This window comes from Streptomyces sp. NPDC023723 (assembly GCF_040639815.1).
Classification (GTDB): domain Bacteria; phylum Actinomycetota; class Actinomycetes; order Streptomycetales; family Streptomycetaceae; genus Streptomyces.
Map to the genome: position 1 here is coordinate 1 of NZ_JBFAAP010000051.1, position 51,985 is coordinate 51,985.

At 73.1% G+C, this 51,985-nt stretch carries 46 protein-coding genes and 3 pseudogenes; 35 read left to right on the forward strand and 14 right to left on the reverse strand.

Translation table 11 applies throughout. The annotated features are described in order from the left end of the window. The 4 genes and pseudogenes from AB0G32_RS32895 to AB0G32_RS32910 form a co-directional block, all read left to right on the forward strand. On the forward strand, nucleotides 1-1,302 hold a 1,302-nt coding region (locus AB0G32_RS32895; RefSeq protein WP_361171804.1), incomplete at its 5' end, for an aldehyde dehydrogenase family protein. A gap of 44 nt (nucleotides 1,303-1,346) precedes the next feature. Continuing rightward, entirely contained in the window at nucleotides 1,347-2,213 is an 867-nt protein-coding gene (locus tag AB0G32_RS32900) for a DMT family transporter (protein WP_361171807.1), read from the forward strand. 77 nt (nucleotides 2,214-2,290) lie between these two features. Then, nucleotides 2,291-3,704: pseudogene (locus tag AB0G32_RS32905) on the forward strand (basic amino acid/polyamine antiporter). A gap of 22 nt (nucleotides 3,705-3,726) precedes the next feature. Next, nucleotides 3,727-4,989, forward strand: a complete 1,263-nt coding sequence (locus AB0G32_RS32910; protein ID WP_361171810.1) for an arginine deiminase — start codon at nucleotides 3,727-3,729, stop codon at nucleotides 4,987-4,989. 6 nt (nucleotides 4,990-4,995) lie between these two features. Here the strand turns inward: AB0G32_RS32910 and AB0G32_RS32915 are convergent, their stop codons facing one another. Further along, on the reverse strand, nucleotides 4,996-5,964 hold the full coding sequence (locus AB0G32_RS32915; RefSeq protein ID WP_361171813.1) for an SDR family NAD(P)-dependent oxidoreductase: 969 nt from the start codon (nucleotides 5,962-5,964) through the stop codon (nucleotides 4,996-4,998). A 224-nt stretch (nucleotides 5,965-6,188) separates the two neighbouring features. Between AB0G32_RS32915 and AB0G32_RS32920 the strand changes: the two genes are divergently transcribed. After that, nucleotides 6,189-6,647, forward strand: coding sequence for a hypothetical protein (locus AB0G32_RS32920; protein ID WP_361171816.1), 459 nt, complete (start codon nucleotides 6,189-6,191; stop codon nucleotides 6,645-6,647). Here the strand turns inward: AB0G32_RS32920 and AB0G32_RS32925 are convergent. After that, nucleotides 6,625-9,039: a glycosyl hydrolase family 65 protein gene (locus tag AB0G32_RS32925; RefSeq protein ID WP_361171819.1), complete on the reverse strand. Its 2,415-nt coding sequence runs from the start codon at nucleotides 9,037-9,039 to the stop codon at nucleotides 6,625-6,627. The two genes, AB0G32_RS32920 and AB0G32_RS32925, sit on opposite strands and share 23 nt — an antisense overlap. 34 nt (nucleotides 9,040-9,073) lie before the next feature. Beyond that, complete coding sequence (locus tag AB0G32_RS32930; RefSeq protein WP_361171822.1) at nucleotides 9,074-11,458, reverse strand: phosphoketolase family protein; 2,385 nt, start codon at nucleotides 11,456-11,458, stop codon at nucleotides 9,074-9,076. 235 nt (nucleotides 11,459-11,693) lie between these two features. On the opposite strand from AB0G32_RS32930, the gene AB0G32_RS32935 reads away from it, so the two are divergent. The 6 genes and pseudogenes from AB0G32_RS32935 to AB0G32_RS32960 all read left to right on the forward strand — a co-directional run bounded on the left by AB0G32_RS32935 (nucleotide 11,694) and on the right by AB0G32_RS32960 (nucleotide 17,755). Further along, nucleotides 11,694-12,362 (forward strand): helix-turn-helix domain-containing protein, encoded by a 669-nt coding sequence (locus AB0G32_RS32935; RefSeq protein ID WP_361171825.1) that lies wholly within the window; start codon nucleotides 11,694-11,696, stop codon nucleotides 12,360-12,362. A gap of 231 nt (nucleotides 12,363-12,593) precedes the next feature. Continuing rightward, nucleotides 12,594-14,207 (forward strand): MDR family MFS transporter, encoded by a 1,614-nt coding sequence (locus AB0G32_RS32940; protein WP_361171828.1) that lies wholly within the window; start codon nucleotides 12,594-12,596, stop codon nucleotides 14,205-14,207. 111 nt (nucleotides 14,208-14,318) lie between these two features. Continuing rightward, complete coding sequence (locus tag AB0G32_RS32945) at nucleotides 14,319-14,771, forward strand: NAD(P)H-dependent oxidoreductase (protein WP_361171831.1); 453 nt, start codon at nucleotides 14,319-14,321, stop codon at nucleotides 14,769-14,771. A 95-nt stretch (nucleotides 14,772-14,866) separates the two neighbouring features. Beyond that, nucleotides 14,867-15,451 (forward strand): annotated as a pseudogene (locus AB0G32_RS32950) (PP2C family protein-serine/threonine phosphatase); the annotation flags it as partial. A gap of 197 nt (nucleotides 15,452-15,648) precedes the next feature. Beyond that, entirely contained in the window at nucleotides 15,649-16,812 is a 1,164-nt protein-coding gene (locus AB0G32_RS32955) for a Cmx/CmrA family chloramphenicol efflux MFS transporter (RefSeq protein WP_361171834.1), read from the forward strand. A 457-nt stretch (nucleotides 16,813-17,269) separates the two neighbouring features. Further along, nucleotides 17,270-17,755, forward strand: a complete 486-nt coding sequence (locus AB0G32_RS32960) for a GNAT family protein (protein WP_361171837.1) — start codon at nucleotides 17,270-17,272, stop codon at nucleotides 17,753-17,755. Between the two features lie 25 nt (nucleotides 17,756-17,780). Here AB0G32_RS32960 and AB0G32_RS32965 read toward each other — a convergent pair whose 3' ends face one another. Continuing rightward, nucleotides 17,781-18,707, reverse strand: a complete 927-nt coding sequence (locus AB0G32_RS32965; protein WP_361171841.1) for a M56 family metallopeptidase — start codon at nucleotides 18,705-18,707, stop codon at nucleotides 17,781-17,783. Nucleotides 18,708-18,713: 6 nt separating this feature from the next. Continuing rightward, nucleotides 18,714-19,103 carry a BlaI/MecI/CopY family transcriptional regulator gene (locus AB0G32_RS32970; RefSeq protein WP_361171844.1) on the reverse strand — a complete coding sequence of 130 codons (390 nt, stop codon included), beginning with the start codon at nucleotides 19,101-19,103 and terminating at the stop codon, nucleotides 18,714-18,716. 221 nt (nucleotides 19,104-19,324) lie between these two features. On the opposite strand from AB0G32_RS32970, the gene AB0G32_RS32975 reads away from it, so the two are divergent. Next, nucleotides 19,325-20,590 (forward strand): phytase, encoded by a 1,266-nt coding sequence (locus AB0G32_RS32975; protein WP_361171933.1) that lies wholly within the window; start codon nucleotides 19,325-19,327, stop codon nucleotides 20,588-20,590. Nucleotides 20,591-20,601: 11 nt separating this feature from the next. On the opposite strand, the gene AB0G32_RS32980 is transcribed toward AB0G32_RS32975, so the two are convergent. The 3 genes from AB0G32_RS32980 to AB0G32_RS32990 all read right to left on the reverse strand — a co-directional run bounded on the left by AB0G32_RS32980 (nucleotide 20,602) and on the right by AB0G32_RS32990 (nucleotide 24,269). Then, nucleotides 20,602-22,278: a hypothetical protein gene (locus tag AB0G32_RS32980; RefSeq protein ID WP_361171846.1), complete on the reverse strand. Its 1,677-nt coding sequence runs from the start codon at nucleotides 22,276-22,278 to the stop codon at nucleotides 20,602-20,604. Nucleotides 22,279-22,371: 93 nt separating this feature from the next. Beyond that, complete coding sequence (locus AB0G32_RS32985) at nucleotides 22,372-23,067, reverse strand: lytic polysaccharide monooxygenase auxiliary activity family 9 protein (protein WP_361171849.1); 696 nt, start codon at nucleotides 23,065-23,067, stop codon at nucleotides 22,372-22,374. Nucleotides 23,068-23,255: 188 nt separating this feature from the next. Beyond that, on the reverse strand, nucleotides 23,256-24,269 hold the full coding sequence (locus tag AB0G32_RS32990) for a zinc-binding dehydrogenase (RefSeq protein WP_361171852.1): 1,014 nt from the start codon (nucleotides 24,267-24,269) through the stop codon (nucleotides 23,256-23,258). Nucleotides 24,270-24,369: 100 nt separating this feature from the next. Between AB0G32_RS32990 and AB0G32_RS32995 the strand changes: the two genes are divergently transcribed. The 16 genes and pseudogenes from AB0G32_RS32995 to AB0G32_RS33070 form a co-directional block, all read left to right on the forward strand. Further along, nucleotides 24,370-24,963 carry a TetR-like C-terminal domain-containing protein gene (locus AB0G32_RS32995; RefSeq protein WP_361171855.1) on the forward strand — a complete coding sequence of 198 codons (594 nt, stop codon included), beginning with the start codon at nucleotides 24,370-24,372 and terminating at the stop codon, nucleotides 24,961-24,963. A 143-nt stretch (nucleotides 24,964-25,106) separates the two neighbouring features. Continuing rightward, nucleotides 25,107-25,745, forward strand: a complete 639-nt coding sequence (locus tag AB0G32_RS33000) for a class I SAM-dependent methyltransferase (RefSeq protein WP_361171858.1) — start codon at nucleotides 25,107-25,109, stop codon at nucleotides 25,743-25,745. Between the two features lie 421 nt (nucleotides 25,746-26,166). Next, nucleotides 26,167-26,484 (forward strand): gas vesicle protein, encoded by a 318-nt coding sequence (locus AB0G32_RS33005; RefSeq protein WP_361171861.1) that lies wholly within the window; start codon nucleotides 26,167-26,169, stop codon nucleotides 26,482-26,484. Nucleotides 26,485-26,524: 40 nt separating this feature from the next. Further along, nucleotides 26,525-27,055: a gas vesicle structural protein GvpA gene (locus AB0G32_RS33010; protein ID WP_361171863.1), complete on the forward strand. Its 531-nt coding sequence runs from the start codon at nucleotides 26,525-26,527 to the stop codon at nucleotides 27,053-27,055. Further along, a complete protein-coding gene (locus AB0G32_RS33015; protein ID WP_361171866.1) occupies nucleotides 27,052-27,810 on the forward strand; it encodes a GvpL/GvpF family gas vesicle protein in 759 nt (252 codons plus the stop codon). The genes AB0G32_RS33010 and AB0G32_RS33015 overlap by 4 nt, the downstream gene beginning before the upstream one ends. 4 nt (nucleotides 27,811-27,814) lie before the next feature. Further along, entirely contained in the window at nucleotides 27,815-28,093 is a 279-nt protein-coding gene (locus AB0G32_RS33020; RefSeq protein WP_361171869.1) for a gas vesicle protein GvpG, read from the forward strand. After that, the gene (locus tag AB0G32_RS33025; RefSeq protein ID WP_361171872.1) at nucleotides 28,090-28,581 is read left to right on the forward strand and encodes a hypothetical protein; all 492 of its coding nucleotides are present in this window, start codon (nucleotides 28,090-28,092) and stop codon (nucleotides 28,579-28,581) included. The genes AB0G32_RS33020 and AB0G32_RS33025 overlap by 4 nt, the downstream gene beginning before the upstream one ends. After that, nucleotides 28,578-29,453 carry an SRPBCC family protein gene (locus AB0G32_RS33030; protein WP_361171875.1) on the forward strand — a complete coding sequence of 292 codons (876 nt, stop codon included), beginning with the start codon at nucleotides 28,578-28,580 and terminating at the stop codon, nucleotides 29,451-29,453. Before AB0G32_RS33025 ends, AB0G32_RS33030 begins: the two co-directional genes overlap by 4 nt. Continuing rightward, nucleotides 29,450-29,800 carry a gas vesicle protein gene (locus AB0G32_RS33035; RefSeq protein WP_361171878.1) on the forward strand — a complete coding sequence of 117 codons (351 nt, stop codon included), beginning with the start codon at nucleotides 29,450-29,452 and terminating at the stop codon, nucleotides 29,798-29,800. The genes AB0G32_RS33030 and AB0G32_RS33035 overlap by 4 nt, the downstream gene beginning before the upstream one ends. Next, nucleotides 29,797-30,630: a GvpL/GvpF family gas vesicle protein gene (locus AB0G32_RS33040; protein ID WP_361171881.1), complete on the forward strand. Its 834-nt coding sequence runs from the start codon at nucleotides 29,797-29,799 to the stop codon at nucleotides 30,628-30,630. Before AB0G32_RS33035 ends, AB0G32_RS33040 begins: the two co-directional genes overlap by 4 nt. Nucleotides 30,631-30,665: 35 nt before the next feature. Beyond that, nucleotides 30,666-30,875: a gas vesicle protein gene (locus tag AB0G32_RS33045; RefSeq protein WP_361171936.1), complete on the forward strand. Its 210-nt coding sequence runs from the start codon at nucleotides 30,666-30,668 to the stop codon at nucleotides 30,873-30,875. After that, nucleotides 30,872-31,165 carry a gas vesicle protein K gene (locus AB0G32_RS33050; protein ID WP_361171884.1) on the forward strand — a complete coding sequence of 98 codons (294 nt, stop codon included), beginning with the start codon at nucleotides 30,872-30,874 and terminating at the stop codon, nucleotides 31,163-31,165. Before AB0G32_RS33045 ends, AB0G32_RS33050 begins: the two co-directional genes overlap by 4 nt. 141 nt (nucleotides 31,166-31,306) lie before the next feature. After that, a complete protein-coding gene (locus AB0G32_RS33055; RefSeq protein WP_361171887.1) occupies nucleotides 31,307-32,395 on the forward strand; it encodes a substrate-binding domain-containing protein in 1,089 nt (362 codons plus the stop codon). A 123-nt stretch (nucleotides 32,396-32,518) separates the two neighbouring features. Beyond that, nucleotides 32,519-33,850, forward strand: a complete 1,332-nt coding sequence (locus AB0G32_RS33060; RefSeq protein ID WP_361171890.1) for an extracellular solute-binding protein — start codon at nucleotides 32,519-32,521, stop codon at nucleotides 33,848-33,850. 25 nt (nucleotides 33,851-33,875) lie between these two features. Next, entirely contained in the window at nucleotides 33,876-34,862 is a 987-nt protein-coding gene (locus tag AB0G32_RS33065) for a sugar ABC transporter permease (RefSeq protein ID WP_361171893.1), read from the forward strand. Next, a pseudogene (locus AB0G32_RS33070) lies at nucleotides 34,859-35,566 on the forward strand (carbohydrate ABC transporter permease); the annotation flags it as partial. The gene AB0G32_RS33065 and the pseudogene AB0G32_RS33070, both read left to right, overlap by 4 nt. Before the next feature lie 73 nt (nucleotides 35,567-35,639). Here AB0G32_RS33070 and AB0G32_RS33075 read toward each other — a convergent pair. Next, a complete protein-coding gene (locus AB0G32_RS33075) occupies nucleotides 35,640-36,902 on the reverse strand; it encodes a site-specific integrase (RefSeq protein WP_361171896.1) in 1,263 nt (420 codons plus the stop codon). Between the two features lie 128 nt (nucleotides 36,903-37,030). After that, the gene (locus tag AB0G32_RS33080) at nucleotides 37,031-37,270 is read right to left on the reverse strand and encodes a helix-turn-helix domain-containing protein (RefSeq protein ID WP_361171899.1); all 240 of its coding nucleotides are present in this window, start codon (nucleotides 37,268-37,270) and stop codon (nucleotides 37,031-37,033) included. An 870-nt stretch (nucleotides 37,271-38,140) separates the two neighbouring features. Here AB0G32_RS33080 and AB0G32_RS33085 point away from each other — a divergent pair. Continuing rightward, nucleotides 38,141-39,333, forward strand: a protein-coding gene (locus AB0G32_RS33085; RefSeq protein WP_361171902.1) for an IS3 family transposase whose coding sequence is annotated in 2 segments (ribosomal slippage) — nucleotides 38,141-38,401 and nucleotides 38,404-39,333 — 1,191 coding nt in all. Because the reading frame shifts where the segments join, the coding sequence is not laid out codon by codon here. A gap of 136 nt (nucleotides 39,334-39,469) precedes the next feature. On the opposite strand, the gene AB0G32_RS33090 is transcribed toward AB0G32_RS33085, so the two are convergent. Together AB0G32_RS33090 and AB0G32_RS33095 are read right to left on the reverse strand one after the other, a co-directional pair. Further along, on the reverse strand, nucleotides 39,470-40,105 hold the full coding sequence (locus AB0G32_RS33090; RefSeq protein WP_361171939.1) for a transposase: 636 nt from the start codon (nucleotides 40,103-40,105) through the stop codon (nucleotides 39,470-39,472). Between the two features lie 246 nt (nucleotides 40,106-40,351). Further along, nucleotides 40,352-41,407: a LacI family DNA-binding transcriptional regulator gene (locus AB0G32_RS33095; protein WP_361171905.1), complete on the reverse strand. Its 1,056-nt coding sequence runs from the start codon at nucleotides 41,405-41,407 to the stop codon at nucleotides 40,352-40,354. A gap of 135 nt (nucleotides 41,408-41,542) precedes the next feature. On the opposite strand from AB0G32_RS33095, the gene uidA reads away from it, so the two are divergent. The 4 genes from uidA to larB all read left to right on the forward strand — a co-directional run bounded on the left by uidA (nucleotide 41,543) and on the right by larB (nucleotide 46,414). Next, nucleotides 41,543-43,333, forward strand: coding sequence for a beta-glucuronidase (gene uidA, locus AB0G32_RS33100; RefSeq protein ID WP_361171908.1), 1,791 nt, complete (start codon nucleotides 41,543-41,545; stop codon nucleotides 43,331-43,333). Then, nucleotides 43,326-44,753: a glycoside-pentoside-hexuronide (GPH):cation symporter gene (locus AB0G32_RS33105; protein WP_361171911.1), complete on the forward strand. Its 1,428-nt coding sequence runs from the start codon at nucleotides 43,326-43,328 to the stop codon at nucleotides 44,751-44,753. Before uidA ends, AB0G32_RS33105 begins: the two co-directional genes overlap by 8 nt. A gap of 124 nt (nucleotides 44,754-44,877) precedes the next feature. Continuing rightward, nucleotides 44,878-45,735 carry an ATP-dependent sacrificial sulfur transferase LarE gene (larE, locus tag AB0G32_RS33110; protein ID WP_361171914.1) on the forward strand — a complete coding sequence of 286 codons (858 nt, stop codon included), beginning with the start codon at nucleotides 44,878-44,880 and terminating at the stop codon, nucleotides 45,733-45,735. Continuing rightward, entirely contained in the window at nucleotides 45,728-46,414 is a 687-nt protein-coding gene (gene larB / locus AB0G32_RS33115) for a nickel pincer cofactor biosynthesis protein LarB (RefSeq protein ID WP_361171917.1), read from the forward strand. Before larE ends, larB begins: the two co-directional genes overlap by 8 nt. Nucleotides 46,415-46,567: 153 nt before the next feature. Here the strand turns inward: larB and larC are convergent, their stop codons facing one another. Both larC and AB0G32_RS33125 read right to left on the reverse strand, forming a co-directional pair. Beyond that, nucleotides 46,568-47,815, reverse strand: a complete 1,248-nt coding sequence (gene larC / locus AB0G32_RS33120; RefSeq protein ID WP_361171921.1) for a nickel pincer cofactor biosynthesis protein LarC — start codon at nucleotides 47,813-47,815, stop codon at nucleotides 46,568-46,570. Nucleotide 47,816: 1 nt separating this feature from the next. Then, nucleotides 47,817-49,175 (reverse strand): lactate racemase domain-containing protein, encoded by a 1,359-nt coding sequence (locus AB0G32_RS33125; RefSeq protein WP_361171924.1) that lies wholly within the window; start codon nucleotides 49,173-49,175, stop codon nucleotides 47,817-47,819. Between the two features lie 100 nt (nucleotides 49,176-49,275). Between AB0G32_RS33125 and uxaC the strand changes: the two genes are divergently transcribed. Both uxaC and AB0G32_RS33135 read left to right on the forward strand, forming a co-directional pair. Then, nucleotides 49,276-50,697 (forward strand): glucuronate isomerase, encoded by a 1,422-nt coding sequence (gene uxaC / locus AB0G32_RS33130; RefSeq protein WP_361171927.1) that lies wholly within the window; start codon nucleotides 49,276-49,278, stop codon nucleotides 50,695-50,697. Beyond that, the coding region (locus tag AB0G32_RS33135) for a mannitol dehydrogenase family protein (protein WP_361171930.1) at nucleotides 50,694-51,985 on the forward strand (1,292 nt) is incomplete at its 3' end. The genes uxaC and AB0G32_RS33135, both read left to right, overlap by 4 nt.

Below are 51,985 nucleotides of genomic sequence, written 5' to 3' on the forward strand. Positions count from 1 at the left end.
ACCCGGGCCGCCGAGGCGCAGCGGGCGTGGGCGGCCGCGCCGCCGCGGCGGCGGGCCGCGGTGCTGCGCCGCGCGGGCGAGCTGCTGACCGAGCACGCCGCCGAGATCGAGGACTGGCTGATCCGGGAGGCCGGTTCGGTACGGGCCAAGGCGGCCTTCGAGGTGGGGCTCGCCATCGGCGAGAGCTTCGAGTGCGCCGGGCTGCCCAGCCATCCGCAGGGCGAGGTGCTCACCTCCCAGACGCCGCGCTGGTCGTTCGCGCGGCGCCGCCCCGCCGGCGTGGTCAGCGTCATCGCCCCCTTCAACTTCCCGCTCATCCTCGGCCTGCGCTCGGTGGCGCCCGCGCTCGCCCTGGGCAACGCGGTGCTGCTGAAGCCGGACCCGCGCACGGCGGTGAGCGGCGGGGTCGTCATCGCGCGCGTCTTCCAGGAGGCGGGCCTGCCTCCCGGTCTGCTGCACCTGCTGCCGGGCGACGGCGCGGTGGGGCAGGCGGTGGTCGAGGCACCCGAGGTGCGGGTCGTCTCCTTCACCGGGTCCACGCCGGTCGGCCGGGCGATCGGGGAACGGGCCGGCCGGCTGCTCAAGCGGGCCCACCTCGAACTCGGCGGCAACAACGCCCTGGTCGTGCTGCCCGGCGCGGACGTCGCGAAGGCGGCCGCCGCCGGCGCGTTCGGCTCCTACCTGCACCAGGGCCAGATCTGCATGACGACCGGCCGGCACATCGTGCACGAGTCGCTGATCGAGGAGTACACCGCCGCGCTCGCCGCCAAGGCCGAGGCGCTGCCGGTCGGCGACCCGGCCCGCGAGGACGTGGCCCTCGGCCCGCTCATCGACCGGCGGCAACTGGAACGGGTGCACGCCATCGTCACCGACAGCGTCGCGGCGGGCGCGACACTGGCCACCGGCGGCGAGATCACCGGCGCCTGCTACCGGGCCACCGTGCTGACCCGCCTCACCACCGACATGCCGGCCTGGCGCGAGGAGATCTTCGGCCCGGTCGCGCCGGTCATCGGCTTCACCACCCTCGACGAAGCCGCGCGGATCGTCGACGACTGCGAGTACGGGCTGTCCGTCGGCATCCTCGGCGACGTCGGCACCGCCATGGAACTGGCCGACCGGATCGACTCCGGCAAGGTCCACATCAACGAGCAGACCGTCGACGACGAACCCAACGCCCCGTTCGGCGGGGTCAAGGCGTCCGGCACCGGCTCCCGGTTCGGCGGCGCCGCCGCCAACGTCGAGGCGTTCACCGAGACCCAGTGGGTCACCGTCCGCCCGGACCTCGCCGACTACCCCTTCTGAAGTCCCGGCGCGCGCCCGGCGCGGTGCGCGGTGAGGATCGGTGGATGGGTGTCCTCCTCCTGTCGGTCCTCTTCGCGCTCCTGGCCGCACTCAGCAACGCCACGGCCACCGTGCTCCAGCGGCGGGCCGCGCTGACCGTGCCGCAGTCCCAGGGGTTCCGCCCCTCGCTCGTCCTGGACCTGCTGCGGCGGCCGGTCTGGCTCGCCGGGATGCTCGCCGTGATCCTCGCCGGGGTGGGCCAGGCGGCGGCGCTGGCGACCGGCCCGCTCTCCCTGGTCCAGCCGCTGTTCGTGCTGGAACTCCCGCTGGCGCTGCTGCTGGCCTCGCTGTCCACCGGGCGCCGGCTGCCGCCCGCGATGTGGGGCGCGGTGGCCGCCGTGGTGGCCGGGCTCGGCATCGCCCTGGGGGCGGCGGCGCCGTACGGCGGGCAGGGCGAGGTGTCCGGCGCGCGCTGGGCGGTCGGGCTGGCGTCCTGTGCGGTGGCGGCCGTGCTGCTGGCCGGGGCCGGGCTGCGGCGCCCGGTCGGCAAGGCCCGGGCCGGCTGCCTGGGCGCGGCCACCGCGGTGTGCTACGCGCTGACGGCGGCGCTGATGAAGGACTCCATGCGGGTGCTGGGCACGGACGGGGTGTCCGGGTTCCTGACCGCGTGGCAGACGTACGCGTTCGCCGCGGCCGGGGTGGGCGCCGTCCTCCTGCTGGAGCACTCCATGCAGGGCGGTCCGCTGGTCGCCTCGCAGCCCGCCCTCACCCTCGGGGACGCGACGGTCAGCCTGCTGCTCGGGGTGTTCCTCTACCTCGAACAGCTGCGGACCGGCTGGTGGCTGCTGCCGATGGCGCTCGGCGTCGCCCTGGTCGTCCTCGGTGTGCTGTCCCTGGCCCGGCACGGCGTCGACCTGCGCACCGGGCGCTGACCGTCCCGCCGCCGACGTGCCCGCGCCGATCACCTGGGACACAGTGGTCGCAATGCCCAGCGATCCCGAGGGACGACATGCCGCAGGCCGCCCCGTCCGGCACCGAGAGCCGGCACCCGCCGGCCGCCAAGCTGCCGCTGCTCACCCTGACGGCCATGGTCGTCGGGTCGATGGTCGGCGCGGGCGTCTTCTCGCTGCCGAGCCGGTTCGCCGAGGAGACCGGGGTCGCGGGGGCGCTGATCGCCTGGGCGATCGCCGGGGCGGGCATGCTGACGCTGGCCTTCGTCTTCCAGTCGCTGGCGGTGCGCCGGCCCGATCTGGACGCGGGGGTGTACGCGTACGCCAAGGCGGGTTTCGGCGAGTACCTGGGTTTCTTCTCGGCGTTCGGCTACTGGGCCAGCACCTGCGTCGGCAACGTGACGTACTGGGTGCTGATCATGTCGACGGTCGGCGCGATCTGGCCGGAGCTGGGCGAGGGGGACACCGCGGTGGCGGTGGTGCTGTCCTCGGCCGGGCTGTGGGCGTTCTTCTTCATGATCCGGCGGGGCGTGCAGGAGGCCACCGCCATCAACAAGGTCGTGACGGTGGCCAAGCTGGTGCCGATCCTGATCTTCGTGGTGCTGGCGCTGTGCTACTTCGATCCGGGTGTCTTCGCCGGCAACTTCGCCGGCGCCGACTACGCCGGATCGCTCTTCTCCCAGGTCCGCGGCACGATGCTGGCCACCGTCTTCGTCTTCCTCGGCGTCGAGGGCGCCAGCGTCTACTCCCGGCACGCCAAGCGCCGTTCCGACGTGGGCCGGGCGACCGTGCTGGGCTTCCTCAGCGTGTTCGCGGTCTTCGCCTCGGTGACCATCGTGTCGTACGGGATCATGCCGATGGGCGAGATCGCCGGCCTGCGCCAGCCGTCCATGGCGGGTGTCCTGGAGTCGGCCGTCGGCACCTGGGGGCGGGTCTTCGTCAGCGTCGGACTGATCGTGTCCGTGCTCGGCGCGTATCTGGCGTGGACGCTGATGGCGGCCGAGGTGCTCTTCGTCGCCGCCCGGGACGACGACATGCCGCGCTTCCTGCGCCGTGCCAACGCCGTGGACGTGCCGGTGCCGGCGCTGCTGATGACGTCGCTGCTCACCCAGGCGGTGCTGATCGTCACCAGTTTCTCGGACGACGCCTTCGACTTCGCGCTCAACCTGACCAGCGCGCTGTCGCTGATCCCGTACCTGCTGGCCGCCCGCCTTCGCGGTGCGGGCCCGGGCCCGGACGCCCGTCGCCCTGCTGGCCACGCTGTACACCGCCTTCCTGCTGTACGCGGCCGGTCCGAAGTTCCTGCTGGTCTCGTTCGTCCTCTACGCCCCGGCGACCGTCCTGTTCGTGATGGCCCGCCGGGAGCAGGGCCGGCGGCTCTTCTCCCCCGGTGAACTCGTGGTACTGGCCGTCTCGGTCGCCGGCGCGGTGCTCGGCGTCGTCGCGCTGGCGGCCGGCTGGATCAGCCTGTGAACCCGGCTCTCAAGGAGGTCCCGTGACCGACGACGACACCACCGTGTCACCCGTGTACGGCGTCCATTCCGAGGTCGGCCGGCTGCGCAAGGTGCTGGTGTGCTCGCCGGGCCTCGCGCACCGCCGGCTGACCCCGACCAACTCCGGCGACCTGCTCTTCGACGACGTGATGTGGGTGGAGAACGCCCAGCGCGACCACGCCGACTTCGTGGCGGCGCTGCGCGGTCGGGGTGTGGAGGTGGTCGAGCTGCACGACCTGCTGGCCGAGACACTGGCCGTCCCCGGGGCGCGGGACTGGCTGCTGGAGCGGAAGATCGTCGCCAATCAGGTCGGGCTCGGCCTCATCGACGCCACCCGGGCCTATCTGGAGTCCCTGACGCCCCGCCGGCTGGCCGAGTTCCTGATCGGCGGGCTGGCCACCGCCGACCTGCCCGCCGACTTCCGCTCCGGGTACGTGGCGCTGGCCCGGGAGTCGACCGGCGCGCGCGAGTACCTGATGCCGCCGCTGCCCAACACCCTGTACACCCGGGACACCACCTGCTGGCTGTACGGCGGGTTGACACTCAACCCGCTGTACTACCCGGCCCGGCACGACGAGACACTGCTGATGAAGGCGGTGTACACCTTCCACCCGGAGTTCCAGGGGTCGACGGTGTGGTGGGGCGACCCGGAACGGGACTGGGGGCAGGCCACCTTCGAGGGCGGCGACATCATGCCGGTCGGGGGCGGGGTGGTGCTGATGGGCATGAGCGAGCGCACCTCGCGGCAGGCCATCACGCAGGTCGCCGCCGCGCTGTTCCGGGCGGGCGCCGCCGAGCAGGTGATCGTCGCGGGGCTGCCCCGGCTCCGGTCGGCGATGCACCTGGACACCGTCTTCACCTTCGCCGACCGGGACGTCGTCACCCTCTACCCGAAGATCATGGACGCCGTGCACACCTTCTCGCTGCGGCCGGGCGACAAGGCGCCCGGCATCGAGGTCACCGACGAGGGCGCGACGCCGTTCACCGAGGTGGTCGCCCGGTCGCTGGGGCTCGGCGCGCTGCGGGTCGTGGAGACCGGCGGCGACGTGTACGCCTCCGAGCGGCAGCAGTGGGACAGCGGCAACAACGCGGTGGCCGTGGCGCCCGGGGTGGTGTTCACCTACGACCGCAACACGCACACCAACGCCCTGCTGCGCCGGGCCGGCATCGAGGTGATCACCATCGTCGGCGCCGAACTGGGCCGGGGCCGGGGCGGCGGCCACTGCATGACCTGCCCGCTGATCCGGGACCCGGTCGCCTTCTGACCGCCGTCAGGTGCCGGCCGTCCCGAGCCCGTCGGCCGGATCGACCCCGGTGAGCCGGACGCTCGCCTCCCACAGCCGGGCCGCGACGGCGGTGTCCGTCAGGTGCGGCCACAGTGGTTCGAGCCGGGGCCGGCCGCGCAGCCCGAACACCCGCGGGCCCCACAGCTGCCCGCCGCTCACGGCCGGATCGAGCACCGCCCGGACGGCCGGCCAGGCCCCGGCGTGCTTGCCCTGTACCAGCACGGCGGCCGGCGCCGACCCCAGCCGGGTGCCCGCGGCCGGTTCGTGGACTCGCCGCCGCGCGGGCGTCAGCCCGTCCAGGGCACCGCCCGGGTGGACCACGACGCTGGTCACCGCACTGCCCGCGGCGCGCAGCCGCCGGTCGAGTTCCAGCCCGAAGTACATCTGCGCCAGCTTGGACCGCCCGTAGGCACGCTTGGGCCGGTAGTCGGTACGGGACTGGAGGTCGGCCAGGTCGAGCCGCTCGGTCTTCGCCGCGAAGCTGCCGGTGGTCACCACCCGGCCCGCGGGCGCCGCCGCGAGCAGCGGCAGCAGCCACCGGACCAGCGCGAAGTGCCCGAGGTGGTTGGTGGCGAACATCAGCTCGTGACCGGCGCCGGTCTCCGCCCGGGGCGGGTCGTCGAGCGCGACGCCTGCGTTGAGCACCACGGCGTCCAGCCGGTCCACCCCGAGGGACCCGAGGGCGGCCGCGGTCCCGTCGAGCGAGGGCAGGTCGGCCAGGTCCAGGCGCACCGCCCGGACCCGGGCGTCCGGGACGCGGGAGCGCAGGGTGTCCAGGGCGACGGCGGCCCGGGCCGGGTTCCTGCTGCCCAGCACCACGGTGGCCCCGGTGCCGGCGAGCTGTTCGGCGGTGAAGTAGCCGATGCCGGCGTTGCCGCCGGTGACCAGGACGGTGCGGTCCTCGGCGCGGGGCGGCCGGTGGACGTCCCAGGGCTGCGCGGTGGTGGTGGGCATGGCGGACGGCTCCCTCGGCGGCGGGCGGACGCTCTCCGGGACCGGCGAGCGGGCCCCACCCTGCCCGGTCCGGCCGACAGATCACCGACGGGCCGCCGACACCGGCGGCGACCGGGCGGTACTCCGTCCGAGTGGTGCGTCGGCGGACACCGCCGTAGCGTCGTACCGGACGACGGACCGTGACCCACAGCACCGCGGTCCCTGGTCGAACGGCAGGAGCGGACATGCGCGGACATGCGATGAGGGCGGCCGTCACACTCGGTGCCGCCGCGGCGCTCGCGGCGGCGCCCCTGACAGCGGCTTCGGCCACCACCCCGGCCCCGGAGCCGGACCGGCACCGCACCGGCGGTCCGGTGCTGGCCGACTGCCAGGGCCGCGGCGAGGTGCGGCCCGGCGCCTACCTGCTGGCCTGCGGCGACGGCAACAGCAGGCTGGACGCTCTGCACTGGTCGCGGTGGGGCGGCGACACGGCGGTGGGCCGGGGTGTCAACGTGGTCAACGACTGCGTGCCGTACTGCGCGGCGGGCACCTTCCGCTCGTATCCGGTGACGGTGCGGCTGGAGGCGCCGGTGACCGGCGGGAACGGTGCGGGCGAGCGGCACTTCAGCCGGATCAGCGTGACGTACACCGACGGCCGGCCGGACGGCGCCCCGCGCGTGGTCAGTTATCCGCTGCCGGGCTGAGCCCCGCCCGGGGACGGTCCGGGAGGACCAGGCGGCAGGTGTCGCCGGGCTCCACCCGGACCGTCCGGCCGGGCAGCCGCACGTCGATCGGCAGCCGGCCGGAGTCCGGTACGGCGATCTCCAGCAGCTCGTGCTCCAGCCGCAGCCGGACGCCCCAGTGCCCCTGGTAGCGCAGGGAGAACCCGTAGGAGGAGAGTTCCGGCAGCGGCACCGGGTCCAGCCACAGCGCGCCGGCCCGGGTCTCCAGGCCGGTCAGTCCGCGCTGCACCAGGTCCAGGGTGCCGGCCATCGCGCCGAGGTGGATGCCCTCGCCGGTGGTGCCGCCCTGGAGGTCGGCGACGTCGCCCTTGAGTGCCTCCTGTACGTAGGACCACGCCTCGGCGCGCCGGGCGCGGGCCAGCACCCAGCCGTGCACCAGGCCGCTGAGGGTGGAGCCGTGGCTGGTGCGGGCCAGGTAGTAGTCGACCGTGCGCCGCCAGGTGTCGTCGTCGAGGCGGTACCCCAGCCGGGCGAACAGCGACCGGAGTTCGGCCGGGGAGAAGAGGTAGCCGAGCATGAGGACGTCGGCCTGTTTGGACGCCTGGTAGCGGTTGACGGTGTCGCCCTCGGCCTCCAGGATCCGGTCCAGGCGGCGGATGTCGCCGTGCCGCTCGCGCAGCCCCGCCCAGTCGAGTTCGGCGAGCTCGCCGTATCCCGCGAACTGGCTGATCACGCCCTGGTGGAACGGGACGTGCAGGGTGCGGGAGACGTCCTCCCACTGCTGCAGTTCGGCGTCGTCCAGCTCGGTGCGTTCGACCAGTTCGCGGCGGCGCGGCTCGGGGAGGGCCGCCAGCACCTCCAGGGCGCGGGTGAGCACCCAGGCGGCGGTGACGTTCGTGTACGCGTTGTCGTCGAGGCCGGGCCACTCGGCGTCCGGGTATGCCTCGTGGTACTCGTCGGGGCCGACGACACCGCGGACGCGGTGCCGGCCCAGGTCTTCGTCCCAGACCGCCGAGTCGGCCCAGAAGCGGGCGATCTGGAGCAGCGTCTCGGCGCCCTTGGTGTGCAGGAACTCGGCGTCGCCGCTGGCCTCGCAGTACTGCCACACGTTGTAGGCGATGGCCGAGCCGACATGGTGCTGGAGGTGCGAGTGGTCGGGCAGCCAGCGGCCGGAGCGCGGGTTGAGGTGGAGCTGCTGGGTCTCCTCGCGTCCGTCGCTGCCGCTCTGCCACGGGTACAGCGCACCCCGCCGGCCGATCGCGCGGGCCGCCGCCCGGGCCCGTTCCAGGCGGCGGTGCCGGTAGTGCAGCAGCGCCCGGGACACCTCGGGAAAGTGCAGGTTGAGGTAGGGCAGGACGAACAGCTCGTCCCAGAAGACATGGCCCCGGTACGCCTCTCCGTGCAGGCCGCGCGCCGGGACGCCGACGTCCCGGTCGGCGGTGTGCGGGGACAGGGTCTGCAGGACGTGGAAGAGGTGCAGGCGCAGGATGGCACCCGCCTCCCCGGGCACGTCCAGTTCGGCGCGGCGCCACAACTGGGCCCAGGCGGTGCCGTGGCTGCGCAGCAGCGCGTCGAAGCCGGGCGCACGGGCCACCCGGTCGACGGCGGCCTGGAGCGGGTCGCTGATCGCCGGGTCGCGCGAGGTGTGCAGGGCGACGGTCTTGTCGACGACGGCCGGGCGGCCGGGGCGCAGCGGCAGCCGCAGCCGCTGGACGGCCCGCAGCTTCTCGGCCGCCGGTTCGGCCGGGACGTCGGCGGTCAGCCGCGAAGCCAGTCCGATCCGGATGTCCGAGGTGCGGGTGCGGCAGCGCAGCCACACCATGCCGGGTCCGGCGTCGCCGGTGTGCACATGGGTGAGGTGACGGCCCGCCAGGTCCCGGTAGCGCGGCACCCCGGAGTTGCTGACACCGCCGTCAAGGGCCGCCTCCACCTCCAGGTCCAGGGCGCCGGTCTCGGCCGTGAACTCGGTGCGCAGGCAGGCCAGATGGGGATCGGCCATGTGCACCAGCCGCAACTGCCGCACGGCGAGCACGCCCGGCTCGCCGAGGCCGAACCGGGTGTGCCGCTCCAGCAGTCCGGAGTCCAGGTGCACCGCCTGCCGGTGGCTGAGCACCTCGGCGGTGTCCGGGGTGAGCCACTCGCCGCCCGCCACCCGGAAGCGCAGCGGCAGCCAGTTCGGCAGGTTGACCATGTCCTCGTTCTCGATGCGCCGTCCGGAGACGGACGAGGTGAGCCGGTTGTAGCAGCCGGCCACATAGGTGCCCGGGTAGTGCACGTCGTCCGCGGCGCACTCGGGCAGTGCGCCGCGGGTGGCGAAGCAGCCGTTGCCGAGCGTGCACAGCGACTCCCGCAGCCGCTCCTCGGCGGGGTGGTAGCCGTGATACTCCCAGGTCGAGGCGGCGGTCGCGGTCACGGTGTGCTCCTTTCGCGGGTCCCGGCGGCGGTGCTCAGCCCGTCCAGGTCCAGTCGGCGACCTCGGGCAGGTCGACGCCGTGCTCCCGGATGTGGGCGTGGTGGCGCAGCCGGACGTCCTCCATCCGCTGCCGGACGGCGGCGGCCCGCACCACCAGGCCGGGGACCCGGTCGATGACGTCCATGACCAGGCGGTAGCGGTCCATGTCGTTGCCGACGACCATGTCGAACGGCGTGGTCGTGGTGCCGATCTCCTTGTAGCCGCGCACATGGAGGTGCTGGTGGCCGGTGCGCCGGTAGGCGAGGCGGTGGATCAGCCAGGGGTAGCCGTGGTAGGCGAAGATCACCGGTTTGCCGGGGGTGAACAGGCCGTCGTACTCGAAGTCGCTCATGCCGTGCGGGTGTTCGCCGCTGGGCAGCAGCCGGGCGATGTCGACGACGTTGACCACGCGGACGGCGAGGTCGGGCAGGTGGTGCCGGAGCAGCTGGGCGGCGGCCAGCACCTCCTGGGTGGGCACGTCACCGGCGCAGGCGAGCACCACGTCGGGTTCCCGGCTGCCGTCCTCGGTGCCGGCCCAGTCCCAGATGCCGGCGCCGCGCGCGCAGTGCACCCGGGCCTCGTCCATCGACAGCCAGTCGAAGCAGGGCTGCTTGCCGGCCACGATGACATTGACGTAGTCCCGGCTGCGCAGGGCGTGGTCGGCTACCGAGAGCAGGGTGTTGGCGTCCGGCGGCAGGTAGACCCGTACCGCCTCGGGGCTCTTGTTGAGGATGTGGTCGACGAAGCCGGGGTCCTGGTGCGAGAAGCCGTTGTGGTCCTGGCGCCACACGTGCGAGGTGAGCAGGTAGTTGAGGGAGGCGATGGGGGCCCGCCAGGGCAGCCGGCGGGTCACCCGCAGCCATTTGATGTGCTGGTTGACCATCGAGTCGACGATGTGCACGAACGCCTCGTAGCAGGAGAACAGTCCGTGCCGGCCGGTGAGGAGGTAGCCCTCCAGCCAGCCCTGGCAGGTGTGCTCGGAGAGGATCTCCATGACCCGGCCGTGCGGGTCGAGGTCCTCGTCGCCGGGCCGGGTCTGCCCCTGCCACGCCTTGCCGCTGGCGGCGTAGACGGCCTGGAGGCGGTTGGAGGCGGTCTCGTCGGGCCCGACCAGGCGGAAGTCGCGCCGGTCGGCGGTGGCGGCCATGACGTCGCGCAGGACGTCGCCGAGCACCCGGGTCGGTTCGTGCATGACCGTACCGGGCTTGTCGACGGCGACCGCGTAGCTGTCCAGCGACGGCAGCGGCAGGTCGCGCAGCAGCAGTCCGCCGTTGGCGTACGGGGTGGCGCCCAGGCGGCGGGTGCCGTCGGGGATGCCGCTCAGGACGGCGGGGCGCGGGACGCCGGTCTCGTCGAAGAGTTCCTCGGGGCGGTAGGAGCGCAGCCACCGCTCCAGCTGGCGCAGGTGCTCGGGGTTGTCCCGGACGCCGGCCAGCGGGACCTGGTGGGCGCGCCAGGTGCCTTCGACGGGTTCGCCGTCGACCTCGGCGGGGCCGGTCCAGCCCTTCGGGGTGCGCAGCACGATCATCGGCCAGCGGGGGCGCTCGGTCGCGCCGTCCTCGCGGGCGGCGCGCTGGAAGGCGGCGACGCGGTCGAGGGCGGTGTCCATGGCGTGCGCCATGGCGCGGTGCACGGCGGCCGGGTCGTCGCCGGTGACGTGGATCGGGTCGTGGCCGTAGCCGCGCAGCAGTTCGTCCAGCTCGCCCTCGGGGAGCCGGGCCAGCACCGTCGGGTTGGCGATCTTGTAGCCGTTGAGATGCAGGATCGGCAGGACGGCGCCGTCGTGCACCGGGTCGAGGAACTTGTTGGAGTGCCAGGAGGCGGCCAGCGGCCCGGTCTCCGCCTCGCCGTCGCCGATGACACAGGCGACCGTCAGGTCCGGGTGGTCGAAGGCGGCGCCGTAGGCGTGCGAGAGGGAGTAGCCCAGTTCGCCGCCCTCGTGGATGGAGCCGGGGGTCTCCGGGGCGACGTGGCTGGGCACGCCGCCGGGGAAGGAGAACTGCTTGAACAGCCGTCCCATGCCGGCCGCGTCCCGGGTGATGTCGGGATACGTCTCGGTGTACGTGCCCTCCAGCCAGGAGTTGGCCAGCACGGCGGGCCCGCCGTGCCCGGGGCCCCAGATGCACAGGGCGTCCAGGCCGCGGGCCTTGATCACCCGGTTGAGGTGGGTGTGCACCAGGTTGAGGCCGGGTGAGGTGCCCCAGTGGCCGAGCAGCCGCGGCTTGACGTGCTCGGGGCGCAGCGGCTCGGTGAGCAGGGGGTTGGCCATCAGGTAGATCTGGCCGACGGCGAGGTAGTTCGCGGCGCGCCAGTGGGCGTCCAGGGCGGCGAGTTCGGCGTCGGTCGGCGGGGCGGGCGCCTCGTGCGGAACGGCGGACATCGGGGTCCTTTCCGGGTCGGGACGGCGCGCGGGCCGGGGTTGCACCGTGGTGCCGCCGGACCGCGGGCCCGGGGGACCGGCGGACCGTGGCGCCCGGTGCACATCCCACCACCCTGCGCGGACCCGACGGGTACCCGACAGGGCCGTTCGGGTCACTCCCCCGCCCCCGGGAATCGAGCGCCGAGGATCGGGGACGGCCCGGGGGAATTTTGCATGTCATGCATGTTTGCATAAGATGCAAGTTATGTCGGAGGGGAGTGCCGCCGGGGGCGGACTGCGGGAGCGGAAGAAGCGGGCCACCCGGGCCGCTCTCACCGAGGCCGCGGTGCGTCTGGCGGCGGAGCACGGGGCGGAGAAGGTGACCGTCGAGGCGATCAGCGCCGCGGCCGGGGTCTCCGTGCGCACGTTCTTCAACTACTTCGACTCCCGCGACGACGTGTTCGTGCTGGTGGGCGCCGAGAGCGGCGCCCAGGTGCGGCAGGCGCTGCTCGCCGCACCGGCCGGGCTCACTCCGCTGGAAGCGGTGCGCGACGCGCTGGCCGCGGAGCTGGCGGAGGCCGAGCAGCAGCACGAACTGTGGCGGCTGCACGGCGAGGTGCTGCGGGCCGCGCCGCATCTGCTGGTCCGCAGTCTCGGCGCGCACATGGCGGACGAGACCGGCCTGGCCGAGGCCGTCGCCGAACGGATCCGCTCCGGCCCCGGCGCTCCCCCGCCGGACGCCTCCCCCGAGGAACGGCGCAAAGCCCTGGACCTGTACCCGCGGCTGCTGGCCGCGGTGGCGGTCACCGCCGTCCGGGTCAGCGTCGACCACTGGTGCGCCCGGCAGGACGAGCGCGCCTTTCCCGAGGTGTTCCAGGAGGTCTTCGCACTCCTGGCCGCCGGACTGCCGGCGCCGCCCGCGTAGTCCACCCCTCCAGCCCTCCGGCCGCCCGGTCGTCCGCCGCGGCGCCGCCCACTGTCCGACCGCGCGCCCGGACACCGACGCCGACGTCCCGGCCGGTCCGCGCGGGCCACCGTCCCTCCTTGTCACCCCTGTTCAGCACCGTTGTTCAGCACCGTTGTTCAGCACTGCCGTTCAGCACTGTCGTCCATCACCGTTGTTCATCACCTGTTCATCCCTGTCGAAAGAGTTGTCGTGACCGCATCGCAGGCGCCCGCCGCCGCGCCGCCCAGTTCCATGACGCAGAAGCAGATACTCCAGGCCATGTCCGGCCTGATGGCCGGCATGTTCGTCGCGATCCTGGCGGGCACCGTGGTGTCCAACGCGCTGCCGACGATCATCGCCGACCTGGGTGCCAGCCAGTCCGCCTACACCTGGGTGGTCACCGCCGAACTCCTGGCGATGACCGCGACGGTGCCCCTGTGGGGCAAGCTGTCCGACCTGTTCAACAAGAAGCTGCTGCTCCAGCTCTCGCTGTGCATGTTCGTGGCCGGCTCGCTGCTGGCGGGCTTCTCGCACGGAGCGGCCCTGCTGATCTTCAGCCGGGTCGTGCAGGGCATCGGCGCCGGCGGTCTGACCGCCCTCGCCCAGGTCGTCATGGCCTCCGTCATCCCGCCCCGCGAACTGGGCAAGTACTCCGGCATCTTCGGTGCCGTCTTCGCCGTCGGCACCGTGGCCGGACCGCTGGTCGGCGGGGTGCTGGTGGACACCTCGTGGCTGGGCTGGCGCTGGTGCTTCTTCATCGGCGTGCCGTTCGCGCTGCTCGCCATCCTCCTGTTGCAGCGCACCCTGAAGCTGCCCACCGTCAAGCGCCAGGTGAAGATCGACTGGCTCGGCGCGTTCCTCATCGTGGCCGGTGTCTGCGCGCTGCTGATCTGGGTCTCCCTGGCCGGCAACCAGTTCGACTGGGCCTCCTGGCAGACCGCCGCGCTGGTCGTCGGCGGCGTGCTGCTGCTGGGCCTGGCCGTGCTGGTCGAGGCGCGGGCCGCCGAGCCGGTCATCCCGCTGGACATCTTCCGGAACCGCACGGTCACCCTGACCACGGTCGCCAGCCTCCTGGTCGGTGTCGCCATGTTCGGCGGCACCGTCTTCCTCTCCCAGTACTTCCAGATCTCGCTGGGCAAGTCGCCGACCGTGGCCGGTCTGATGAGCCTGCCGATGATCCTCGGTCTGCTGGTGTCGTCCACCGTGGCCGGCCAGCTGGTCAGCCGCACCGGCAAGTGGAAGCGGTACCTGATGGCGGGCTCCGTCATCATGGCGGCCGGCCTCGCGCTGCTCTCGCTAATCAGCGCCGACACCCACTTCGGGCTGCTCAGCGTCTACATGGCGGTGCTCGGCATCGGCGTCGGCATGCTGATGCAGAACCTGGTGCTGGCCGCCCAGAACGACGTCCCCGCCGCCGAACTGGGCGCCGCCACCTCCGTGCTGTCCTTCTTCCGCAGCATGGGCGGCACCATCGGCACCTCGGTGCTCGGCGCGATCCTCGCCAACCGGGTCACCGACGAGATGACCAAGAGCCTTCAGGAGGCCGGCGTCGCCGGTGCGGCCGGCGCCGGCTCGGGCGGCGGTGAGAGCCTGCCGGACATGTCCACGCTGGCCGGCCCGATGCGGGAGATCGTGGAGCACGCCTACGGTGTCGCCACCGCCGACCTGTTCCTCATCGCCACGCCGTTCGCCCTGCTGGCGCTGGTCGCGGTGGCCTTCATCAAGGAGAAGCCGCTGAAGACCACCAGCGGCATGGAGCGGCTCGCCGAGGAGGCGGGCAGCGCCGCCCCGACCGACAAGGGTCCGGCGGCCCCGGTGCACTGACCCACCGCCGGCACCGTACGCGGGGCCGCTCGCCCGACTCGGGCGGGCGGCCCTCTTCCTTGCCCCGCCCTGTTCCTTGCCCCGCCCCGCCCGGACCGGCACGCTGCGGGGATGGCCACTTTGCTGATCGTCCACCACACGCCCTCGCCGAACTGCCAGGCCCTGCTGGAGGCCGTGGTGTCCGGGGCCACCGCGCCGGAGATCGAGGGGGTCCGGGTGGTGCGGCGGGCAGCGCTCGCGGCCACCGCGTCCGACGTGCTGGCGGCCGACGCCTACCTGCTGGGCACCCCGGCCAACCTGGGCTACATGTCCGGCGCTCTCAAACACTTCTTCGACCAGGTCTACTACCCGTGTCTGGACGAGACGCGCGGCCGGCCGTTCGGCGCGTACGTGCACGGCGGCAGCGACACCACGGGCGCGGTGCGGGCCCTGGACACGGTCACCACCGGACTCGGCTGGCGGCGCGCGGCACCGCCGGTGACCGTGACCGGCGAGCCCGGCAAGGCCGAGCTGGCGGCCTGCTGGGAGCTGGGGGCGACACTCGCCGCCGGCCTGACCGGCTGAGCCGGGCCCCGCCGCCGGAGCCCGCGGCGCCGTCAGCAGCCGAAGCGCACGCCGCCGTACCCCGCCGCGACGCCAGGCGCCGAGGTGCGGGCCGCGTCCCCAACGGGGACACCGCCGTGGTCATCGGCGACGTCACCGGGCACAATCTGGACGCGGCCATCGCCATGAGCCAGCTGCGCAGCATGCTCCGCGGCATCGCGGTGGACCGGCAGGAGCCGCCCGAGGCGGTGCTGCGCCGCCTGGACCTGGCCCACCACAGTCTGCACCGGGAGGCCACCGCCACTTGCCTGTACGGCCTGGTCAAGGGCGGCCCGCACGGTCCCTGGGAGCTGAAGCACTCCTCGGCCGGCCATCTGCCGCCGCTGCTGACCACCTGGGAGGGCGGGACCCGCTACCTCGACCAGGGGTCGGGGCTGCTGCTGGGCATGGACCCCGCGATGCCCCGCCGCACGGCGAGCACCGTACTGCCGGCCCGCTCGACGCTGCTGCTGTACACCGACGGCCTGATCGAGCGCCGCCACGAGCCGCTGGACCGGGGGCCGGCCCGGCTGCGCCGGCACGCGGCGGGGCTGGCCCGCGAGCCCCTGGAGACGTTCCGCGACGAGCTCCTGATCGGTCTAGGCGCCGACGGCGCCGACGACATCGCGATACTCGCCGCCCGCCCGCGGCCACCGGCGTGAAACCTAGGTGCCGGGCCAGGCACGGGTCGGGTAGCGTGCGGCGCATGTCGAGCCCCGAGTCGGACGAGGTGGGGGCTTTCGGTGCCGCCGTCAGCCCCCTGAACCACTGATCCAGCAGGACGTACCCCCCTGCGGGTGCTGACCGCGGTGCCGAGCCGAGCCGTCCTTCCCGGCCCTCCTCACCTCGGAGCCGCTCGATGCCCGCCCCGCTGTACCTGCTCGCCCTGGCCGTGTTCGCCATGGGCACCTCGGAGTTCATGCTCGCCGGCTTGCTGCCGGACCTCGCCGCGGACCTAGGTGTCACCGTGGGCACCGCGGCCGCCCTCAGCACCGCCTACGCCGTCGGCATGGCCGTCGGCGCCCCGCTCACCGCGGCCTTCGCCCGCGCCTGGCCGCCCCGCCGCGCGCTGCTCGGGTTCGTCCTCGGGTTCGCCGCGGCCCATGTGCTGGGCGCCGTCACCACGAGCTTCCCGGTGCTGTTCGCGACCCGGGTGACCGCGGCGGTCGCGAACGCCGGTTTCCTCGCCGTGGCCCTGACGACCGCCGCCACGCTGGTCCCGCCCGACCAAAAGGGACGCGCCCTCGCGGTGCTGCTCGCGGGCACCACGGCGGCCACGGTCGCCGGCGTGCCCGGTGGCGCGGCGCTCGGCGCGGTGCTCGGCTGGCGGGCCGCCTTCTGGGCGGTCGCCGCGCTCTGCCTGCCGGCCGCCGTCGGCGTCCTCACCGGCGTCCCGGCCCGCCGCGCCCGGCGGGACCCGGCCGACGGCCCGGCCCTGCGCACGGAACTCGCCCAACTCGCCCGCCCCCGCCTGATCCTGGTCATGCTGCTGGGCGCGCTGGTGAACGCGGCGACCTTCGCCGGCCTCACCTTCCTCGCCCCGGTGGTGACCGGCGCCGCCGGACTGGGCGACCTGTGGGTCCCGGTCGCCCTGGTGCTCTTCGGCGCCGGTTCGTGCACGGGCGTCACCGTCGCCGGCCGGCTGTCCGACCGGCACCCGGGCGCGGTCGTCGCGGTCACCGGCCCACTGCTGCTCCTCGGCTGGCCGGCCCTGGCCGTGCTGGCCGCCGAACCGGCCGCCCTGCTCACCCTCGTCCTCGTCCAGGGCGCGCTGTCCTTCGCGCTCGGCAGCACCCTGATCACCCGGGTGCTGTACGAGGCGGCCGGCGCTCCCACCCTGGCGGGCTCCTGTGCGACCACCGCCCTCAACGCCGGCGCCGCCACCGGCCCGCTGGCCGGCGCCGCCGCGCTCGGCACCGGGGCCGGGGAACTCGGGCCGCTGTGGGCGAGCGGGCTGCTCGTGCTGGTCGCGCTGTCTGTCGCGTATCCGCTGCGCGGGTCGCTCAGGCCGAGACATCTCTGAGGCGGTCATGCCGCTGCCGGGAGATCAGCCTTCCGGCTCCTGACCGCCGCCCTCGCCACGGCCACCGTGCCGGCCGGCCACCCGGTGAGCGGTCCCACCTGACCGGCGTGCATGACCCGGTGAAGGCCACCGCACACCGCCGCGTACGGGCTGCTGGGCGATGGACACCGCGCGCACCGACCTGGAACGCCTACCGCGGCTCTCCAGGCCGGCCGCGACGGGGCCGGACCGGGTGGCACCCATCACCTCGACGGCGACGTGGACGAAGTCCGCACCTGGGCCGGTGTCCTGTCGCCGGCGCGGATCCGCGAACCGTCCGAGCCGGGGGCCCGGAAATCGTTCGACACCCTCCGGGCCGATCGGTGAGCATCCTCGGGTGACTGAGGAAGCCGATGGCCCAGGACCGCCGACCCCCGGCCCGAAACGTGTTCGTTTTGTTGAGTTGTCCGGCGAGGTGATGTCCGCTCTGCTCGACGGAGACCTGTCCGTGGCCGGCCGGACCGCCGGGGTCGCGTTGACCGAGTACTTCGTGACGGACAGGGCACGGTGGCTGTGGCGGTTCCGGCTCGGTCAGATGGCCGCCGATCCCCGCCGTGCGCGGTGGATGGTGCGGCAGGCGGTCGTCGGCGACGACGGTCTCGTCGTCGGACATGCCGGGTTCCACGGACCGCCCGACGAGGCCGGCATGGTCGAGATCGGCTATGCCGTCGCTCCCCGCTTCCGCCGCCAGGGGTACGCCCGGTCCACGCTGGTCGAGTTGCTTCGCCGGGCCGCGGCCGAACCCGCGGTCACCACCGTGCGGGCGACGATCAGCCCCGGCAACGTGGCGTCGCTGGCCACGATCTCGGGCTTCGGCTTCGTTGAGGTCGGGGAGCAGTGGGACGAGGAGGACGGCCGCGAACTCGTCTTCGAGGTCGCCGCCCGCCGGGTGCCGCCCGGCTGAGGGGGGTGGGCACGGCCGGCCCTGGTCAGAACGCCGCCCGGAAGATCAGGAACATGGTCACCGTCGCGTTCGCCGACGACATCACCGATGCGGCGGTGCCCGCGGCGGCGGTCCAGGCCGCCAGGCCCACCGAGGTGAAGGCCAGGGGGCGGCGGCGGGCCGCCGGGGCGGGGCCGAGCAGGGCGGCGACCCGGCGCGGTACCGGGCCGGGTGCGGCCAGGCCGGCCAGGGTGGCGACCGGGGTGCCGCGGGAGACCAGGGCCGCCTTGCCGATGGCGGTCGCCACCGCGCGCCGGCTGCCGGTGACCCGCGCGGCCTCCTCGTCGGCCCAGCGCTCGGCGGTGTACGCCACCGCGGTGCGCAGTGGCCTCAGGAACGGGTTGGCCAGCGCGGCGAGCCGGACGGCGAGCAGGAAGCGGTGGTGCCGGCCGGACAGGTGGGCCCGCTCATGGGCGAACAGCGCCCGGCGCTCGGCGGGTTCGAGGCGGTCCAGCAGGGCGGTGGTGACCACGACCCGGTCGCGCCGGCCGCCGGGCAGCGCGTAGGCGTAGGGAACGTCGTCCGGCAGGACGGCCACCGAGGTGCCGGGCAGGCCGGCCAGCGCGCCGTGGGCGCGGCGGCGCACCCGGCGGTGCCGCCACAGCGCCCGGCCGCAGGCCGCGAGGACCAGGCACAGCGCGGGGATCGCCGCCTTGCCGGCCACGTCGTCGTAGGGGACGGCGGCCCGCACCTCGGGGTCGGACCAGCCGTCGGGCAGCGGGTTGCCGGGCAGTTGCGCGGTGCCGACCACCATCACCAGCGCCAGGCACACGGTGCTGCACAGCGCCATCACCGCGGCGACGGCGGTGAGCAGCCGGGTCGCGGTGCGCGGGTGCAGGTGCTGTTCGGCCAGCCGCGCGATGGGCCACGCGGTCAGCGGCAGGACCAGCGGGAGAAAGACGAAGAGGCCCATCAGGCGTCAGGCTTCCCCGTCGTCCGCGGCGCGGGGGTGCTCCAGCAGATCGCGCAGCAGCCGCTCGTCGTCCGGGTCGAGGCCGGTGACGAAGCTGGCCAGGACGGCCTCGCGGTCGCTCTCGCCGTCCAGGACCTTGCGCATCTTGCGGGCGGCCAGGCCCGCCTGGTCCGCGGCGGGCGTCCAGGCGAAGGAGCGGCCGGCCCGTTCCCGGGTGACCGCGCCCTTGTCCAGGAGCCGGGTCAGGATCGTGATCACGGTCGTGTAGGCGAGGCCGCCGCCGAGCCGCTCCTGCACCCAGCCGGCCGTCGCCGGGCCGTCCGCCTCACTGAGCGCGGTCAGCACCAGCGCCTCCAGTTCGCCCTGCCCCCTGCGGGGACGCGGGTGATCCGCCACGGTCCGTCTCCTCTCCGCCGCCGGCCGTTTCCCGAGCCGCCATCGTATAGACGCCGCGGCGGGGCGGTTTCCGTTCCCGTGGCGGACACCGTCCCGTCACCGGGAGAACGTCCGGCCGCCCCCCGGCCCCAGCAAGATCACCCAACGTATCGTGTTGTCATGTCTCCGACTTACGAGGAGTACCGGTGAGGCACCCCTTCGGGCGGCTGGCCGTCGCTGTCCTGACCGCCGCCGTCGCCGTCCTTCCGGCCGGCCCGGCCGTCGCGCGGCAGGGCCGGGCAGCGACCCTGCCGGCCGTGCACCCGCGCGCCGAGACGGCCCCGCTGAGCGACGACGAGGCCGGCGGCAACGCCGACGCGGACGACCCCGCGATCTGGCGCGACGCGGCCGACCCGGACCGCAGCCTGGTCATCGCCACGGCGAAGGAGGGCGGGCTGCGGGTCTACGGCCTCGACGCGCGGCTGGTGCAGTCGGTCGCGGCGCCGGCCGGGCCGACACCCGAGGACGCCCCCGGCCGGTTCAACAACGTCGACCTCGTGCCGGACGTGCGGCTCGGCCGGGACCGGGCGGACCTGGCGGTGACCACCGACCGCGGCAACGACCGGCTGCGGATCTACCGCATCGACCCGGCCGCGCCCGGCGGCCCGCTCACCGACGTCACCGACCCGGCCGCCGCGCCGGTCTTCTCCGCCGACCAGGCCGAGATCAACGAGGAGCGCACCGCGTACGGCCTGGCCACCTGGACCGACCGCTCGACCGGCCGGTCCTACGCCCTGGTCAGCCGCCGTGAGCGCACCACGCTCGCCCTGCTGGAACTGACCCCGACCGCCGCGGGCCGCGTCGGCTACCGCGAGGTCCGCACCCTGGACCTCCCGTCCGCCTTCCGGCTGCCCGACGGCACGTCCTGGTCGCCGTGCGCGGAGCCGGGTGAACTCCCCCAGGTCGAGGGCATGGTCGTCGACCCGGCCCGCGGCGTCCTGTACGCCGGTCAGGAAGACGTCGGCATCTGGCGGCTGCGCGCCGACCTCACCGGCCCGCCCCGGCTGCTGGACAAGGTCCGGGAGTTCGGCGTGCCGGGCAGCTACGACGAGGCCACCGAGGAGTGCGTCGCGGGCGCCGACCCCGGCTACGGCGGCACCCGGATCTCCGCCGACGTGGAGGGACTGACGCTGCTCCAGGCGCGGGACGGGGGCGGCTACCTGCTCGCCTCCAGCCAAGGTGACGACACCTTCGCGGCGTACGGCCGCGGGACCGGTGCGGGCAGCGGGTACGCGGGCGGGTTCCGGGTCACCGCCGCCTCGGCCGCGCTGGACGGGTCCGAGGAGTGCGACGGGGCGGCGGTGCTCGACCAGCCGCTGGGGTCGCGGTATCCGCGCGGGCTGCTGGTCGTGCAGGACGGTCATGACGCTCCCGGTGACGGCGGCACAGCCGTGACCAACTTCAAGTTCGTCGACCTCGGGGACGTGAAGGACGCCCTCGACGGCTGACGCGGGTGCCGTCAGGCGCAGCAGGAGTGCCGGTCCAGGCGGCAGAAGCAGGACGCCTCGACCGGTACGTCCGCCAGCGCGGCCGCCGTCCTGAGCTGCTGGGCGATGATCCGGGCCTCGCCGTCCTTGCCGAGCCGCACCAGGCACTCGTGCAGTCCGTGCAGCGCCCAGACGTTGCCGGGGTGCTGGAGGGCGCGCGGCAGGGTGTCGTCCAGGCCCAGGTCGGCCCGGTAGACCGCCTCGGCCTCCGCGACCCGGCCCTGTTCCAGCAGCAGGGCGCCGTAGGCGTGCCGGGTGGGCTGCATCCAGCCCAACGGTTCGTCGTAGGGGAGGTTGTCGTCCAGTTCGACGGACCGGCGCAGGGCCGCGAAGGCGGTGGCGTGGTCGCCCTTGCGGTACGCCAGTTCGCCGTCGAGCATGGCGGCGGCGACGGCGAGCAGGTCGGCGCAGGTGTTGTTGAAGAGGGTGCGGGAGGCGGGGACCTCGGCGACGGCCGCGCGGAACAGCTCCCGTTCGCGTTCCGCCTCGGCGACCCGGCCGGTGGCGGACAGCGCCACCCCGCGCGCGTAGCGCAGCATCGCGGTCGTGACGCAGTACAGGCGCGGGTCGGCGGGCAGTGGCAGGGCGAGGATGTCCGCCCAGCGGCCGAACCGGATCAGTACGTGCGTCCGCAGGGCCAGGAAGCCCTCCAGCCAGTCGGCCATCGGCGGGCTCTGCACCCGCAGCAGTTCCTCGGGGATCGACTCCTCCAGCCGGGCCGCGGTCTCCAGCGCGTCCTGGAGGCGGCCGAGGAACATCGCACCGTAGATCTTGAAGTGGTAGTTGTGCGACCGGTACAGGGTGTAGAAGTTCATCGCCCCGGCCCGGGCCCGGTACTTCTCGTCGGCGGCGATCGCCGCGGTGTTGTCGCAGAGCACGCGCCGGTAGTCGCCGCAGAGGACCTCCAGGTGCGAGGGCATGTGCAGCAGGTGACCGGCGTCGGGGACCAGGTGGCGCAGCCGGTCGGCGACGGTCAGCGCCGCCTCCGGGGCCGGGGACATCTCCATCAGGTGGACGTAGAAGTGCACGACGCCCGGGTGGTCGCGGCCGGCCGCGGTGGCGAGGGCGCGGTCCAGGACCGCCTTGGCCTCCGGGGTGCGGGCGCCCTCGGCGGGGCGGCCGGTGCGCAGGTCCCACAGCTGCCAGGGGGTCAGGTTCATCAGCGCGTCGGCGTAGAGGGCGGCGACGTCCAGGTCGTCGGGGGCGAGTTCGTGGACGGCGCGCATGGCGTCGGCGTACGGGACGTTCCACACCGAGCAGTCGGCGACGGCTTCGGGGCGCGGGTAGCGGGCGCGCAGGGCACCGATCAGGGCACGTTCGACGGGGGTCGCCGCGGCGGCCTTGTGATGGGCGCGTTCCACGGCGGCGTGGGTCCGCTCGACCGTCCGCGCCAGCTCGCGCTCGTCGAACGCCTCCCAGGGCTTGTTGTAGTTCGGCCCCAGCGCGTAGGCGATGCCCCAGTGGGCCATGGCGCAGTCCGGGTCGGCCGCGGCGGCGGCCTCGAAGCAGGCGATGGCCTCCTCGTGGTGGAAGGCGTACGTCCACACCAGGCCCCGGTCGAACCAGGTCTGGGCCCGCGGTGACGTGGTCGTCACGGGGCGGCCGTGCGTGCCGAGGTCGTAGTAGTCGTCCAACTGGTCGTCGTCCATGCTGGACGTATAGCGCAACGCGGGGGCGGGGCCGTGGTCTTCCGGCACAACTGCGCCGGATCGTGTACGGCCCCGCCGCCAGGGCGGTCCTGCTCAGGTGAAGTTCACGTCACTGCACAGGAAGTACGTCTGGTCCATGTGCGACGCCTGCCAGATCGTGTAGACGACGTGCCGGCCGCTCAGGCCCGAGGTGCTGACCGGGATGTCGTAGTTGTTGGCGGGCCCGTAGCTGCCAGTGGTGGCGACCAGTTGGAGGTTGCTCCAGGTCAGCGGCTGGGTGGCGGGGTCGAAGCCCTGCCGGGTGACGTAGACGAGGAAGTAGTCCGCGCCGTGGCTCGCCTGGTCGTACAGGTGGACGGTGAAGTCGTCGGTCGCGATGTCCGTGGTCTTCCAGGCGCCCACCGCGTCCAGCGCGTTGTACCGGCCGCCCTCGGTCCGGCCGCCGCTGCACAGCTGGCCGTCCGGGACGACCGCCTGGAAGTTCCCGGCGGAGCCGTTGCGGTACAGGCCGTTCCAGTTCCACATGGCGTTCGGGTCGGCCTGCCACGCCTGCCAGCACATGGGGTCCTCGTTGGCCATGGCCGGGTTCTGGAAGTCGCTGCCCCAGCGCAGCCAGCAGCCGTAGTTGCGGGAGGCGGGGTCGATGACGGAGCCGTGCGCGACGGCGGTGCCGCTCCAGGGGACGAGCGCGAGCAGGGCCGCGGCGAGCGCGCTGAGGACGAGGGTCAGGACGCGGCGCCGCCCACCTCGCACTATGTTGGGTTCATGACAATTCACAGTCCGAGTCATGGCCGTGAACTCCTCTTTCCGGGTGGGGCCGATGGAGGATCGAGCACGGGAGTGCGTGTGGGAGCGCTCCCAATGCACAGGCTGCGCCCTGCGAAACACCGCCGCAACGTTCGTTTGCGCCGTTCCGCTGACGCGGTGGCGTGTTCGACGCGGGTGTTCGACAGGGCGCGGACTCAGCACCCGGCGGGTCAGGGGCGCAGGATCAGCCGGATCGGGTTGCCCTCCTTCCGCTCCAGCCGGGCGACCGCCGCGGCGGCCTCGGCCAGCGGCAGTACGCCGCTGATGGACTCGGAGAAGTCCAGCCGGCCGCCCTCGATCAGCCGCAGCAACTGCGGCAGCGCCACCGGCATGTCGGAGCCGTAGTGGCCGAGGATGCGCTGCTGGAGGTAGCTGAAGCGGGTGCCGTCGGTGACGGTGAGCGGCTTGTCGGTCAGGCCGGCCAGCACCAGCCGCCCCTTGGCGGCGAGGACGGAGAGGGCCTGCTCGCGCACCGCGGGCACGCCCGCGAAGTCGAAGGCGACGGCGATCCCGGCCCCGCCGGTCGCCCGGCCGACGGCCTCGCGCAGGCCGGGGTCGGCGGAGTCGAGGACGAGATCGGCGCCGGCCGCCCGGGCGCGTTCGCGGGCCACGGGGCTGGGGTCGACGGCGATGACCGGGCAGGCCCCGATGGTGCGGAGGATCTGGACGGCGTGCACACCGAGCCCGCCGACGCCCCAGACGCCGACCGCCTCGGCGGGCCGGACCGCGCCGGTCTCGGTGATCGCGCCCCACGGCGTGGACACCGCGTCGGGGATGATCGCGCCCTGGTCGAAGGGGATGGCGTCGGGCAGCAGGGTCAGGGCGTCGGCCGCGGACAGCGCGTACTCGGCCCAGCCGCCGTCGTAGTCGACGCCCCGGGTGTAGGTGACGCCGTCGCGCACCTCACCGGCGTACAGGACCACCCGCTGTCCCGGCGTCCAGGCGGTGACACCCTCGCCGGTCTCGGCGATGGTGCCGGACACCTCGTGGCCGAGGGTGACGGTGTCGCCCCGGAGGAACAGCGGGGTGAGGGTGCCGTCGATGAGGTGGACGTCGGAGAGGCAGACCCCGGCCGCCTCGACCTTGACCAGTACCTCACCGGGGCCGGGCTGCGGGCGGGGCACCTCCTCCAGCCGCAGGGCGCGGCTCGGGACGTGCAGACGGGCGGCGAGCATCCGCTCCATGACGGGACCTCCTCGGTACGGCGGCGACCCCACTCGTATCGCAGGTCGTCTTGCGTTAACCGTACACCTATCGCAGGTCGAGTTGCTTTAGGCTGGGACGATGACCGCGCCGAAGGATTCCCCGCCGTCCGCCGCCCCCTTGCGCCGTCGTGGGGAGCCGATGCGGCAGGCGGTGCTGGCCGCGGCGGTGGAGCTGCTGTCGCGGGAAGGGCTGGCGGGTGCGACGGTCGCCGCGGTGGCCCGGGCGGCCGGGGTGCACGAGACGTCGGTCTACCGGCGCTGGCAGACCCGCGAGAACCTGATCTTCGACGCGTTGACCACGGAGCTGGACTCCGCGCTGCCGATTCCCGACACCGGGCGGATCCGGGACGACCTGCTGGTCTTCTTCTCCCAGCTGGCCCGGCTGCTCGCCACCCCGCAGGGGCAGGCGCTGCTGCGGCTGAGCGTGGAGCGGGACGACACGCTGGACGACCGGCGCGGCCCCTACTGGCGGGACCGGCTGGACCGCGCCGTGGGGATGGTCCGGCGCGGTGTCGAGCGCGGCGAGCTGGCCCCCGGCACGGACGCCGGGCTGCTGATCGAGGCGGTGAGCGGGCCGCTGTTCGTACGGGTGCTGCTCAGCGCGGCACCGCTGGACGAGGCGCTGGTGGCGGGGCTGGTGGAGCTGGCGCTGGACGGGGCGCGGGGGCGCTGAGGCTGTGGTGTGCCGGGGCCGGTCGCGTCGGGCGGCCCGGCCACACCCCGCGCCCACCGCGGGGGACCCGGTCGCGGCCGGTACTTGTCGGTTGTCCGCGCCGGTGGCACGATGCCCGGCACCGACCACCGAAGGGGCCGACCGTGACCGACGAGCAGCAGCGGGCGCGGGCCGCCGCCGTCTTCGACGCGCTGGGCGGCGCCTACGAGAAGGCGTTCGCCGGTTCCGAGGCACACCGGCGGTCACTGGACCGGCTGCTCGATCGGCTCCCGCCCGGCAGCCGGGTGCTGGACGTGGGCAGCGGGACGGGACGGCCCACGGCCGAGACCCTGGTGCGGGCGGGCCACGAGGTGCTGGGGGTGGACGTCTCCCCCGTCATGGTCGAACTGGCCGCCCGGCAGGTCCCCGCCGCCGCCTTCCGGTGCGCCGACATCCGTGACCTGCCGCTGGCCGACGGCTCCTTCGACGCGGTCTGCGTGTACTTCGCGCTGCTCCAGATGGACCGGGCCGAGCAGCGGGACGTGGTCCGGCGGCTGACGCGGGCGCTGAAGCCGGGCGGGTACCTGGTGCTGGCCACCGTGCCGCTGGACGTGGAGGGCGTCGAGGGCTTCTTCATGGGGCAGCCCGTGCGGGTGACCAGTTTCGCCGCGGCGGATCTGACGGCCGTGCTGGACGGGGCGGGGCTGGAGGTCCTGGACCAGGAGGAACTGCTGTTCACCCCCGAGCATCCGGACGCGCTGCCGGAACCGCAGCTCTTCCTGCACTGCCGCGTAGGCGGCTGATCTTCTTGCACTGCCGCGTAGGCGGCTGATCTCTTTGCACTGCCGCGTACGCGGCTGAGGCAGCGGGCTTCCGGCACGGCGACCGGGCGGGCGGCTGAGGCGCCGGGCTTGCGGCACGGCGGCCGGGGCGCCGGGCTTGCGGCACGGCGGCCGGGGCACCGGGCTTGCGGCACGGCGGCCGGGTGCGGCCGAGGACACGGGACTTCCCGCACGACCGCCGGATACGCGGCCGAGGACACAGGGCCTCCCGCACGACCGCCAGATGCGCGACCCAAGACACGCTGCTCCCCACACGACCGCCGGATACGCGACCCAAGACACAGGGCTTCCCACGTGCCGCGCACGGCCGTGGTACGGCCCCGGTGCCCGGATGGGGTAACTGCGCACGCGCCTGCCGTCGGGCGCGGTCAGAGTGGTCAGCATGACAGCACCCGGCGAGCGCAGACGCGGCACCACGTCCACCACCGAGCGGCGACGCGCCGTGCGCGGGGCGGGGGACGCCGCCCGGCGCGCCGCCGACGGACTGGCCGCACTCGTCCAGCACCGGCTGGAGGGCGTCTCCGCGGTGCGCCGCGGCGAGGACGACGGCTGGATCGTCAACGTGGACGTCCTGGAACTCGCGCGCATCCCCGACACCACCAGCCTGCTCGCCACCTACGAGGTCGAACTGGACCCGGCGGGCGAACTGCTCCAGTACCGCCGGATCGCCCGCTACCGGCGAGGCGCCCAGGACCAGTGACGGGCCGTCCCCGAGGCCCGCTCCCGAAAAGGACCGTCGCATGATCACGAGCACCTACGAAGACGAGGTCGTCTGCGCGCCCCGCGCCGGCACCCTCTACGACGTGCTGGAACTCATCCTCGACCGCGGCATGGTGATCGACGTCTTCGTGCGCGTCTCGCTCGTCGGCATCGAGATCCTGAAGGTGGACGCGCGGATCGTGGTCGCGAGCGTCGACACGTACCTGCGGTTCGCCGAGGCGTGCAACCGGCTGGACCTGGAGCACGACGTGCGCTCCAAGACGGTGCCCGAGCTGTTCGGCGGGCCGGTGGCCAAGGCCGTCGGCCGGACCGGCGCGAGGCGGACGGCCCGCTCGCTGACCGACAAGGTCCGCGACGTCCTGTCCCCCGAGTCCGATCCCCACTCCGACGACCGGGACGACGACCGGGACGACGACGAGCCGAGGCCGTCCGGCCGGGAGCGCAGCGCGGCCCGGCAGCACCGCCGCACCGGCCGGTCCCCGGGGTCCCGCCACGGCGGCGACCGGCCGCGCCCCCGCCGCCGCCCGGAGCCGGAGGACGAGCGACCGTGACAGCGACCGCGCCCGCCGCCGCCCCGGGCCTGGGCACCCTCTACGTCTACGGCATCACCGCCGCCGGCGTCCGCGCCCCGCGCACGACCGGGGTGGACGGCGCCCCGGTGGGGCTGCTGACCGAGTCCGGGCTCTGCGCGGCCGTCTCGCCGGCCCCCGAGCGGCCCCGGGCCCGGCGACGCGACCTGATGGCCCATCAGGCGGTGCTGGACGAACTGGCCGCGCAGGGGCCCGTACTGCCCATGCGGTTCGCCGTCCTCACCCCCGAGCCGGACGCGCTGCGCGCCCAACTACGCTCCGAGGGCGATCACTTGAGACGTCAGCTGGTCGAGATCGACGGCTGCGTCGAGATGAACGTCAAGGGCACGATGGTGTCCGACTGCCTCGCCGAGCTGGTGCGCCGGGACGAGAACCTCCGTTCGCTGGCGCTGCGGACCCGGCGCCGGCCCGGCTACGAGGCCAACGTGCGGCTCGGCGAGGCGCTCGCCCAGGCCGTCCGCCGGGAGGCCCGGCGCGCGGCCCGGGACGTGCTGGACCGGCTGACCCCGCTGGCCGTGCGCACCGCACAGGGCCCGCTGGACGACGAACGGGTGCTCAGTACGTCGTTCCTGGTGCGGGCCGCCGACGAACCGCGTTTTCGGCGGGAAGCGGCCGCGCGGGCCCGCGCCTGCGGGGACCGGCTGGCGCTCGGCGTGACCGGGCCGCTGCCCTGCTACAGCTTCGTCGAGGCGCGTTTCGCGCCGGCCGGGCGGTGACGGGATGGGACTGGTGAGCGGCCTGTTGCTGCTGCCGCTGGCCCCGGTGCGCGGCACGGTGTGGATCGCTGACCACCTGCTGGCCGAGGCCCGGCGGCAGTACGACGACCCGCGTGCCGTGCAGGCGCGGCTGGCCGCGCTCAACCGCGCGCTGGAGGCGGGCGACATCGACGAGGCGGCCTTCGAGCGGGAGGAGGAGCACCTGCTCACGCTCCTCGAACGCCGGACCGGGCCGCGCACGACCAGAGACCGGCGAACGCGAACGCAGGGAAGGCACGTATGAGTGACAACAGGGCGGCACTGGCGGCGGCCGTGGCCGGCGGCTACCTCATGGGCCGCACGAAAAAGGCGAAGCTGGCCTTCGCCGTCGGCTCCTACCTCACGGGACGGCGGCTCGGCCTCGCGCCGGGGCAGGTGCTGTCCCAGGGGCTTGGCCGGCTGCAACAGGTCCCGCAGTTGCAGGAGTTGTCGGACCAGGTGCGCGGCGAGCTGCTGACCGCCGGGCGCGCGGCGGTCACCGCCGCCGCGAGCCGCCGGCTGGACCGGTTCGCCGACGCGCTGCGCGAGCGCACCGACCTGCTCGACGGCGCGGACCGCCAGGACGATGACGATGACGGGGACGGGGACGGCGCGGACGAGGATCAGTACGACCCGGCCGACGAGGCCGGGTACGCGGACGCGGACGAACCGCCTCGCAAGGCAGCCAAGAAGACAGCCAAGAAGGCGGCCGCGCCGGCCCGGCGGCAGCCGCGGGGAGGTGGCCGACGATGACGGCGAAGCATGCACTCGGCAACCTCAAGGAGGCCCTCGGCGGCTATCTCTCCGCCAAGGGCTCCGGCCTGACCGACCGGGCCGGCGAACGGGTCAAGGGCCTCACCGACCGGCTGTCCGACGTCGCCGACGGCAAGGGCGGTGGCGGTGGCGGTGGCGGTGGCTCGCAGGACGGCGGGCCGCGCGGCAGCGTCAAGGCCACGCACATCATGGAGACCGTCGACGTCGGCGTGCCCCGGCGCACCGTCTACGACCACTGGACGCGCTTCGAGGACTTCAGCGACTTCACCAAGGGCGTCCGGGGCGTCAACCGCACCGACGACACCACCTCCGACTGGAACGTCAAGGTCGGCCCGTCCGCCCGCAGTTGGAAGGCGACCGTCCAGGAGCAGATCCCCGACGAGCGGATCGTGTGGACCTCCGAGGGCGCCAAGGGCAGTACCACCGGTGTCGTCACCTTCCATGCCCTCGCGCCGGCCCTGACCCGGATCGTCGTGGTCGTCGAGTACTACCCGGCGGGCTTCTTCGAGAAGACCGGCAACCTGTGGCGCGCCCAGGGGCGCCGGCTGCGTCTCGACCTGAAGCACTTCGCCCGGCACGTGACCCTGCGCGGGGACGAGGAGGTGGAGGGCTGGCGCGGCGAGATCCGCGACGGGGAGGTGGTCCGGAGCCATGACGAGGTGCTGGAGGACGAGAACGCCGAGCAGGACGAGAACGACGACGACTACGAGGACGACGAGTACGACGAAGCGGAAGACGACGAGGACGACGAAGACGACGACGAGGACGAGGACGAGGACGAGGACGAATATGAGGACGAGGACGAGGACGACGGAGACGGAGACGGCGGCCGGGTGAGGGGCAAGCGGTGACCGACCTCGACCACCGGTACTACCCCGGCGGCGCCGAGCCGCAGCCCTGCGCCCCCGTCAACGGCAGCCTCGCCGACCTGCTGGAACGGGTCCTGGACAAGGGCATCGTCATCGCCGGCGACATCAAGATCGATCTGCTGGACATCGAACTGCTCACCATCCGGCTGCGGCTGTTCATCGCCTCGGTGGACACCGCGAAGAAGGCCGGCATCGACTGGTGGGAGACGGACCCGGCGCTGTCCTCGCGGGCCGCGCACGACGCGCTCGCCGAGGAGAACGCGCGGCTGCGGGCCCGGTTGGACGCCTTGGAGGAGAGTGCCGAGGACACCTTGGAGGAGGCCCGGTGAGCCACCTGTCCGCGCCCGGTCGTGTCGTGTGCGCCTTCGCCGTCACCCGTACGCCGCCGCCCGCCGACGTGCTGGCCGCGACGCCCGGCCACGCGGAGGGCGGCCCGCTGCGGGCGCTGCCGGCCGGGGACCTGTACCTGGTCGTGCAGGACGTCCCCGCCGCGTCGTTCGACGAAGCCGCCCTCACCGAACGGCTCAACGACCCCGCCGATCTCGAACACTGCGCCCGTGCCCACCACCGGGGCGTTGAGGCCGCCGCCCGTACCGGCCCCGTCGTGCCGCTGCCGCTGGCCACGCTCTACCGCACCGACCACGGCGCCGCGGCGGCCGTCACCTCCCGCGCGGCGGTGCTCGGCGCACTCCTGGACCGGCTCCGCGGGCGCACGGAGTGGGCGGTCAAGGTGCACGCCGCCGAGGCCGACGGGCCGGCGGACGCGGCACCCGTCGGCGTCGGCGGCGTCGACGGCCGTTCCTACCTCAGCCGGGCCAGCGCCCGCCGCCGCGTCCGGCAGGACAGCCGCGGCAGGGCGGCCGCCGGTGCGGAGGCCGTCGACGCGGAGCTGCGCCGGTACGCCGTCGCCGCCACCCGGCACCGCCCGCAGAGCGAGCAGCTGACCGGCCGCCGCGCACCCCAGCTCCTCAACGCCGCCTACCTGGTGGACGACGCCCGCCGGGCCGGCTTCACCGCGGCGCTGTCCCGGCTCCGCGCGGACGGCGGGGCCGCGGGCGTCGAGCTGAGCGCGTCCGGGCCCTGGATCCCGTACTCCTTCGCCGCGTGGGACTCCGGACGGGACGACCGGGAGAGCGCACCGCAGGCGGTGCGGTCGTGACCGTCCCGGACGTCCGCGAGCCCGGCCTGACCCATGTGCCGTGGAACGGCCCCGACCAGTACGCGCCGCTCGGCGTCCCGCTGGTCGACCTGCTGGACCGGGTGCTGGCGACCGGCGTGGTGGTCAGCGGCGACCTGGTGCTGGCCATCGCCGACGTACCGCTGGTGCGGGTCTCGCTGCACGCCCTGCTGTCGTCGGTGAACGAGCGGGTGCCGTCCCCCTGGCCGGACAGCGGGCCGCTGTGACCGCGCCGCGCGACCGCACCCTGGACCTGGACCCGGACCGGGTCGGCAACGACCTGGCCGCCCTGGTGCTGACCGTCGTCGAACTGCTGCGGCAGCTGATGGAGCGGCAGGCCGTGCGGCGCTTCGACGAGGGGACGCTGAGCGCGGAGCAGGAGGACCGGCTCGGCACCGCCCTGATGCTGCTCGACCAGCGCATGGACGACCTGTGCGAACGGCACGGGCTGACCCGCGCCGACCTCAACCTCGACCTGGGCCCGCTGGGCCCGCTGCTCGCCGATCCCGAACCCTGATCCCCCTCCCCCCGTCACCCTCCTCCCCCCGTCACCCTCACCCTCGCCCTCGCCCTCACCCTGGCTCTCTGATCGCTATGATGAGGTAAAACGCTCAAACGAACATTCTCGGGTGAGGCTCGGGTGGGTGGGGAGGCCCAGGTGCGGGAGCCGGTCGAAGTCAGGCGGCAGCGGATCATGGCGGCGGTCCGGGCGCGTGGCACCGCGCGGGTGCGGGAGCTCGCCGAGGAGTTGCGGGTCTCGGTGGTGACGGTGCGCCGGGACGTGGAGGAGCTGACCCGGCAGGGCAGTCTGCGGCGCGGCCACGGTGTGGTGCGGTCCGCCGAGGCCGCCGAGGAGCCGGCCGCCGAGGCCCGGGACGGGGGCCGGGTGGCGCTGGTGGTGCCGGAGCGGCACGCCTATCTGGCGGAGGTGCTGCACGGCGCCCGGACCGTGCTGGAGGCGGCCGGGGTGCCCTTCGCCCTGCACATCGCGGCCCGGGCGGCGGGCGCCGAGCGGCCGTTGGTGGAGCGGGCGCTCGCGGACGGCGCCCGGGGGCTGCTGATCGCGCCCCGCTGGCTCGGCCGGGCGCACGAGGCGGCCGACCACGGCTGGCTGGCCGGGCTGGCGGTGCCGACGGTGCTCATGGAGCGGCGCCCGCGGCCGGGCAGCCCGGCGCACGCGCTGGACTCGGTCTGCTCGGACCACTGGTACGGCGCGCATCTGGCCGTGGAGCACCTGGTGGGGCTCGGGCACCGGCGGATCGTGTTCGCGTCCCGGGAGGACAGTCCCACCGCGCGCACGCTGCGGGCCGCGTTCACGGAGATCGCCGACGCGCATCCGCTGGTCGAGGAGTGGGCGTGGACGCTGAGCGCGCCCGGGGCCGGGCAGGAGGGGCCGTACCCGGCGGACGAGACCGGCGAGGTGCCGGCGCTGCTGCGCAAGACCGGCGCGACCGCGCTGGTCGGGCACGGCGACGAGGACGCGCTGATGATCGTTCAGCGGCTGGCCGAGGAGGGGGTGCGGGTGCCGGAGGACTGCTCGGTGGTGGCGTACGACGACGTGGTGGCCGGGCTCGGCACGCCGCCGCTGACGGCCGTGTCGCCGCCCAAGGGGGAGGTCGGGCGAGTGGCCGCGGAGCTGCTGCTGCACCGGCTGCGCACGGAGCCGGGACGGCCGGCCCAGCGGGTCGAACTGCTGCCCCGGCTGACCGTGCGCGGCTCGACCCGGCGACTGCCCGATCCAGACTGAGCGTTTGAGCGTTTCACTTTCTTCTGATCGGTCTATTGACCGTTTCCGTCGTGGCGTCCAGGATTCCGGTGTCCCGAAGAGTCGTGTCGTGGACGACGACACGCAGGAGCCGCGGGAGGCGCCATGCCCGGTCGACACAGTCGTCGATCCGTGCTCGCCGCGATGGCCGCAGTGCCGCTGACAGGAGCCGTGGGCGCCTGCAGCGGAGGAGACGGCGGCCGGTCGAGTGGCACGAGCAGCACCACGCGCATCACCTTCTGGTCCGCGCTGCGCGGCAGCCAGGAGGTGGTCGACGCGTTCAATCGCACACACGACCAAATCCAGGTCGATTTCCAGCAGATCCCGTCCGGCGGGCAGGGCGGCTACGCCAAGCTCAGCAACGCCGCCCGGGCCGGCAACGCCCCCGACGTCGCCACCCTGGAGTACCCCCAGGTACCCGGGTACGCCATCGACGGCGTGGCCCGCGACATCACCGATCTGGTCGACGACCGGCTGCGCCGCAAGCTGCTGCCGCAGGCGCTCGGGCTGACCACCTTCGAGGGCCGGGTGTTCAGCGTGCCACTGGACATAGAGCCGATGGTGCTGCACTACCGGGCCGACCTGTTCGAGCGGTACGGGCTCGCCGTGCCGCGGACCTGGGAGGAGTTCGCCGCGCAGGCGCGGGCGGTGCGGCGCAAGTCCCGCGACCTGCGGCTGGCGCTGTTCCCGACCGACGGGATGACGCAGTTCGCCGCGTACGCCTGGCAGGCCGGCGCCCAGTGGTTCGACACCTCGGGCGGCGCGTGGAACGTCTCGCTCGCCGACGCCCCGTCCCGGCGGGTGGCCGGCTATTGGCAGCGGCTGATCGACGCCGACGACGTGTTCATGAACGCGGTGGAGAGCCGGCAGTCGGACGCGCAGATCGGCAACGGGCTGGTGCTGACCCGGCTCAGCGGGGCGTGGGACGCCGGGGCGCAGATGAGCGCCCGGCCCGGGCAGCAGGGGCAGTGGCGGATCGCGCCGCTGCCGCAGTGGGACACCGCCCGGCCCTCGGTCGGCACGCACGGCGGTTCCACCTTCGCCGTCACCAAGGACAGCCGGTACCCCGAGGCGGCGATGGAGTTCATCGCCTGGCAGGTGTCCCACCCGGACGCGCTGCGCGCCCGGCTGTCCAGCGGCACCAGCAGCCAGTACCCGGCCGCGCCCGACCTGGTGCCGGTCGGCCGGGAGGCGTTCGACCGGTCCTACTACGGCGGGCAGGACATCTACGCCCTGTTCGAGCGGGAGGCCGCGAAGATCGGCCGGCAGTGGGTGTGGGGTCCGCGGATGACCGCCACCCAGAAGGTCATGCAGGACTCCTTCGCCCGGGTCAGCGGCGGGCAGGGCAGCCTCGTCGAGTCGCTGCGCGGCGCGCAGGACGGCACCATGCCGGATCTCAGGGCCCTCGGCCTGTCCACCACCCAGCACAGCACCTGAGCCGCCGAAAGGCAGGTGACACCCCATGACCGCGACCACCCACGAACGGGTGCCGGCCGGGCCGCCCCGCGCCGTCGCCCCGTCCGCCGCCGGGCCGCGCGCCCGCAAGGCGGCCGAGCGCCGCCGGCTGGCCGCCTGCGGCGTGCTCATGACGCCGTTCTTCGTCCTGTTGCTGACCGTCTTCCTGATCCCGGTCGGCACCGCCGTCTACCTCAGTTTCTTCAGCGACGACCAGCCCGGCCTCGGCTTCGGCCCGGAACGCACCGTCTTCGTCGGCCTGCGCTCCTACGCGGCCGTCCTGACCGACCCGACCTTCCTCGGCGGGCTCGGCACGGTCGCGCTGTACTGCCTGATCTACCTCCCGCTGATGGTGGCCGGCGCGCTCGCCCTCGCCCTGCTGCTGGACTCCGGGGTGGCCCGGCTGCGCGCCTTCGCCCAGCTCGGCCTGTTCCTGCCGCACGCGGTGCCCGGCATCATCGCGGCCCTGATCTGGCTGTACCTGTACACGCCGGGCATCAGCCCGGTCATCGACCTGTTCGCCCGCGCCGACCTCACCGTCGACTTCCTCGGCGTGCACACGGTGATCCCGTCGATCGTGAACATCGCCCTGTGGAGCAACCTCGGCTACAACATGGTGGTCTTCTACGCCGCCCTGCAGGCCGTGCCGCGCGAGGTGATCGAGGCGTCCGTGGTGGACGGCGCCGGGCCGGTGCGCACCGCGCTCCAGGTCAAGACCCCGCTGGTGCGCGCCTCGATCGTGATGGTCGCCATCTTCACCCTGATCTGGGCGCTCCAGCTGTTCACCGAGCCGATGCTGCTCAGCCAGTCCTCCCCGATGATCAACTCCCGGTTCTCGCCGAGCATGTACATCTATGACGCGGCCTTCAACCGCACCAACTACAGCCTGGCGGCGGCCGCCTCGGTGGTCCTGCTGGCCTGCACCATCGCGCTGTCCTACGGCGTCACCCGCTTCACGAGCCGCGCCGACGCGGCCGGGGAGGAGGCCCGATGAGCACCCGTCTGCTGGGGCGGCTCACGGTCAACGTGGTCGTCGCCGTCTCCGTCCTCTACACCCTGCTGCCGGTGCTGTGGCTGCTGCTGGCGTCCGCCAAGAACCGGGACGCGCTGTTCAGCAGCGACCTGCTGTCGTTCGGCGACTTCTCCTTCGTACGCAACGTCCAGGACCTGTTCGCGATGGACGGCGGGCTGTACGGCCGCTGGTACCTCAACAGCCTGCTGTACGCGGTGCTGGGCGCCGGCGTCGGCGCGCTGGTGAGCGTGGCCTGCGGGTACGCCTTCGACAAGTACCGCTTCCGGCACAAGGAGAAGCTGTTCGGGCTGGTGCTGGCGGCGGTCATGGTGCCGCAGACGGTGCTCGCGCTGCCGCTGTACCTGATGGCCTCCGAGGCGGGGCTGGTGAACACCTTCTGGGCGGTGTTCATCCCGGTGCTGTTCAACCCGTTCGGGGTGTACCTCGGCCGGATCTTCAGCCGGGGCTACGTCCCCGACGAGGTGCTGGAGGCGGCCCGGGTGGACGGCGCCGGCGAGCTGACCACGTACGCCCGGGTGGCGCTCCGGATGCTCGGTCCGGGGCTGGTCACCGTCTTCCTGTTCCAGCTCACCGCGATCTGGAACAACTTCTTCCTGCCCATGGTGATGCTGTCGAACCAGGACCTGTACCCGGTCAGCCTCGGCCTGTACCAGTGGTTCAGCTCCACACAGAGCGCGATCACGCTCTGACCTGCATGTTTACGGGCTTCCACCGGCTATTTCAACCCTCTGGGACTTCTCAGGGACTTTCGGCCGAGTCCGTGAGCCACGCCTCGATGGCGGACAGTCCCCGCGCGCCGGCCTGCGGCATGAAGTGCGTGTACGTCCGGAGCGTGAACGCCGGGTCGGAGTGCCCCAGCCACTTGGCGAGCGAGACGATCGACTCACCGGCTTCGAGCATCACCGAGGCGTACGTGTGGCGCAAGACGTGGAAGCCGTGCTCGCGGCTGGGCTCCCAAACGCGTGATGGCTTGTCCCTCGGCTGCCTTTCGGGCAGCGGCGGGATAACGCCCACTTCTGCGAGCGCGGGCTTCCACGCCAGGGTGTTCCAGGTGGTGCGGTTGATCGCTCCGCGTTGTCCGGTGTAGACGAGCAGGCGGACCGTCACCTTGCGCCGGTCCTCCCGTGCGAGGTCGGGTTCCTCGGGGTCCAGCCACGGCAGGGTCACTTCGATCGGTTCGAACTGCTCCTGATGCGTAAGGATCCGCTTCGCGAGCGCCGGAGGCAGAGGCACGTCGCGTTCCTTGCCGCCCTTGGGCGGACCGAAGTACAGCTGCGATTTGTACACAAGGACCTGCCGCTCCACATGAACGAAGCCGTCATGGACGTCGTCCGGGCTGAATGCGAACGCCTCCCCCTGCCGGAGTCCGCACCCGACTCCAAGGTCGACCATGATCCGGTAGCGGGCAGCCAGCGCCGCTCGTACAGCGTCGACACGGATCTGCTCCCAGGCGCGAGCCTTGCGCTCCGGCTTCTTCGGCGGCTTGATCGAACTGTTGCCCTTGCACGGGTTGCGAAACAACCGCTTGTCCTCGACCGCAGCTTGCATGATCGCCTTGAGGTACACCCACGCGACGTAGGCCGTACTCGAAGCCACCGACCTCTGCACATCGGCGGACCACTTGCGCAGTTCCGCGACCCCGATGTCCCTGAGCGCAAGTTCCCCGAGCTGCGGCAGCACGTGCCCCCAGATCCGGTACTTCATGCTTTCCAGCGTCTGGGCGGGATGGACCTGGGACGGCCACCAGTGCTTCTCCACATAAGCGCGAAGAGTGATCGCGCCATCACGTGCGTCGACGAAGTCCCCTCGGCGCGCGTCGGTCTGTGTCTCGGACAGCCACGTCTTGGCGTCCGTGACCGTGTCGAAGGACCGATCACGAACGCCCGGTATCCCCTTGACGCGATAGCGCGTGCACTTGCCCCACAGCGCTGTGCGTTCCCGCTTGCCTGTCTCCTTGTTCGGCCGTTTCTTCAGCCACCGGTCCTCGATGTAACCCGGCATGCGCGCTTTCTCCCTGACCTGACTATGGCTTCTCCCACCGCAAGTTGCGGCGCGATCAAGAGAACAGACGATCTCCACGTGCACGAAATTCCGAGTCTTGCTGAGGTACTCGGAACCGTTCTGCCAGGTCAAGCAGCCCCGCGCCGCTCGCGCCGCCGCGGCGCCTTGTTCAAGGGGTTGAGTTCTGGGTTTGATCGCGAGTCCACCTGCTCCTGCTCAAGGAGCCACGCATCGAGCAGGACCCGGCGGTACATGATCCGTCCACCGGGCCCCATTCGGAAGCTGGGCGGCCCTTGCCGGCGATGGCGCCAGACATAAAGAGTGTTCACCGAGACGCCCATATACATCGCGGCAGTCTGGACGTTCATGAAGGAAGCCTCAACGCCAGGCTTGGACTGGTTACGCATCGCATGTCTCCGAGGTAAGTGCTACCGAAGCAGCGGGGGTCCATTGCCTTCGCACCGAGATGCTGCGCACGCTACGGGCGAGGAGGATCAGGATCCGGAGCAGCAACGATTTGGAGCAGCTGGATCTTCGTGATATCCGCCGGGACTGAACCGTTCCTACCGGTAGTTCGTGCAATCCGGCGGTAGGGGTCAATGCCGGGTCCGGGTGGTGACCGCGTCGATGAGGGCTCGGAGCTCGGAGGGTGGGTCCGTGTCGGTCCAGGCTTGCCACCATCGGTTGAGGGTGATGGCGGGGGTGAGCCATGAACGGATGGATCGTAAGGCCCTGGGCCAGCAGGGCTGTTGGGGCTGGTGGGACGGGGCGGGTCCCCCTTTCTGGCCCCTCGCCGGGGCAGAGATCCGGCGCGGTGGCATCCAGTGGTCCGGGTGGGGCGAACCATTGGTCCCAGCAGAAGGAGAAGGCGCAGTCGACCAGGGTCTGGTGGCGGCGGATGGCGCGCTCGGAGCGGACTTGGAAGTCGGCCCGGCCGACTTCGTCCTTGATCTGTTTGTAGCTCTGTTCGATCCAGGGCCCACAGGCCGTAGAGGCGGACGATCTCGGTGAGGTCGGTCGGCGGGTGCGGGCCGGTGGTGGCGTGAGGTGCGTCGGGGTGGGGCAGGTCGGTGGCCAGATACCAGGTGGCCTTCTCCGGCAGCTGGGCCGGGTCGGTGGTGGCCACGACCAGTCGGCAGGGTGAGTCGGGGCCGTAGCCGCCCAGGTGAGCTGACCCCGGTTTCGTGGAGTCCCTGAAGCCAGGCTTATGATCCTGGTCCGAAGGAGAACCACGAGCAGTGCCAGCACCACGTAAGTACCCGGACGAGCTCCGTGAACGGGCTGTCCGCGAGGTCCGCACCACCGGCCGTCCGATCGCCCATGTCGCCAAGGACCTGGGCATCCATAAGGAGGCCCTGCGGGGCTGGGTCCGCCAGGCCGAGGCGGACGCCGGCGAACGCGGCGACCGGCTGACCACCGCGGAGCATGAGGAGTTGAAGCAACTCCGCAAAGAGGTAGCGGAGTTGAGGCGCGCGAACGAGATCCTCAAAGCGGCGAGTGCGCTTTTTGCCCAGGAGCTCGACCGTCCCCGGACGAGGCCGACCAGGTGATCGACAGCCTGAAGGAAGACGGCTTCGGGGTCGGGCCCGTATGCCGGGTGCTCGGCTGGTCCGAGTCCGCCTACTACGCCCGCAAGAAGCGGCCGAAGTCGGCGCGCCGGCTCCGTGACGAGCAGCTCATGCCACTGATCGAGCAGGTTCACGCCGAGTCGGGCGGCACGTATGGGGCCCGGCGGATCACCCGCGCGCTGCGGCGCAAGGGCGTCGTCGTGGCCCGCTGCACCGTCGAGCGGCTGATGGGCGAGCTGGGCCTGGAGGGCGTGATCCGCGGGCAGCGGCGGCGGACTACCGTGCCGGAGCCGTCGGCGCCCCGCCCGCCGGACCTGGTCGACCGTGACTTCACCGCCTCGCGGCCAGATCAGCTGTGGGTGGCGGACATGACGTATGTCCGCACCTGGTCCGGCTGGGCGTACGTGGCGTTCGTCCTGGACGTGTACTCGCGGATGATCGTCGGCTGGCAGGTCGCGGACCACATGCGGACCGAACTCCCGTTGGACGCCCTGGAGATGGCGTTGTGGAGACGGAGGATCAAGAAGTACTCCGGCCTCATTCATCACGGCGACCGCGAGTCGCAATACGTATCCATTCGGTATACCGAGAGGCTGTCCGAGATCGGGGCTTCGGCCTCGGTCGGCTCGGTCGCGGACAGCTATGACAACGCGATGGCCGAGGCTCTGAACGGCACCTTCAAGGCCGAGCTGATCGAGATGCAAGGCCCTTGGCGGGACGTCGACCAGGTCGAGCGGGCGATCTTCCAGTGGGTTACGTGGTACAACGAGGAACGGCTCCACTCCGCCCTCGGCTACGTACCACCCGCCGAGTACGAACGCGACTGGTGGCGACAACAGGAAGCCGCCCCGCAGTCCGCCTGAAACAAGATCACCGGACTCTACGAAACTCGGGGCAGCTCAAGGCGGGCATCGGCGGCCCACCAGGTTTCGGTGTGCCCGTCGCGGAAGTGACGTTCCACGGATGTCCAGTCGCCGGGACGCTTGGCATCGTGCCAGGTCAGAGCATGGGCGGCTTCGATGGGAGTGTGTGGCTGGTCGGCCGGGGCCCAGGTACCGCGGTGCGGTTTGAGCGCGACCACGTAGGCCAGGCCTGCCTCGCGCAGTGCGAGATACCAGGTGTCACTGACGGAGTAGGCGCGTCGGCGATGACCGCCCGGCAGCCGAAGCCTGCCTCCTTGCCTCGGGCCGCGAGGGCAGCGGACCGTTGAGGTTTCGTGCGGAAGGCCGGGTCGGAACGGCCGCGGGCGAAGTGGTGGGCGGGGGTGTAGGGAGTCGCGTGCAGCGGGTAGTACACGCGGCCGTCGGTCCACACCGTGGTCACCGTGACGATGCCGTTGTCCGTCTTGCCCAACCGGCCCAGCCACTGCCGACCCACGTTGGCGGTGGCCGTGCCGTCCTCGCGGTCCCCGGAGTCGTCGATCACGATGACCCCGCCGTCGTGCGGAGCCGTCGCCGACTGCTCACGCAGCAGTTCAAGCCGCCGGTCGTCGACCAGCTCGGCCTCCCAGGGAGACTCGGACAGGAAGAACTGCAGCCGCTGCACCCCCGACGTGCCCGCGCCGGCCACGGGCTCAGCTCCTGCCAGGCAGGTGATCGTCTTGTTCCGCTCCCGCGGCGCCAGCAGCCCGGTCAGGTACTCACGAAACCCCCGCCGCTATGCCAGGCTGAAGAAGAGGTCGTCGCGCCGGGCCGCGTACTCCTCCAACGGCCCGGCGCGGGCGGACACGGACGGTGAGCAGTCATCCTCAGCCCCCAACAAGGCAGTTGACTCTTACCACCGGTGCCTACGACCAACCCGCCTCGCCGTCAACCCACGCCACCGCCGGATTTAACGAACTACCGGTAGTGGTGGAACACGTCCTTCGCGGCGGTCTCGACGTCACCGCCTGCGCCTGGCCGTCCGGCACGGTGCGGTGGAGGCCCGGACGACCAGTTTGACGGGCAGCGTCCTTGGCCGGTCGGTGCGGCCCGGTGAGCCGTTGACCAGGGACAGGATGGTGCGCACCGCGATGCTTCCTTCGGCGCGCAGCGGCGCTGCCACGGTGGTCAGTCCGGGCTGCACCAGGTCTGCGACGAAGATGTCGTCGAAGCCGACGACGCTGAGGGCTTCCGGTATGCGCACGCCTGATGCCCGCAGTGCCCGCATCAGGCCGATCGCGACCTGGTCGTTGTAGGCCACGACCGCGGTGGCCGCGCTGCGCACGACATCCGTCACCGCCGTGCCGCCGCCGGCGATCGTCGGCGGGACAGGTCCTACGCGGTGCATCCGGATGCCCGGGCCGGCCGCTTCGCGCAGACCACGCCACCGCATGCCGTCCACCCAGGAGGACTCCGGGCCCGCGACGTAGGTGATGGTCCGGTGGCCGAGCTCCGCCAGGTGCTCCACTGCCAGCCGGGCGCCGTGCGGGTTGTCGGTGACGATGCTCGACACGTCGGTGATATCCCGGTTCAGCACGACCGTGGGCCGCTGTTTGGCGATCACCCGGATCGCCGAGTCCGACATCCGGGAGCTGGCCAGCACGATGCCTTCGACGCTGGGCACCACGCGTTCGACGTTCCTGCGCTCGATCCGGTCGTCCTCCTGGGCGTTGATGAGCAGGAGGCTGTAGTCGGCCTCGGCCGCCGCGGTTTCGGCGCCCCGGATGATCTCGGCGTGGAAGGGATTGGTCACGTCGGAGGTCACCAGCGCCAGCATCGAGGTCCGGCCGGTGGGCAGGGCCCTGGCCAGGTAGTTGGTGCGGTATCCCATCTCGGCCGCGATGGCACGGATGCGGTCCGCGGTCTCGGCGTTGACCCGGCCCGGCCGGGAGAAGGCCCGGGAGACGGTGGAGGCCGCGACGCCCGCGGCCCGGGCCACGTCATAGATGGTCGGCGGGCGGGTCCGGCCGCGGTCGGCGTCCGCGTCCCCGTCATGCCGGTCGGGTTCGTGTGGCACTTTCCCACCCATCCTGTTCGTCCGGCCTGGTGACAACAGATGGCAACCGCTTGCCAAGTAATTTTCGCATCAGCTTAATGTCCTGGAATCCACCTCGAAACGTCGGCATCGTCGCCGCGTACCCAAGGAGCCCGCATGCTTCGTCCCCGGGACACCTCCACCCGAGAGCGCAGGTCTCTCAACGGCTTGTGGGACTTCCGGCTGGATCCGGAAGGCGTCGGGCACGACGCGGGCTGGTGGCGTTCCAGGCTGTCCGGGGCCCGTGAGATGCCGGTGCCCGCGAGCTACAACGACATCGTGCCGGATCGCGCCGTGCGCGACCACGTCGGTGACGCCTGGTACCAGACCACGGTGCGGATTCCGGCCGGCTGGGCGGGGCAGCGGATCGTGCTGCGTTTCGACGCCGCCACACACCGCGCCGTGGTGTGGGTGGACGACGTGCGGGTCGCCGAGCACGAGGGCGGTTACACGCCGTTCGAGGCCGACATCACCGCGCAGGTGGTACCGGGCGCCGAGGCCCGGGTGACCGTGGTCGTCAACAACGAGCTCACCTGGGAGTCCGTGCCGCCGGGCCGGGTCGAGCAGACACCGCGGGGGCGCCGCCAGCACTACTTCCACGACTTCTTCAACTACTCCGGACTGCACCGTTCGGTCTGGCTGTGCAGCACACCGCGCCGGCGGGTCGACGACATCGCGGTCGAGACCGGGCTGGAGGGCCGCGCGGGCACGGTGCGCTACGCCGTGCGGTGCGAGGGCGAGGCCGAGGCGCCCCTGCGGGTGCGGGCCGTGCTCCGCGACGCCGAGGGTGTCGAGGTCGCCGCCGAGGAAGGCGCCGAGGGGCTGCTGCGGGTGCCCGACGTCCACCCCTGGGCGCCGGGCGACGGCTACCTCTACGAACTGGAGACCCTGCTGCTGGACGACGAGGGCGGCGTGGCCGACAGCTACCTCCTGCCGGTCGGCATCCGGACCGTCGAGGTGCGCGGCACCCGGTTCCTCATCAACGGTGAGCCGTTCCGTTTCAAGGGCTTCGGCAAGCACGAGGACGCACCGGTGCGCGGCAAGGGCCACGACGACGCGCTCATGGTGCACGACTTCGAGCTGATGGAGTGGATCGGCGCCAACTCCTTCCGTACCGCCCACTACCCGTACGCAGAGGAGGTCCTGGACTACGCCGACCGGCACGGCATCGTCGTGATCGACGAGACGGCCGCGGTCGGCATGAACCTGAAGCTGGCGGCCATCGCGGGCGGGGGCCCGCAGGCGAGCACCTACACCGAGGACACCGTCGGGGCGGCCACGCAGCGCACCCATCTGCAGGCCGTCCGCGAGCTGATCATGCGGGACCGCAACCACCCGAGCGTGGTGCTGTGGAGCATCGCCAACGAGCCGGAGTCGGCCGTACCCGCGGCCCGGGACTACTTCGCCCCGCTGTTCGCCGAGGCGCGCCGGCTCGATCCGACCCGCCCGGTGGGATTCGTCAACGTCATGCACGACCCCGCGCCGGTCTGTCTCGTCACCGAGCTGGCCGACGTCGTCATGATCAACCGGTATTACGGCTGGTACCTCCACGCAGACGACCTCGAGGCCGCCGAGGCCGCTCTGGAGTCGGAGCTGAGGGACTGGGCGCGCCTGCACGACAAGCCGGTGATCGTCACCGAGTACGGCGTCGACACGCTGTCCGGCCTGCACACCGTGGTCGACGTGCCGTGGTCCGAGGAGTACCAGGAACGGTTCCTCGCCATGTACCACCGGGTGTTCGACCGGGTCGACGCCGTGGTCGGCGAGCACATCTGGAACTTCGCCGACTTCGCCACCCGGCCCGGCACCAGCCGGGTCGACGGCAACAAGAAGGGGCTGTTCACCCGTGACCGGCGTCCCAAGAGCGCCGCGTTCTCCGTCCGCCGCCGCTGGAGGAACGATGTCTGAGATGCAGGTCCGCACGGGGCCCACGACCGGCGAACAGGCCGGCCGACCGGCCGGCCGGCTCAGCCGGCTGCAGGTCTTCGGGTACGGGGCGGGTGACGCGGGCAACAACGTCGCATTCCAGTTCTCCACGATGTTCCTGTTGCTGTACTACACCGACGTGGTCGGGCTGAGTGCCGCGGCGGTGGGCACCATGTTCCTGGTGGTCCGGGTCTGGGACGCGTTCGCGGACCTGCTCGCCGGGCGCCTGGTGGACCGGGTGCGCACCCGCTGGGGCAAGTTCCGCCCGTTCATCCTGTTCGGCTGCGTTCCCCTGCTGCTGCTCAACGTGGCGCTGTTCCAGGTCCCCGATGTCTCCTCCGGCCTGCAACTGCTGTACGCCTACGTCTCCTACGCGCTGATCGGGCTGGCCTACAGCCTGGTGAACATCCCGTACGGTGCGCTGGCCACGGCGATGACCCAGCTCCCCGACCAGCGCACCCGGCTGTCCGCGGCCCGCGGGGTGGGCGCCGTGTCGGTCATCATCGCCCTGGGCGCCTTCGTCGCCCCGCAGCTGGGCAAGGGCGACCTGCAGGCCACGTTCACCACACTGACCTGGACCTTCGTCCCCATCGGCGTCGTGTTCTACCTGCTGACCTTCTTCACCGCCCGCGAGCATGTCCAGGGCGGTCCGGCGCGGGTCACCCTGCGGCAGACCATCGCCGTGCTCCGGGTCAACCGGCCGCTGCTGCTGCTCTCCGCCAGCACCCTGGTCTTCCTCACCGGCTACGCGGCCTCGCTGGGCATCGGGGCGTACTACGCGCGGGACGTGCTCGGTGACCCCGGCCTCTACATGGTGCTGAACCTGGCCAGTGCGGCGACGCTGCTCGTCATCGTCCCCCTGGCACCCGGCCTGGTCCGCCGGTTCGGCAAGAAAGCCCTGTTCAACTGGGGTGCGGCGTTGACCGTCTGCGGCGGGGCCGGGGTGCTGCTGGCACCGACCGACCCGGTCGCCCTGCCGGTGCTCGCCTGGGTGGTGATGAGCCTGGGCATGAACACCCTGAACACCCTCACGCTGGGCTTCGAGGCCGACACCGTGGAGTACGGGCAGTGGCGCACCGGTATCCGCACGGAGGGCGCGACGTACGCCGCCTTCTCCTTCACCCGCAAGATAGGCCAGGCTCTGGGCGGTGCCGCGCTGGGGTACATCCTCGCCTTCGGCGGATACGCCGGGTCCGCCTCGGCGCAGAGCGACGGAGCAGTGACCTCGATCCGGGTGGCGGCCGGTCTGCTGCCGGCGCTGTGCGCGCTGCTGGCCGCCGCGGCGATGCGGTTCTATCCGCTGACCGACTCCCGTTTCCAGGACATCGTGGCGGAACTCGCCGAGCGCCGCGCCGGCCGGCAGCAGGACGCGCGGCACCCGAAGGACGCCGGGCCGGCCTGACGCCGCCGGCGGTGCGACGGCGGTGGCGTCTGGGACGGGGCGTCACCGCCGCGGCGGTGGCGCATGCCGGATCCTTGGCCCCCTGCGCTTTCACACAGGCCCCGCAGAGAGAGAAGACACACCCATGACAGTCGAGGAAACCGCCCGGTTGACGGGAGCCGACGCCCTGGCGGCCGACCGCGTCGGCGCGCTGCTGCCCGCCGCGGGCAGACTGGGGGTGGCCTTCTCCGGAGGAGTGGACTCCTCGGTGCTGCTGGCACTCGCGGTGCGCGCGATGGGCGCCGGCCGGGTCGTCGCCGTGCTGGGCGTCTCGCCCAGTCTGGCCGGTGACGAGCGCGCCGGGGCCCACCGGGTCGCCGCCGTCATCGGCGCCGCCGTAGTGGAGGTCGCCACCCATGAGCAGGAGGTGCCGGCCTACCGGGCCAACGGTCCGGACCGCTGCTTCCACTGCAAGAACGAGCTGTTCACCCGGATCTCCGACGAGGTCGCCGAGGCTCACGGGCTGACCGCCGTGGCCTACGGCGAGAACGCCGACGACGTCCGCCGGCCCGACCGGCCGGGCAGCCGCGCCGCCGTCCTGCACCGGGTGCTGCGCCCGCTCGCCGACGCCGGACTGGACAAGGCTGCGGTCCGCCGGATCGCCCGCGCCCTGCGGCTGCCGTGCGCCGACAAGCCCGCCGCGCCCTGCCTGGCTTCCCGCGTTCCGCACTTCGAGGAGGTGTCGCCGCGCAAACTGGCCCAGATCGAGCAGGCCGAGGCGGCGCTGCGAAGCCTGGGCTTCAGTGACTGCCGCGTGCGTCATCACGGTGAGACCGCCAGGATCGAACTGCCCGTCGATGAGATCGCCCGAGCCGCCGGGGCGGTGCGTGCGGAGTTGCTCGCCGCCGTGCACGGTGCGGGTTTCGCCACGGTGACCGTGGATCTCGCCGGCATCCGCTCGGGTGCCTTCACCCTGCCGCTGGTGGAGGTCTCCCATGGCTGACGACTGGACACCGCCGGCGGAGTTGGCGGCGTTCGCGCGGCTGGACCACGACCGGGCGCTGCGGCGCGGCTACCCCGAAGCGGTGTACTGCGAGGGCAAGACCCCCCAGCAGGTCGGGGCCATCGCGGCAGCGGTGCGGGCCCGCGGCGCGGCCACCTTGTTCACCCGCGCCGCCGCGGACCACGCGGCCGCTGTCCTGGCCGAACTGCCCGACGCCCGGCACGAGCCGGAGGCCCGGCTGCTCGCCTGGCCGCCCCGGCCGCCGGAGCCCACCGGCGGACGCGTCGTCGTGCTGGCGGCGGGGACCTCCGACCTGCCGGTGGCCCGCGAGGCGGAGCTGACCGCCCGCCACCTGGGCCGCGCGTGCGACCTCGTGGTCGACGTGGGCGTGGCCGGCCTGCACCGTGTCCTGGCCCACCTCGACCTGCTGCGGGCCGCCCGGGCCGTGGTGGTGGCCGCCGGGATGGACGGCGCGCTGCCCAGCGTGGTGGCCGGTCTGGTCGCCGCCCCGGTGGTGGCGGTGCCCACCTCCGTCGGGTACGGCGCGGCGCTGGGCGGACTCGCTCCACTGCTGTCGATGCTCAACTCCTGCTCCCCCGGAGTCGCCGTGGTCAACATCGACAACGGCTACGGGGCGGGGCACCTGGCGGCGCAGATCGCAGCTGACCCGCCCGTGTGAGGCGCAGCGCGGGCGGCGCAGTACGCCCCCGTGCCCGCGCGATGGTCCGAACGCGGGCCGCTGCGGGCTGCGGGCTGCGGGCTGCGGGCTGCGGGCTGCGGGCTGCGGGCTGCGGATGGTACGCCGCCGTCCGTCGCCAGCCGAGACGACGGATCAGCCGGCGCCGCGGTCGCCGCGCTGCCCAATGTCCTCGGGCAGCGGTGCGCCCGGCACCAGGCCGCGGGCGGCGGCGGCCGCGGCGGCCGCGGCGAGCACCGTCCGGACCGGCAACTCCCGGTCGGCGGCCAGCCGGGCCGCGTCCTCGAACTCCGGGGTGGATTGCACGATCGTCCCCCGGTCGTGGCCGATCTTGACGGCGAGCACATCGCCCAGCACGTCCACGTCGGCCCAGCCGCGTTCCAGGGCCGTCTTGCGCACCGGGTGTTCGCGCACACCGAGGGTGCTCGTATGGTGGAAGACCGTCGCGCGCAGCGCGTCCGCCCGTACGGGTGGCGCGAGCACGCACAGGGTGTGCGCCGGGCGGCCCTTCTTCATCAGCATCGGCACCAGCCACGCGTCCGAGGCTCCCGCCGCCAGCAGAGCCGAGAGAACCCCGGGCCACAGCCGGGGGTCGAGGTCGTCCACGTTGGCCTCCAGCAGGACGGCGGCCTCCCGGCCCGCGGTTCCCGCGCCGGTCCCGGCCGGTGCGCCGACAAGGACGCGCACCACGTTCGGGCGCCACGGGGTGTCGCGGCTGCCGGCGCCGACCCCGGTGGTCTCCAGGCACATGGGCGGCAGATCCGAGCACTCGGCCGCCAGCACGGTGAGCAGGGCCACTCCGGTGGGTGTGGCCAGTTCGCCCCGGCCCCCGGCGAAGACCCGCCAGCCGGCGGCGAGTTCGGCCACGGCGGGCGCCGGAACGGGAAGCTCGCCGTGCGCGGTCCGCACGGTCCCGGCTCCCACCGCCAGGGGACTTGCCGTCACCCGGTCGACACCGAGCTGGTGCAGTGCGGCGCACACGCCCACCACGTCGGCGATGGAGTCCCAGGCACCGACCTCGTGGAAGTGGACGGCGTCCGGGGTGGTGCCGTGCACGCGGGCCTCCGCCTCGGCCAGCCGGGCGAACACGGCCGTGGCCCGTTCCCGCGCCGGGCCCGCCAGAGCGGGGGACGCCTGGGCCAGGAGCGTGCGTACGGTGGCCCAGGTGCGGTGCGGCTGGTCCTCGGCAAGCGGTGCGACGACCAGGCGGGTGGCGCGCATCCCGGCGCGGGTCACCTGCTCCCGGGTCAGCCGGACGGCGCCGGGAACGACCGCGTCCACCGCGCGCCGCACCGCCTCCAGGGACGCGCCGGCGTCGATCAGGGCGCCCAGCAGCATGTCGCCGGCGACGCCCGCGGAGACGTCGAGCCACGCCGTGCGCATCTCAGCGGTCCCGGTCCGCGCCGGGCCGCGGGCCGGCCTGGTCCGGCGGGCGCAGCCGGTAGAGCACCTCGCCGGCCTCGGGCACCACCAGGGTGTCCGGATCTGCCGCGTACGCGTCGATGTCCACCTCGGCCGGGTCCAGGTGGTTGAGGTTCGCGGCGCGGACGACCTCCTCGGGGATGCCGGTGGCCAGGGTGACGGTGACCCGGCAGCGTTCCCCGTGCTCCTCGTCGTAGGTGCCGGCTCCGCGCAGGTGGGTGGAGTGGGCGAGCACGCCCCAGTGCAGGTCCTTGAAGCGGTCCCACTGCCGGGTGAAGTAGTCACGGCAGTGGTAGCCGATCTGCTCGATCTCCGGGTGCATCTCGGAGATGCGGCGCACGTGCGGGGCGTAGAGGATCACTTCGCCGCCGTCGGAGACGACCGGTTCGAGTTTGTAGAAGCCCTTGGCCGCGGTCCAGATGTCGTCGTACTTGGCGGGCATCAGGGACAGCACCCGCCGCACCGGGGCGTCGAGGTAGCGCACGTGGGTCTGCGCGGAGACCTCGGCCGCCGCCGCCCAGGCGCTCTCGGGGGTGCCGTACGCGGCGGCGTGCAGGGTGCCCGTGCCGGTGCCGGTGCCGGTGCCGGAGGGAACGACGACGCACAGCGCCCGCCGCCGGGCGGGGATCAGTGCCGCGGCCTCGTCGATGAGCGCGCGCACGGGGGTGATGCCGCGGGTGCCGATGATGTCGGCGCTGGTGATGAGCGCGCCGAGCCAGTGCGACACGTCGATGATCTCGGCGCCGGCCACGCCGGGAAAGAAGTACTTGTTGCCTCCGGAGAAGCCCACCACCTCGTGCGGGAACACCGGCCCGACGACCAGGGACACGTCGTGTTCGGCCACGGCCCGGTTCAGCCGCACGTCGACGTCCCGGCGCAGCAGGCCGCCGGAGAGTTCGGCGACCCGCGCGGCGGGGACCGTGCCCAGCGACACGAAGGTGTCGGGCTCCCACCACTGGTGGTTGAGCACCGTCATGCCGGGATAGACCTCGTCCAGGCCGCCGGGCGGGTAACCGAGGTGGGCCGCCAGTTCGCTCTCTTCCATGGGCGCGTGCGTGCCCAGGGCGATCAGGACGGTGAACCGGCTCACCCGCGTGTGGACGGCACTGTGGATGCAGGACAGCAGCAGCGGCAGCGGGCAGCTGCGGGTGGCGTCGGGCACCACCAGGCACAGGCTGCGTCCGTCCAGGTCTTCCGCGGCGAGCCGCTCTTTGATGAACCGGGTCAGCCGCTCCGGTGCCAGCACCTCGTCCGGGCCCCCGATGCCGGCCGCGGGCAGGGCGGCTGCCGCGTCGGACAGTCGCCTGGGGTGTGTCGTCATGGCGGCAAGGCGACCACGGCGGCGGCCGGACCGCAAGCACCCGGGACAATTCACGGCAACCGGTTGCTGTCCGCCGCGAGGCCGTCTCACACTTCACCGCATGCCCGTTCCCGCCGCTTCCGCGCTGCTGTCCCCCGACCGTCTGCTGCCGTTCGATCCGGGGGTGCGCGCGCTGGCCCGCCGGCTCTACGAGAGCGTGCGTGAGCTGCCGATCCTCTCCCCACACGGCCATGTCGACGCGCGGCTGCTGCTGGACGACGCCCCGTTCGCCGATCCGGCGAGCCTGCTGATCACCCCGGACCACTACGTGACCCGGCTGCTGCACGCGGCCGGTGTGCCGCTGGCGGAGCTGGGCGTGGGCCGGGGGCCGCTGAGCGAGGACGAGGCGCGGGCGGTGTGGCGCCGGCTGTGCGAGCACTGGGCCGTCTTCCGCGGCACCCCGGTGCGCTACTGGCTCGAAGCGGAGCTGTCCGAGATTTTCGGCGTCACCGAACGTCCGGGGCCGCGCAACGCCGACCGGATCTACGACCGGATCGCCGGCCGGCTCGCCGAGGACGGCTTCCGGCCCCGTGCGCTGTTCCGCCGTTTCGGCATCGAGGTCCTGGCCACCACCGACGATCCCTGCGCGGACCTGGCCGCGCACCGGGCGCTGGCCGCGGACCCCGACTGGCACGGCCGTGTCGTCCCCACCTTCCGTCCCGACCGCTACCTGGAGGCCGGCCGTGCCGACTGGGCCGCGTCGGTGGCGCGGCTGGGCGAGGCGGCGGACACCGACACCGGTGACTACCAGGGATACCTGCGCGCCCTTGAGGTCCGACGGCGCCACTTCGTCGAGCACGGCGCCACCTCGGCCGACCACAGCCACCTGGACGTCCGCACCGACCCGCTGCCGCCGGCCGAGGCCGCCCGCATCTTCCGCGCGGCCCTGCTCGGCGAGGCGGACCCGGCACAGACCACCGCGTTCCGCCGGCACATGCTGCTGGAGATGGCCCGGATGTCCTGCGAGGACGGCCTGGCGATGACGCTGCACCCGGGCGTGCGGCGCGACCACCACCGTCCCACGTTCGACCGCTACGGCCCCGACACCGGCCATGACATCCCGGTGCGGGTGGAGTTCACCGAGGCGCTGCGGCCGCTGCTGGAACGCTACGGCACCCATCCCGGCTTCAGGCTGGTGCTCTTCACTCTCGACGAGACCGTCTTCTCCAGGGAGATCGCTCCGCTGGCGGGCTTCTACCCGTCCGTCTACGCGGGCGCGCCGTGGTGGTTCCTCGACGCGCCGGACGCCATCCGCCGCTTCCGCCGCGCCGTGACCGAGACCGCCGGCTTCACCCGCACCTCCGGTTTCGTCGACGACACCCGGGCCTTCTGTTCCATACCGGCGCGCCACGACATGTCCCGCCGGCTGGACTGCGGTGTCCTGGCCGAACTCGTCGCCGAGCACCGGCTGGCCGAGGACGAGGCTTTCGAAACCGCCGCCGACCTGGTGACGGTCAACCCCCGGAAGGCGTTCAAGCTGTGATCACCGAGCCCGGCGTCCCGGCCCTGTCCCGCGCCCGGTGCCCCGACCTCCGCCCGGCCGCCCCGGTGCGCATCCTCCACCTGGGGCTCGGCGGCTTCTTCCGCGCGCACCAGGCCTGGTACACCCACCGTGCGCCGGACGCCGGACGGTGGGGCATCGCCGCGTTCTCCGGCCGCCGACCGGAACTCGCCCGTGCGCTGGCCGCCCAGGACGGCCTGTACACGCTGGTGACCCGGGACGCCGCGGGAGACCAGCACCAGGTGGTCGGCTCGCTCACCGCCGCGCATCCGGGCGGCGACCACGCCGCCTGGCTGCGGTACTGGGAGCAGCAGGCACTCTCGGTCGTCACCCTGACCGTCACCGAGGCCGGCTACACCCGCGCGGACGGCCAGGGTCCCGGGCTGGATCACACCCGGCCGGACGTCGCCGCCGACATCGTGGCGCTGCGCGACGATCCGCGGGCGCCGGTCGGCACCGCGGCGGCCCGGCTGCTGGCCGGGCTGGCCGTGCGCCGCGCGTCCGGTCACGGACCGCTCGCCGTCGTGCCCTGCGACAACCTGCCCGGCAACGGTGCGGTGCTCGGTCGTGTGGTGCGGGAGCTGGCCGCGGCCACCGGGCGGCCCGAACTCGTCACCGCGGCGGAGCACGCGGCGTACGTGACCACGATGGTCGACCGGATCACGCCCGCCACCACCGAGGAGGACCTCGCCGGCGTCCGGGCCGCCGGGGGCTGTGCGGATGCCGCCCCGGTGGTCACCGAGCCGTTCTCGGAGTGGGTCCTGGCCGGGGAGTTCCCCGCCGGGCGGCCCGCCTGGGACGAGGCGGGCGCGCGGATCGTGGCGGACGTGACCCTCCACGAGGAGCGCAAGCTGTGGCTGCTCAACGGCGGGCACAGCCTGCTGGCCTACGCCGGCTCCGCGCTCGGACACACCACGGTCGCCGAAGCGGTCGGTGACGCCCGCTGCCGAGACTGGCTGACCCAGTGGTGGGCGGAAACGTCCCGGCATCTGCGGCTGCCCGTCCACGAGGTCGCCGCTTACCAGGACGCGCTGTTGGCGCGCTTCGCCAATCCCCGGATACGGCACACGCTGGCCCAGATCGCCGCCGACGGTTCGCAGAAGCTGCCGGTGCGCGTGCTGCCGACGGTGCGCGCCGAACGGGCCCGGGGGCGGGTGCCACAGGCCGCCGCCCGCGTGATCGCCGCCTGGCTGCTGCATCTGCGGGGCGCCAGCGCCCCCGTGCGGGACGCCGCAGCAGGTGCCGCGTGCGCCGCGGCGGGCGGCCGGCT

Bases quoted from the DNA above. Each gene is read 5' to 3' on its own strand.
- AB0G32_RS32900 (WP_361171807.1), top strand. From the start codon at position 1,347: ATGGGTGTCCTCCTCCTGTCGGTCCTCTTCGCGCTCCTGGCCGCACTC.
- AB0G32_RS32915 (WP_361171813.1), bottom strand. From the start codon at position 5,964: ATGCCCACCACCACCGCGCAGCCCTGGGACGTCCACCGGCCGCCCCGC.
- AB0G32_RS32920 (WP_361171816.1), top strand. From the start codon at position 6,189: ATGCGCGGACATGCGATGAGGGCGGCCGTCACACTCGGTGCCGCCGCG.
- AB0G32_RS32930 (WP_361171822.1), bottom strand. From the start codon at position 11,458: ATGTCCGCCGTTCCGCACGAGGCGCCCGCCCCGCCGACCGACGCCGAA.
- AB0G32_RS32935 (WP_361171825.1), top strand. From the start codon at position 11,694: ATGCAAGTTATGTCGGAGGGGAGTGCCGCCGGGGGCGGACTGCGGGAG.
- AB0G32_RS32945 (WP_361171831.1), top strand. From the start codon at position 14,319: ATGGCCACTTTGCTGATCGTCCACCACACGCCCTCGCCGAACTGCCAG.
- AB0G32_RS32955 (WP_361171834.1), top strand. From the start codon at position 15,649: ATGCCCGCCCCGCTGTACCTGCTCGCCCTGGCCGTGTTCGCCATGGGC.
- AB0G32_RS32960 (WP_361171837.1), top strand. From the start codon at position 17,270: ATGTCCGCTCTGCTCGACGGAGACCTGTCCGTGGCCGGCCGGACCGCC.
- AB0G32_RS32965 (WP_361171841.1), bottom strand. From the start codon at position 18,707: ATGGGCCTCTTCGTCTTTCTCCCGCTGGTCCTGCCGCTGACCGCGTGG.
- AB0G32_RS32980 (WP_361171846.1), bottom strand. From the start codon at position 22,278: ATGGACGACGACCAGTTGGACGACTACTACGACCTCGGCACGCACGGC.
- AB0G32_RS32985 (WP_361171849.1), bottom strand. From the start codon at position 23,067: ATGACTCGGACTGTGAATTGTCATGAACCCAACATAGTGCGAGGTGGG.
- AB0G32_RS32990 (WP_361171852.1), bottom strand. From the start codon at position 24,269: ATGGAGCGGATGCTCGCCGCCCGTCTGCACGTCCCGAGCCGCGCCCTG.
- AB0G32_RS32995 (WP_361171855.1), top strand. From the start codon at position 24,370: ATGACCGCGCCGAAGGATTCCCCGCCGTCCGCCGCCCCCTTGCGCCGT.
- AB0G32_RS33005 (WP_361171861.1), top strand. From the start codon at position 26,167: ATGACAGCACCCGGCGAGCGCAGACGCGGCACCACGTCCACCACCGAG.
- AB0G32_RS33010 (WP_361171863.1), top strand. From the start codon at position 26,525: ATGATCACGAGCACCTACGAAGACGAGGTCGTCTGCGCGCCCCGCGCC.
- AB0G32_RS33020 (WP_361171869.1), top strand. From the start codon at position 27,815: ATGGGACTGGTGAGCGGCCTGTTGCTGCTGCCGCTGGCCCCGGTGCGC.
- AB0G32_RS33025 (WP_361171872.1), top strand. From the start codon at position 28,090: ATGAGTGACAACAGGGCGGCACTGGCGGCGGCCGTGGCCGGCGGCTAC.
- AB0G32_RS33030 (WP_361171875.1), top strand. From the start codon at position 28,578: ATGACGGCGAAGCATGCACTCGGCAACCTCAAGGAGGCCCTCGGCGGC.
- AB0G32_RS33060 (WP_361171890.1), top strand. From the start codon at position 32,519: ATGCCCGGTCGACACAGTCGTCGATCCGTGCTCGCCGCGATGGCCGCA.
- AB0G32_RS33065 (WP_361171893.1), top strand. From the start codon at position 33,876: ATGACCGCGACCACCCACGAACGGGTGCCGGCCGGGCCGCCCCGCGCC.
- AB0G32_RS33075 (WP_361171896.1), bottom strand. From the start codon at position 36,902: ATGCCGGGTTACATCGAGGACCGGTGGCTGAAGAAACGGCCGAACAAG.
- AB0G32_RS33080 (WP_361171899.1), bottom strand. From the start codon at position 37,270: ATGAACGTCCAGACTGCCGCGATGTATATGGGCGTCTCGGTGAACACT.
- uidA (WP_361171908.1), top strand. From the start codon at position 41,543: ATGCTTCGTCCCCGGGACACCTCCACCCGAGAGCGCAGGTCTCTCAAC.
- AB0G32_RS33105 (WP_361171911.1), top strand. From the start codon at position 43,326: ATGTCTGAGATGCAGGTCCGCACGGGGCCCACGACCGGCGAACAGGCC.
- larE (WP_361171914.1), top strand. From the start codon at position 44,878: ATGACAGTCGAGGAAACCGCCCGGTTGACGGGAGCCGACGCCCTGGCG.
- larB (WP_361171917.1), top strand. From the start codon at position 45,728: ATGGCTGACGACTGGACACCGCCGGCGGAGTTGGCGGCGTTCGCGCGG.
- larC (WP_361171921.1), bottom strand. From the start codon at position 47,815: ATGCGCACGGCGTGGCTCGACGTCTCCGCGGGCGTCGCCGGCGACATG.
- AB0G32_RS33125 (WP_361171924.1), bottom strand. From the start codon at position 49,175: ATGACGACACACCCCAGGCGACTGTCCGACGCGGCAGCCGCCCTGCCC.
- uxaC (WP_361171927.1), top strand. From the start codon at position 49,276: ATGCCCGTTCCCGCCGCTTCCGCGCTGCTGTCCCCCGACCGTCTGCTG.